The following is a 57,671-nucleotide window of genomic DNA, read 5'->3' as shown; positions in this document are numbered from 1 at the left end:
CTGATCAAAGGTTAAATGATCATATTTAACTGCATCTTCGTATTTACTTGGATCTTTATTATATACGCCATCAACTTTGGTCGCTTTTAGAATTAAATTTGCTTCAATTTCAATTCCGCGTAAGCAAGCTGCCGTATCAGTCGTAAAGAATGGATTTCCAGTACCAGCAACAAAAACACAAACTTCACCCTGACTCAAGTGACGAATCGCATCACGACTTGAATAAGACTCTACTACAGTACCAATTGGTAATGCAGACATAAGGCGAGTTCTGATGTTACGGCGAACTAATGCATCACGCATAGCCAAACCGTTCATTACAGTTGCAAGCATACCCATTTGATCGCCTGTTACACGACCAACCAAGCCATCTTTTTGCAACTGACTACCACGATACAAGTTACCGCCACCAACAACGATACCCACTTGCACACCCAAGCCAACTAAGTGAGCAATTGAAAGGGACATTTGGTCAAGAACTTGGGCATCAATACCCATGTCTTTGTTTCCTGATAATGCTTCACCAGATAGTTTTAATAAAATGCGTGAATAACGGGGGCTAATTGTTTCCGCCATGAGTTTGCTCCAAAACCTCTTAAACTGAATGCTTTTTTGAATCGTTATCGATTAAACCGACTTAATTTTAATTAACTTTGCAAATAAGTCGTACTCATCCGCATCGGTGATTTCGACTTCCAACATATCGCCTGGTTGAATAGTGCTCTTATCGATATCTTCTACAAAGACATTACCGTCAATTTCCGGAGCATCGGCATAAGAACGTGCAACAGCAACAGGATATTCATCTTCCAAACTATCGACTAATACAGTCATCGTTTGACCAATACGTTTTTGTAACTTAGCAGCAGAAATTTGTTGCTGCACTTGCATAAAGCGCTCGTAACGCTCTTGCTTAATTTCTTCAGGCACATGATCTGGTAAATCATTTGCCGTAGCGCCTTCTACTGGTGAGTAGGTAAAGCAGCCAACACGATCAAGTTCAGCTTCAACTAACCAATCGAGCAATATTTGAAAATCTTCTTCAGTTTCGCCTGGGAAACCCACTACAAATGTAGAACGAATCACAAGATCCGGGCATTTTTCACGCCACAATTTAATTTTTTCGAGTGTATTTTCACTGTGAGCCGGACGCTTCATTAACTTAAGAATACGCGGGCTTGCATGTTGGAATGGAATATCAAGATATGGCAGGATTTTACCTTGTGCCATTAAGTCAATAACCGCATCAACATGTGGGTATGGGTAAACATAATGTAAGCGCACCCAGATACCAAGTTGGCCTAGTGCTTCACACATATCAAAGAATTTTGTTTTAACAGGCTGGCCATTCCAGAAATCAAGTTTGTACTTGGTATCTACACCATAAGCTGATGTATCTTGCGAAATAACCAAAATTTCTTTAACACCTGCTCTTTTAAGCGCAGCAGCTTCTTCCAGTACACTTCCAACTGGACGCGATACTAGATCGCCACGCATACTTGGGATAATACAGAAGGTACAACGATGGTTACATCCTTCAGATATTTTTAAATAGGCATAATGTTTTGGTGTTAAGCGAATTCCTTGTTCAGGAACCAAATCAACAAACGGGTTGTGTTTAGGTGGTGCTGGTACATATTCATGTACAGCTTCCATTACATCTTGATAAGCTGCTGCACCAGTAACCTTTAAAACGTTTGGATGCATTTGACGAATTTTGTCTTCGTCTTTACCTAAGCATCCAGTAACGATTACTCGACCATTTTCACTCATGGCCTCGCCAATTGCATCTAGCGACTCTTGTACCGCAGATTCGATAAAACCACAGGTATTAACAACAACTAAATCAGCACCATCATAATCTGATGCAACTTGATAACCTTCAGTCTTTAACTGAGTTAAAATTCGTTCAGAATCTACCAATGCCTTAGGACAACCTAAAGAAACAAAACCGACTTTGGGGGTCTTCATGAATCTGCGCTCCACTTGAATGCGCGTATTGTATGTCTTTTCTTGTCTCAAGCATAGGTGGAAAGCCTACTCTTTGTGTAATGCACCAAAATACGACCAACATTTGCACCAAAACTCACCTTTGCACCAAGTTGGATCATGTTATTATCTATATTCAAGCCATCAGTTTTGATCAACCGATATAAAGACCGATTTCAGCGCGTTTTTAAAATACTTTAAAACTTTAAAATAACCCATAAACAAAGTTGGCGTATATTTTGCATCGTTCATGTTCTATAACGGTGAAAATCCGATAACCAATGAAGATGCCATTGCGCTATTTTAAGACAGGAACGATTCGCTAATGGATCAACACAACCCTATCGACTATCGCCTATTGGTAGACAACTTAACTACTGCGATTTTATTGATCGATAGTAACTTGAATATTTTTTACTTAAATTCTGCCTGCGAAGCACTATTTGACATTAGTTTGCTTCGAGCTTCAGGACAGCCGGTTTTGAACTTACTTCATGCACCAGATGATACTTTTAATACACATGAAGCGTTATTAAACACTATTAAAACGGGTCAACCTTATACTCGTCGAGAAGCGGTTATTAATGTCAACTTTAAAGACCTTCATGTTGATTACACAGTGTCTCAATTAAATGCAGGTAAAAGTTATCACCCATTACTCTTGATTGAGCTCAACCCGATTGATCGTATGTTAAAGATTTCTAAAGAAGAAAATCTGGTACAACAACATCAGGTCGCTAGGCAGCTTGTACGTGGCGTTGCGCACGAAATTAAAAACCCACTTGCAGGTATTCGTGGTGCAACTCAATTACTCGCTCGCAGTTTAAACGATAAGAGTTATGCTGAATTTACAGATGTCATTATTAATGAAGTAGATCGTTTAACTAACTTGGCAGATACCATGTTGGGTTCTAGACAACTCCCAAGTTATGAAAATGTTAACGTACACGAGCCTTTGGAGCGAGTGCGTTCACTTATCGCCAACCAGACAAAGAAGAAAATTAAAATTATACGGGATTATGATTTGTCTTTACCCGATGTTAATGCTGATCGTGATCAGTTAATACAAGTCATGCTCAACATTAGTGTAAATGCAATTCAAGCCATAACAGAAAACAAAGCATTTTTTATAGATCACGAACCGGAGTTAATTCTACGTACACGTATACAACGTCTTGTCACAATTAACGGTGTACTAAATCGATCTACAGTGCGAGTCGACATAGAGGACAATGGACCAGGCATTCCTGAAAGTATTTTGGAGTCAGTATTCTATCCATTGGTTACTGGACGAGCAAAAGGGACTGGGCTTGGCCTGAGTATTGCACAGAATATTATGCATCAACATAACGGAATGATTGAATGCCAATCTGTTCCTGGAAAAACAATTTTTAGCTTATATTTACCTTGGGAGTCAGACCGTGTCGCGAAATAAAATATGGGTTATTGATGATGATCGCGCCATGCGATGGGTATTGGAAAAGACCTTTAAAGAAGAGGGTTTTGATGTTACCAATTTTGAAGAAGCTCAAACTGCGCTTGAACGTTTGCACCATGATGCTCCCGATGTCATCTTAACTGACATCCGCATGCCTGGAATTGATGGTTTAACTTTTTTATCTAAAGTCAAAAACACTCATCCAGATTTACCTGTCATTATTATGACAGCACATTCTGACTTAGAGTCTGCTGTATCAAGCTATCAAACAGGTGCATTTGAGTATTTACCAAAACCTTTTGATATTGATGAAGCTTTAGCTTTAGTCAATCGCGCGATCCTGCATATTAATAAACTACAACAGCAAGAAGCTACAAAAACAGCCTCACCTCTTCAATCAACAGAAATTATTGGTGAATCTCCGGCAATGCAGGAGGTTTTCCGTGCTATCGGTCGTTTATCTCAATCTCATATTACTGTTTTAATTAATGGTGAATCGGGTACGGGTAAAGAATTAGTTGCTCATGCTTTACACAAGCACTCCCCACGCCGTGCCAAGCCTTTTATCGCCTTAAATATGGCTGCGATACCAAAAGACTTGATTGAAACCGAGTTGTTTGGTCATGAAAAAGGCGCTTTCACAGGGGCGAATACTCAGCATCAAGGACGCTTTGAACAGGCAAATGGCGGAACATTGTTCCTTGATGAAATTGGTGATATGCCATTTGAAACTCAGACTCGATTGCTTCGCGTACTCGCTGACGGGGAGTTCTATCGTGTAGGCGGACATATTCCCGTTAAAGTAGATGTTCGAATTGTAGCGGCTACACATCAGGATTTAGAAAAGCTGGTAAACGAAGGCCGCTTCCGTGAAGACTTATATCACCGCTTAAATGTTATTCGTATTCACATTCCTAAACTTGCTCACCGTAGTGAAGATATCCCAATGCTTGCGCAACATTTTCTTGCTCGTGCAGGCAAAGAGCTTGGTGTAAGTCCAAAAATCTTACGTACTGAAACAACGGACTACATGCAACAGTTACCATGGCCCGGTAATGTTCGCCAACTGGAAAATACATGCCGCTGGTTAACCGTAATGATTACTGGCCGCGAAGTTTATCCAGAAGATTTACCTTCTGAGCTCAAACAAGTTCCATTGCAAAAGAATAGTGATTCTGGACAACCCACACCTTCATTTGAGCGTATTTCTCTACACCATTGGGATGAACTACTAAATCAATGGGCTATTCAAAAGCTTAAAAATGGTGAAATGAAAATTTTGGATATTGCCACACCAATGTTTGAACGCACGTTGATTAACGCAGCCTTGCAACAAACACGTGGACGCAAACGTCATGCAGCAGAATTATTGGGTTGGGGTCGCAATACCTTAACACGCAAGTTAAAAGAACTTGGAATGGATTCTGCAGATGATGACGAAGAAGATGAGCACAAGGTTACTCAAACTGAAGCCTAGAAATCTCATTATTTAACTTGAGAGCGGTTAAGTCATACTTAGCCGCTTTTTTTCAATCAGATTTTTCATTAAAATATAATGTAAACATGAGGTTACATCATTAAACTCTTCTACAACCAACACTAAGCTTATATTTTCTATTAGTTTATTTTTTGAATTAGCCACTTACTGTTCAGCATATGATCTAAAAAAATGGTTATGACCATCACTAAAGATAGTTTTGCTATACTAGATAAGCAAAGTCAGTTGTTGTTATTAAATTTTATGCATGATTCAGTCCTAGATTCACATCACCTTGCATGTGAGAAACCTCAAACACGCCGCGGTATTGAACGTCGTTTAGCTCTATTGTTAAGCGCGACCGAGCTGTTCCTAGAGAAAGGATATGATGCTGTATCTCTCGATGATATTGTTAATCATGCAGGTGGCTCTAAGGCTTCTATTTATAAATATTTTGGCAATAAAGAAGGACTTTTTACGGCTATATGTGATCATAAACGCGAAATGTTTTTTAAAGATATTTGCATTCCATTCCAACCAGAGAAAAGCACTTTAAGAGAATATCTGATTCAAACACTTAATCGTGTATATATTCATATTATTCAGCCCGAACATGTTGCATTTTTAAGACTTATTATTGAACAGACCGAATGTAACACTGTCCTCATACAATACTTATATGACAAATGGGTACATAATTTACAAAATACACTTACTCAAGCATTAGAGTTTGCGGATAAATCAGGCGAAATTACCTGTAATTCTCCGTATTATTCTTCACTCATGTATTTTGGGATTTTACGAGATATTGAATGGCGTATGATTATGGGTATGCCAGCTCTTCCAGATGAGAAAGAAGCTTTTGATTATATTGAATATTGTGTAGATATTTTCTTAAAAGGCCATCATAAAGTCTAATTCTTTTGCATTTTAAAATGCTTATAGTATAGTAGACTTCTTTTTTCCCACATCCACCCAGCCAACAACAGATAATTGTTGTATTTCAAAACAATTATTATGGAGTAGCTACATGGCTCTAAGACATTTCCTGACTTTACGTGATCTATCCACTCTAGAACTTAATCGCATTTTAGAACGCGCAAGCGAACTTAAAAAAATGCAACATGACAATAAGGTCTACCAGCCTTTTGTCGGTAAAGTATTGGGAATGATTTTTGAGAAATCAAGTACGCGTACACGTATCTCTTTTGAAGCAGGTATTAATCAATTTGGCGGTAGTGCGATTTTTCTATCGCCTCGTGACACACAATTAGGCCGTGGTGAACCAATCGAAGACTCAGCACGTGTAATTTCAAGTATGCTTGATATTGTGATGATTCGTACCTTTGGTCATGACATTGTTGAACGTTTTGCATCTTATTCAAAAGTTCCTGTAATTAACGGCTTAACTGATGATCATCATCCATGCCAGTTACTTGCTGACTTACAAACTTATATTGAACACCGCGGCAGCATTGAAGGCAAAACCGTTGCTTGGATTGGTGATGGTAATAATATGTGTAATTCATATATTGAAGCTGCACACATGATGGGTTTCAAACTCAAAATTGCATCGCCAAAAGGATATGAACCTAAACCTGAATTTTTAGCCGAGTTTGGTCATTGCGTTGAGCTTTATGATAATGCGGAAGATGCCGCAGTAAATGCTGACCTTATTGTGACTGATGTGTGGGCAAGTATGGGCCAAGAAGAAGAGCAAAAACTTCGTGAAAAAGCCTTTGCTGATTTTCAGGTTAACGAAAAATTAATGAGCCTTGCTCACCCAGATTGTTTATTCATGCACTGCTTACCTGCTCATCGCGGCGAAGAAATTTCTGAAACCATGCTCGATTATAAAAATGCAGTCGTATGGGATGAAGCAGAAAACCGTCTCCATGCTCAAAAAGCTTTAGTCGAATTTTTATTGAATGAAAATCTAAAAAAAGCTTAAATTTTGAGTTAAAAAAAACAGCATCTTAATGATGCTGTTTTTTATTTTATAAGACTTGTACTCTTCCAGTTAATTATTTTTAAAAATTTGATAACGTTGCCGAATATATAAGCAGGCTGTATTTCAACTATTCTCTAGAATCGTGTATAACATTCTACACAATAAGCTAAGCCTACTCTTGTAGAGTGCGATCATGACAACCCTTGAACAATCATTATCTCAAATTCCCACATTTTCTATTATTCATGAACATTTATTTAGCTCGGCCCAGCCTTCTGCTGAACAACTAAAATTGATTAAAGAGTTTGGTTGTAGCACAGTCATTAACCTTGCTTTAACTAATGCTTCAAATCATCTTGAAAATGAAGACCGCATTTGTTTAGACCTAGGTTTAAATTATATTCATATTCCAATTGATTGGGAGATGCCTTCTGCTGAGCAGTGCTTATTAGTTTTAGATTTGATTGATCATTTAGTGCGAAATGAAATTGTTTGGATACATTGTGCCAAAAATAAACGCGTAAGTTGCCTTATGTATGTCTATAGACAGTTTTATATGAATATGGATATGCCGACTTCTCAGGATTTATTGCACGAAATTTGGGAACCTAATGAGACTTGGACTGGACTCATTCATAGTATTACCTTACAGCTACAAGGCCGTAAGGCAACTTTAGAACTTCAACAGTCTTTACAACAGGCAGATCACTTGGTGTGATGAGAAATTAAAACCGTCGCTGTAGCCAAAATTCCTTCTTGACGACCGGTAAACCCGAGTTTTTCGGTTGTCGTTGCTTTAATACTAATTTGATTAATATCTACATTTAGAACGTCAGCAACGCTTTGACGCATTTCCAGATTATACTTAGCTAATTTTGGACGCTCGCAAGCCACCGTAATATCGGCATTATTTAACTGATAACCACGGTCTAAGATTAATTGATAAACATGCTTTAACAATACTCGGCTATCTGCGCCTTTGTATTCTGGGTCAGTATCAGGAAAATGTTGTCCAATATCTCCAAGCGCTAAAGCACCTAATAAAGCATCACATAGCGCATGAAGTACAACGTCACCGTCAGAGTGCGCTTTCAAACCATGTGTATGTGGAATTTGTATACCCGCCAATGTAACGAAGTTCCCCTCTTCAAAGGCATGTACATCCATTCCTTGTCCAATACGAATCTGAGCAACCATATAAATTATTACCTTCCATAAAAACTTAAGAAATCTTGTATTCAGCCGTTCTGTTTCGCTATAGTACACCTAGCAAAGTAGACTGAAAGTATAAGCGATCATGCTGTCTAATACTGATATGAATCAATTGAAAAGATTAAGTTTTGTCGTGACACTGAGTTGTTTATGTTCACCTCTTGTCTTTGCAGAATCAATAGACTGCCCCAATACTGGAGCTGAGCTCAAAATCTGTTCAAAAACATTTAGTGAATCAAGAAAAGAACTCAATAATAAATATCTTTCTGCATATTTAGTTACTGATGCCCCCTTACAGCTTTTACAGGATACACAAAAGTTATGGTCTAAACATACTCAGCAATGCAAGAGTAATACATGTATTCAACAACAGTTTGATTTACGTACTGATGACTTAAATTTTTATGCTTCACTTAAGCAAACGCTTACCCAGCATTATCTTAAGTTTGAAAATGGACATATAGCAACTCAGCCTGTACACATTCAAGTCCATCAGCTCGCGAAAGATAAAATTAAGATTGAAGGGATAGCATACCGCAATCCAAATAACCGCAAAGAAACTCAAACGATCTCATTGATGGCCTATAGTTCACCTGAACAAAAAAGTGAAATTTTAGACAATGAGCACAACTGTAAATATCAGTTTAATTTTCAAAAAGCTTTACTTAATGTGAAAACCCAGCAAAAAGGCTGTGAACGTTTTAGCGGAATCTACCGTTTATATGACTAACGCTTAAAATAAAAGCCAGTATTTGAACACTGGCTTTTTACTTTCTACGCTGGATATTTTTGCGCAATATCCTGACCGACTAAAACTGCAGTTGCCGCAGACAAAGTCCAACCTAAATGCCCATGCCCTGTATTATAAAAAACACGAGGTTGTTTAGATTGCTTAACAACAGGCAGCATATTCGGCATCATTGGTCTTAACCCTGCCCAAGGCACCACATGCTCAGTTGAAATATCAAAGTTACGATTAACCCAATTCACTAATGGTTGAATACGATCAGCCCGTATGTCACGGTTATAGCCATTAAACTCAGCAGTCCCTGCCACACGCAGTCGATCTTTACCTAAACGAGAAGTCACAATTTTTGCACTTTCATCTAGCAAGCTTACCCAAGGAGCATTGTTTACACTGTGCTCATCTTTTAATTGCACGGTAATTGAATAACCTTTTACTGGATACACATTGACTCGTTCACCAATCATATCGGCAAGTTGATAACTCCCTACACCACCGCAAACCACAAGTACATCACCTTCAAGCTGAATGTTATCGGACTCAACCAGATAAGGATGTTCCGCACTTGGCTGACAAGTTACGACTACTTTGTCTGCGCTGCACTTAATATCCATAACTTCTAGGCCGAACTTATATTGAACGCCATATTCTTTAGTCTTCTCAGCCAAAGAGGTTGAATATTTATGAATATCACCCGTCGCATCACTTGGTGTGTAATAGCCACCGAAATAGTCACCTGTCAAAGATGGCTCTATTGTTTTCATTTCATCAGGTGAAACCGAATAACGTTCCAATGTACCTTTGTTCAATACGTTATTAACTTGTTTAGCAATCTCGTAGTCAGCCTTACTATGATACATATGGAGGATTCCACGTTTCTCCAAATCAAACTCAAGCTGCTCTTTTTCAGCAACTTCAAACAAACGTTTACGAGCGAGCAATGCCAAACGCACCGTCTCAATCGTATTCGCTTCATAGTTTTTAATATGTGAGAGAAATTCAACTAGCCAACTATACTTATGCAAACTAAATGAAGGGTTCAACAATAGAGGAGCATCTTTTTGTCTCATCCATTTAAAGCCTTTAATCACGGTGGCTTTTTGGTTCCATACTTCGGCGTTACAAGCCGATAATTGCCCTCCATTGGCAAATGATGTTTCCATTGCAGGATATAAATGTCGATCAATCACTGTGACTTGATAACCCAGTTGCGATAATTCATAAGCAGAGGTAACCCCTGTGATTCCCGCACCTATCACAATAACATGTGGCATAACAGACTCCTCAGAAATGCAAAAACATTTCATCAGTACAGCCCATCTGTCATTGGTACCTGAGAGTTTCGACCCCAACGTTACCTTTTAACGTTTAGATCTTCCCCTTCGGTGAGTTTATAATTTATAAGTTATTGTTTTCCATTCTTATAAATCTAAGCTTCTCTCCAGATTTTTTAATTATTACAGTCCTTTTGCCTGAGAGTTTCCGGGCTTGTTGCTCCTTCGGCGGGTTCTTAATGAACCTCTCTCCCGCAATAATTTTGTATTTATATAAGCAATGTATCTGCCACATTGAAAAAAACGCATTCTTTTCTTGTAAACTTTTGTATAAGCAATCTTAAAATTATAAAATACTGATTTAATTAGAAAATAAAAAAAGTGAATTTTTATAAATCCACCTTTTACACTTAAATTAGAGTTTACCGTTAAGCACTTGGTCTGAAACCGTACCCTTCCATTGCTCACGCAAGGTTGGTAAGTAGAATTTCTCACCAATAGTGACCAATTCAGCATCAATCAATGCATGAACTTCGTGCATAAAAATATAATCTAGAGCAACTAAAGAAAGCTGATGATTTTTTTGCGCTGTTTTCTTACGTTTTACCTGTGCTTGTTTCACTAGCTCATTTGCAAAGTTTTTATCTTTATAAGCAGTAATTGCATTTAAACGAAGCTCAATAACACCCCATCCCGCTAATAGTTTTTTAAAAACTTCAAAATCTTTTGAGGTTGATTCCCACGTTACGTTTTCTAGATCATTATCTTCAGGTAAAACTGGTAATAATAAATCCGCTGTACTTGGGAAAATCTTTTTAAGATTTAACAGAAACTTAACTGGCTGATCACTAGGGTAATCATTAAATTGCACATGTTGTTGGGTATCTGTCAAATAAATAGAGAGCATTCAAAAATCCTTAACTAAGCAGCTGTTTTTAATAATTTTATCTCTAACTTTGCGAAATAAATGCAAAACAAAAAACAATATAAAAACAGGACAAGGTGGGCATTTTAACAATTATGACGGCTTATTCAACGCCAATTCGCCATTAATTAGTGAAAGTTTCAGCCTTTGTGATAAAAAGCTCTCCGAAGAGAGCTTAACTTTAAATAGAACATCAAAAATCCGTTGTAATTCTTGGTTTCGATTAACCTTGATATTGATCAACTTTATAATTTGGCTGATCTACAAGCAGTTCAATAAAAGTCGGAATAGATGTAGTGTTAAGCAGATAAGGATTAAATTCATCAACATGATGATGATGAAAGAACTCTTTTATTTTCGTGTTAATGGGAGCAAATTTCATACTCCAATGTTTAAATAGCCGTTGTTCGGATGGTTCTGAAAAGATGATTTCACAGTTCTGATGTCTCGAATCTTTCAAAATTAATTTATAAAATAGCGATTCGACCTGTTCTTTCTCACCTTCCAAATACTGCAAGAAGTATCCATTACCATAGTAAAGCACTCCTGTAATATCATTATGTGAATTGAATTTGACAGCTTCGGTGAGAATATCAATTAAATCTTGTTTTATTTGACTATGTTCACTATTGGTTTTACTTGCATACATAAAGCCTATTAAACTCATAGCGATACTCGAAGATAGATTTTAATGTCCATTCTGACATTTACCCCCTCTTCTTACAATGTAACCTATTTAAAACCTTGTATTTCAAAAGTAAAGATTATTTTCTTTTTGAAAATGACAAACTTTAACAACCCGAAATCTTTTGTAAATTAATGCCAACCTAACAAGTTAATTAGACACTATTAATTTTAGTACAATTGAAAATTATCTTTAATGTATGGATGTCTAATGGAGAATCATGAAGTTATTCTTCAAGACGAACATCATAAACAGTTTAAGATTATTAAAGTTCAAGATGTTCGTTTTGATAAGAATACGCTTAACAATAGCTACCAATGTTTATGGATATTTGATCATAGTTCAGAGTTTTTTCCATTTGAGTTATGGGATCAGCTTGATCATGCAACTGTTCATCAAAAAATCAAACTTGGCAATCAAGTTTTCAAGATTATCAAGATTCTGACGAAGAAAACGAAAGTTAGGCCCTCATGAAAGATAAGTACTTAACCAAGTTAAAATCACTGAAACTAATGCTTTCGGCTGTTCAATCGGAATCATATGGCCCGTATTTTTAATTATCTCGAGTTTCGCATGTGGCAACTGATCTAATAATTCTATGGCTTCTTCCTTAGAACGCAGCTGGTCCTCTGCACCAGAAATAATTAAAGTTGGGCATGTGATCTTACTCATATCATAAGAACTTCTATCTAACATAGATTGTTTAACGAACTCTTCATAACCTAGAGTCCCGCCCATCTCTTGGATTCTTTTTACGAGAGCACGATTCTGAACATTCGATGGATGTAGTGTTTTTTCAATCGATATTGAACTTAGTCCATGGAAATTTTTCCCCGAGTTAAGCTTAATCGCCGTTAACTTTTGATTTTTCTGCTCTTCTGTATCTGAACGTAATGAAGATGCTATTAAAATAAGCGCCTTAACTTTTTCAGGAAATTGCTCCACTATAGATCTCGCAATGTATCCTCCAAGTGAAAATCCAATTAATACAAAGCTTTGTGGCGCATGTTCAACAATATTTTGAGCAATTTCTTTGATTGTTTGCCCTTGTTTTAAAGTAGCTCTATATATATTCCACTCTTTAGGCATTTCATCTATGAGTTCATTCCAGAGAGATTCATCAAGCATATAACCAGGAATTAAAACAACTGAAATTGGCTTTTGATTCATAAGTTTTTTAATACCTTACTTGAGAACTATAACTAACAGCATTTTATGCTAATAAAAAATCTATAATTAGAATATTGAAGTAAAAAATAAAATCACTATATAAATTAAACAGAAATAACTGTGGAAGCACGCCAGACTAAAACATTCCCTTTTTATGCTTGAAGGAGGTACACATGAAAGTTAGAGCATCACGTACGTATTCCGCTTCAGCAAATAATTATTTTATTTCTAAGGAATATGCTTGTACTATTATTCCTGTAAAAGGAATGTGTTTTATAGACTCTGGTCTAACTGAGAGTGGAGTGATCCAACCAGTAGAAATTATTGAAGTGACTATAGAACCAGAATCTAACTCGTATCATGTTCTTTTAGCAGGCGATCCTCATAACTACGAAAAAGAAGAGCTAAAAAAGAAGTTTGAGACTATGAAATCTCATGGTTGGGAATACATAGACGGCTTACTTTGATATTTTCCTATCTCAAGCTATAAGTTAGTCTCTACCTATAAAAGCCCTCAGATGAGGGCTTTTATATAAATATTAACGCTTACATTGTTTTTAGTAATTACTTACTATTTGGCGAAACCATTTTTTCAGGTTTAACTACTTCGTCAAATTGTTCCGCTGTAACTAAACCAAGCTCAACAGCTACCTGCTTCAAAGTTTTATTTTCTTTATAAGCAGTCTTTGCAACTTTTGCAGAATTTTCATAGCCGATTACCGGATTTAAAGCTGTAACTAGCATCAGAGAATTATGCAAGAAGTGATCAATCTTATCGCGATTAGGCTCAATTCCCACCGCGCAGTGATCATTAAAGCTATTACATGCATCACCAAGTAACTGAATAGATTGCAATAAGTTATAAGCAATCACTGGCATAAAGACGTTTAATTCGAAGTTACCTGAAGCACCTGCTATGTTAATGGTCGTATCATTTCCAAGCACTTGTGCAACAACCATGGTCATTGCTTCACTTTGTGTGGGGTTTACTTTCCCCGGCATAATGCTTGAACCAGGCTCATTTTCTGGAATACGGATTTCACCAAAACCACAACGCGGTCCACTTGCCAGCCAACGGATATCATTCGCGATTTTGTTTAAGCTTACAGCCAAAGTTTTTAATGCACCTGATGCAAAAACAGCGGCGTCCCGTCCTGCTAGAGCTTCAAATTTATTAGGCGCAGTTACAAAAGGCAAACCTGTAAGTAATGCAAGCTGAGCTGCAGCTTTTACTGCATAGTCAGGATGTGCATTTAATCCTGTACCTACCGCTGTGCCGCCTAATGGCAACTCATATAAGCCACTCAAAGCTTGTTGTAGTCGAACCAATCCATGCTCAAGCTGTGATACGTAACCACTAAATTCTTGACCTAAGGTTAATGGAGTAGCATCTTGCAAATGGGTCCGGCCAATTTTAACAATATCCTGAAACTCATCTGACTTTTTTTGCAAAGTCGCTTTAAGCTGCTCTACAGCAGGAATGAGCAACTCGTTAATTTGTAAACTTGCTGCCACGTGAATGGCCGTTGGAAATGAGTCATTTGTTGATTGAGCACGATTGACATGATCGTTTGGATGTACTGGCTTTTGAGCACCTAAGGCTTGCCCTAATTTCTGGTTTGCAATATTGGCAATCACTTCGTTACAGTTCATGTTACTTTGCGTACCAGAACCTGTTTGCCAGACAACTAAAGGAAATTGGGAATCCCACTTGCCATCAATTACCTCTTCAGCAGCACCCACAATATATTGACTCAAATCTTGTGGTAGTTGTTCAAGTTCAGCATTGGTTATTGCAGCAGCCTTTTTTACCAAACCCATCGCTCGAATCATGGCACGGGGTAATCGTTCCTGCCCGATTTTAAAGTTCTGTAAGCTGCGTTGAGTCTGTGCCCCCCACAATGCTTCATTTGGAACTTCAATCTCACCCATAGTGTCATGTTCAATTCGTGTTTGCATAGAAACCTCGGTTATCTCAATAAAGAACTCACGGGCTGAAGCAAGTGTTTGCTCTGGCTAGTTAATTTTGAATATCGTACTCAAGCATACCAGCATTGTAAATAAGAATCATTATCTTATCTTCCATTTAAAGTATTTTGATAGAAGCGCCATTCATCTTCGATCATTTGTTTTAATGGGCGCTTCGGTGTCCATTGCAATAAGGTTTTTGCTTTCTCAATATTAGCACCAACTTGATCTAACTCGACATGTTTATAAATTGCTGATTGTGTAGGAACTTCAGCTTTAGTAACTTGTGAAATTTCATCGAGTAATTGACGAATTGAATGAACTTGGTCATGTGCAATATTAAATGCTTCACAACAATGCGTTTGTTCACGCAGCCAATGTAAGCTCGCAATGACGGCTTCACATAAATCTAAAACATGTAAAAAACTACGTTCAGTCGTATGATCTGACGTTTCAGCTTGATCTTGTAATTCAATTAAATCACGCTGCATTGCTGCGACTTGCATCGTAAGCGGAACAATATTTTTAGGAAGCTGAGCGACATACTCTCCGAGTACCCCATGTTCAAATGCACCCACAATATTAGACAATCGTAGAATCGCAATTTTCCACTCATGGTCAATTTTATAAGTATCACGGATAATTTCTTCAATCATCTGTTGAGACTTAATGTAGGGATTAGGATAAGCATAATTAAATTCTTCTGTTTCACTCAATTGCAAGCCAGATTTCCCATAAGCTGCAAGGCTAGACAGATGAATAAAGTGACGAACACCCGTACGTTGCATGGCACGAAGCAAGCTCATGATACAACTAACATTATCATTATAATATTCAAGAGGTTTAAGGTTAGATTCTTCAATTGATTTGAATCCGGCAGTATGAATAACTGCATCAATTGAATATTGCTCAAACACCTTATTCAGCGCTGGTGTATTGCGTACATCAAGTTTGACAAATGGAACGTACATACCAGAAATAAACTCTAGCCGCTCCAAAGTTTGCAAGGTTGAATTAGCCAAATTATCGACGATTACCACCTCTTGCCCTTGAGCCATTAGACTCAACGCAATGTGTGAACCGATAAAGCCTAAACCACCTGTCACTAAAATCATTGTATACTTACCTTTCTCTTAATGTATCTACGCCCATTTAGACGTATGACCATAGTGAATTCTCAATGAGTACATTACTACTAATTACCTCTGCTCCTACTTCCATTCATGCTTGGCATGCGTTAGGACTTGCTCAGGCACTCAAAAGTAAAAATGAAGACTTCCGTGTATTCTTTTACCAAGATGGCGTGCAGGTTGCTAATGATTTTCAATGGGTTCCTGACGACCAGCGTAATTTAACGCATGAATGGCAAAAGCTTGCGATTCGTCTTCCTGTTTGTGTGAGTGCTGCCCTCGCTCGTGGTATTACAGATGCAGAAAATGCCAGTCGCCATCACCTTACTCATCACAACCTTGCCAAAGACTTTGAACTTGTCGGGTTAGGTGAACTTGCTGATGCAGTACAGTCAGCATCTCGTCTTATTCAATTTTAAGTTACTTTGTTTGCTTAGATTGTTGCTTTTAAAAGGTATATTGTGTGAAATCTGTACTCATCATTTTAAGTCAAGCCAATTTAACCAGTCTTCAAATCAATGAAAGCCTTTCCGCTACTATGGTTTTAGCAACCTTTGGCTCACCAGTCAAAGTATTATTGAAAGATGCTGCTCTTAGTCTTTTGCAAAATGATTTAAGCTTTGATCAGTTTCGTCAGGCTTTCAAAGTGGCCTCAAATATGGTCGAAAGTTTTGAGTTCTATGACTTGAGCCCTATTCTGATTGAATGTAAAAATCAGCAGCATCCTCTTGTACAAAAAACCGAACAAGAAATTGAATTCGTTCAGTTGAATGCTGAGTTTATTCAATCTTTTAATCATGTTCTATATTGGTAGATAAAGGTGTAAGTTTAATGAATCCGTCAACACTTTATCTTGTGCAATCTTCTTACCATTCTACGCCGAAGATTATTGAGGAATTACGCAATCTTTTTCGGGTAGGTGATCAAATTGTTTTTATGGGTGATTCAGTTGCACACCTTTCTGCTGAAATGATTCAACCATTCGAATCTGTTTCATGCTTAAGCATCGAAAAAGACTTACTTGATACAGATACTTTATTTCAGGTGAAGGTATTAGATTACGATCAATTTGCTGATCTGGTTTTAACGTTTAATCGCTGTATTTCTCTTAAATAATATATTTAGGCTGGTTTCATGAATTTAGAATTAGACCAAGATGGTCATTTGGTTGATTACACAATCTGGAATCCTGAAGTTGCGCAAGAACTTGCCAAATCGCTTGATCTTGAACTCACCGATTGGCATTTTGAAGTTTTAGCAGCTGTACGTCAGTTTTATCAACAGTTTGGACATTCTCCAGCAACTCGCCCGCTCATTAAATTTTTAATGAAAACGGTAAGTCCAGAGATTAATAATGCAATTTTACAGCAACAATTTAATACTGGTTTAGTTGCCCGTCATTTAAGCCGTTTGGCAGGTGTTCCTAAACCAGCAAATTGTTTATAAAGTTAAGTAAACTTTTTGGCAGCAGCGACACATAAAATAGTTGTTGCTGTGACCACTAACATTGACCAGCTCACATGTTCGTGTAATAAAACCGCTGCAATACCGAGCCCCATTAAAGGCTGTAAAAGTTGTAGTTGGCTTATGGCAGCAATACCGCCTTGTGCCAGTCCTTTGTACCAAAAGAAAAAACCAATGAGCATACTAAACAAAGACACATAAATAAGACCAACTAAAGCAGATGGAGACACACTTTGGAATGAAGCTGGCATATAGAAAATAGTAAGCAACAACATAAAAGGTAAAGACAAAATAAGTGCCCAACAAATGACCTGCCACCCACCTATTTTTCTTGAAAGTACACCGCCTTCTGCATAGCCAAAGCCACAGAAAATAATTGCCATTAACATATAAAAGTCCCCTATTCCAAGTGATGTATCACCAGAAAGGAAGAACATATAGGCAAAAACAACCGCACTCCCCAATACTGCAAATATCCAGAAAAATTGATTCGGTTTTTCTCCACCTCTGAGTACAGCAAATATTGCAGTTGCAAGCGGCAAAAGACTAACAAATACAATTGAATGGGCTGCATTCATATATTGCAAAGCAAGTGCTGTAAACAACGGAAAACCGATCACCACCCCCACAGCAACAATGGCAAGAGGCCACCAATCTTGTTTGGCTGGTTTCTTTTGTTTTAAAACTAAAATAAGAATAAGCCCCAAAATACCTGCTATCGCAGCTCGTGCTGCGGTTAGAAAGCCCGGTTCAAACCCCATTACAGCTACACGTGTTGCTGGCAGTGACCCCGCAAAAATAGCCACGCCAATAAAACCATTCACCCAGCCATTCATAAACCTATTCATAATTTTCTCCGTCACTATACGAAGAATTTAAGCTGTGATAAGGTGATAAAACCAGATACAAAGCAGTACAATTTAAAATAACTGTTATGTATTAACAACCAATACAGTTGGGATTTTAAGCACGTGAACCAGAGAAAAACAAAAATTGAAATTGTCATTTCAGAGATTGAGCGACAAATAAAAAATCGATCTTTATTGCCGGGAGCACGCTTGCCTTCTGTTCGTAAGTTAGCAAATGATCTGGGCTTTTCAGTATCAACTGTTGTAGAAGCCTATGAAAGATTAATTGCTTTAGGCAAAATCGAATCAAGAACTGGATCTGGTTTTTATATCGTTGGTCCTCTCGCACCTTTAGCTTTAAGTGAATTAGGCCCTAAATTAGATCGTTCAGTTGATCCATTATGGATTTCACGTCAATCTTTGGAAGCGAAAGCAGATGTTTTTAAGCCTGGTTGCGGTTGGCTACCCGATGACTGGATGCCATTAGACAGTATTCGTAAAGCTTTAAGGAGCGCCGCGAAAAGCCCAGATGATTGTTTAATGGGTTATTCAACGCCATTAGGATTACCAGCTCTACGTGATTTACTGGCAAGACGCGCTCAAGCAAAAGGTATCAATGCAAATCTTAATCAAGTACTTTTAACAGACTCTGGAACTCAAGCAATTGATTTGGTCTGCCGATTTTTACTAAAGCCCGATGATGTAGTTTTGATTGATGATCCTTGTTATTTCAACTTTCATGCATTGCTTAAAGTTCATCAAGTCAAAGTTATTGGTATTCCCTACACACCAACAGGCCCTGACTTAAAGGCATTTAAAGAAGCAATTGAGACTTACAATCCACGTCTTTATATCACCAACTCAGGAATTCACAATCCAACTGGTGCAGTACTTTCTCTTTCTACGGCGCATCAATTATTAAAACTTATTGAACAATCAAATTTGATTGTTGTTGAGGATGATATTTTCTCAGACTTTGAATATAGCCCTGCTCCTCGGCTTGCTGCTTTGGATAATCTTTCACGTGTAATCTTTATTGGAAGTTTTTCTAAAACGTTATCAGCATCTATTCGTTGTGGCTATATTATTGCTAAACCAGAATGGATTGATCAGCTCACCGACCTGAAAATTGCCACAAGCTTTTCTCACAATGGTGTATCAGCTGAAGTTTTATTAAGTGCTTTAACAGATGGGTCTTATCGTAAACATATAGAATTATTAAAGGTTCGTTTAGCAAAAGCAATGCACGATACCATTACTCAGTTAGAACCTTTGGGTATAAAACCATGGATTAAGCCTCAAGCTGGAATTTTTGTTTGGTGTCATTTGCCAAAGGGAGTTGAAGCTTCAGAAATTGCAAAATATTGTATTAATCATCAGGTTATTCTTGCACCAGGAAACGCGTTTAGCCAAGCTTCCAATGCTGGTCAATTCATACGCTTTAATGTAACACAGTCAAATCATGACCATATCTATAAGACTCTGGCTGATGCGATTCAACTAGAGTCTTTATAATTGGTAGTAAGAGAAATTAAGCTTGTTTCTGTTTGTGCTGCATATATGCAAAATAACCCGGCCCAGCTGAAACCTGAACTTGTTTTGCATGTAAAGGTTCACGGCAAACCGAACATACCATGACTGGTTCAAATTTATGACCACAAGTTTTATGGCGATATTCTAAAGGTTTGCCTAAACCTTGATCCATCCATTTATCAGCCCAATTCGCCATAGACAAAATAATTGGATAAAGCTCAAAACCTTTATCAGTCAATTTATATTCAAAGCGTTCCTGCCGATCAAAATAAGGGGCTTTGACTAAAATTTCATATTCAACCAAACGCTTTAAACGATCCGAGAGGACATGACGAGTGACACCTAATGACTTTTGAAAATCGTCAAAACGGCGTATTCCCATAAAAGCATTACGTAATATTAGCATCGTCCATCGATCGCCAATCACTGATAGCATACGAGCAACCGAACAAGGTTGATCACCGATGTCGTCCCATTTCATCTTTATGCATTCCTCGATATTTCCTAGCCTAATGGCCCTATTGTTTATACCCTAAACCACTTAGCACGATTTATGCAAGATTCATTATTAAAATAACTTCTTATCAAGCTTATGAAAGAGTTTTCATTATAAAAAAATTTAAAATTATTATTAAAAATTGCTTAATAAATATAACTCACTCAATTATATAGTGAGTTATATTTACCATTACTGATTATTAATTTGAAATAAATACGCCCTTCAAAATATGACCTGCTTCTAGTTTCACACTTGCTGGAATTCGCACCAGACAATTGGCCTGCATTAAATTACTCAGCATGTGCGATTGCTGTTTTGCCAGACTTTTAACTTTGAGTTGTCCATTGTCAAAATATGCATGCATTCGTAAAAAACGCTCACGTGCATCTTCTTTTAAATCGTGATCTAAAATTGCACTAAACCATACCGGCCCAGCTTGGTTTCCCTGCAAAGTGTCAAGCAATGCTTTACCGTAAACCTGCATAGACACATAGACCGCAGCAGGATTACCGGGCAACCCAAGTAAATAACAGTGGTGATCTGATTCTGGATGAGAATATTCAGCAAAAAAGAGTGGCTTACCTGGCTTTTGTTTTACTTTCCAAAAGATCTGTTCAAAACCAACTTCAAAAGCACATGGCCGAACAAAATCATAGTCTCCAACAGAGACTCCACCGGTGGTTATAACCACATCATGGCTATCTTTTAATTGGTCGAAATATTGTGTGACCTGTGCTGCCTCATCTGCTACATGAATGAGTTCAACATCTAAACCATAATCTTCAAACCAAGCTTTTAGTAATGGGCCATTCGCATCAAAAATTTTACCTTCAGCTAGATCTTCTGCTGTTTCGGCAACTTCATCACCCGTGATCAAAACAGCGACCTTCGGTGCACGATAGACTTCAACAGTTTGCACACCCGCCATACTTAAGGCAGCCAAACTTCCAATATTCAAAAATTGTCCAACTTGCGCAAGTAACTGCCCTTGCTGGATTTCTTCGCCAGTAAAACGAATATCAGCTTGAAAGCGTATATGCTCCGTTAAACAAATTTCTTGAGGCGAAACAATCGATACGATTTCTTGCCGAGCTACATGCGTTGTCCCTTCAGGAATTTTGCTGCCAGTAAATATGCGAATCGCTTGACCTTCGCTTAGGATGTCATGACTTTCGCTTCCAGCACGAATCTCACCAGTAACCTGAAACTTTTGATTATTTAAATCTTCGGCATGACAACAAAGTGCATAGCCATCCACAGCACTTTGAGAAAAGCTTGGTAAATTAATTTCTGAATAAATTTCTTTAGCAAGATACCTACTTAGGCTATTTTGAAGAGGTTGCTGAATCGAACCTAATTTTTTAGGTCGGTTACTAATCAGTTCAATTGCTTCATCTACGCTAATCAACCCACGCTCTGTACCACAACCTGACATTATTCATAGCCTCCCGGATGTGGTAAATCACGGCAAACATCAAAAATATGGACTAAGGCAGGTAAAATAGCAGCCATTGATTCGCTTGCTCCACCACGGCTTCCCGGTAAAGTCACTACTAAAGAGCGATCAATAAAACCAGCTACTCCACGCGACATTGCAGCATATGGCGTGCGTTTTTGTCCAAATGAACGAGCAGCTTCCATTAAGCCATCTAGCTTACGTTCAAGAAGTGGCTCTAACGTATCGACCGTAATATCACGCTTACCAATTCCAGTTCCACCAACGGTCATAATGCAAGCATATGATTTGCTCAACTCAAGCACTAAGTTTTTCAAAGTATCCGCTTCATCTGGCAAAATTTGGTAATGAATTGGATCAAATCCTGCCTCGGTTAAAGTTTCAACCACAGATTTTCCGGCAGTATCGGGCTTTCTACCCGCTGCTACGGTGTCTGACAACACAATAACAGCAGCCGAAACAGGCTGACGAAGAACTCGCTTAAAGTGTGATTTGCCACCTTTTTTCTTAAGCAATTTACATTGATCCATCCAGAGTTCTTCTGGTTCACAATGCGGTTTTAACATGTCGTAAATGGTTAACCCTGCAAGACTTGCAGCCGTTAAGGCTTCCATTTCTACGCCAGTTGGACCAATGGTTTCGACTACGGTAATAATCTTTACAAAATCATGTTCTAATTCATATTCAACATCTGCACGATAGATCGGCAGTGGGTGACACAAAGGAATCAGCTCATCAGTTCGTTTTGCTGCCAAGATTCCTGCTACACGTGCGGTTTTTAATGCATCCCCTTTTTCGGTATTTCCTTGTCTTAATAATTCAATACAGTGTGGTGGTGCATATAAAATGGCTTGTGCTTCAGCAACACGATAACTTTCCGGCTTCATTCCTACGTTTTTCATTATTTATCCTAGTCTTGCTTATTTCAGTGTGAGTGTTCATGGCCGGCATGATGGTGATGCTTGTGGTCGTGCGGTGCATCCTTACGAATACAACAGCCCTCTACATAATGACTCGTGCCATCTGTAAAGAACTCTTCTTTAAACACAGGCACTTCATGTTTTACCCGCTCAACCGCTTCTTCGCATGCTTGAAAAGCTTCACGGCGATGGGCTGCATAAGCAATTGCAATGATTGCTGTTTCGCCCACATCTAAATATCCAATCCGATGAACCACTCGCACATAAGATACCTGATACTTTTTCTCAATTTCCAGTTCAATTTCACGTATCATTTTTTCAGAAAGCGGTTTATACGAGGTATATTTCAACGCCTTAACAGCTTTACCTTCATGATGATTGCGAACCGTACCCATAAAAATATCAATTCCACCGCATTCAGGAAATGATTCAATAGGATCAAAAATATCTAGGCTTAAAGCCTGCTCTTGTATACGTGCAAAATCTCGCATGGCTTAGCCTCCTGCAACTGGTGATAATAAAACCAAAGTACATGGCTGATTTAAGGCAGATTGCCTGGTTATGACATTATCGCCAATAGCGCATGCACATTTTTCCATGGCCTGTGTACATTCTGGATGCAATGAAACAATTTCATCTAAGACATCTTTAACTAAAATATCGGTGGGGAAAACTAACGAAAGATTTTGTGGAAGCAATTTTTCAATTGCACCAAATGATTCGATTTTAATTTGGATAGATTGCTGCATTTATCCCCCAAGCATATGCATACTGATTTTACGGGTTTGTTGATGTTGTAAAGCATGAAAGCCTTTGGCTTTATTCCAGATATACGGCATAACTTGATCTTTCAATTGCTGACTATGCAGCACATGATCAGTTGAGTTCTGTGCACGTAATAGTGCTTGAAGCTGCGGCTTAATATTTAAACCCTGCTGAGCAAAGAGACAGTTATATAGCTCACCTTGCGCCGTTAGTCGAATGCGGTCACATTGGTGGCAAAATGAGTGAGTAATGGTAGAAATGATGCCTAGAGCGTAGCTATTGTTAAGCAGATATTGACGCGCTGGCTCATGTTGTTGCTCGATGACTTGTACCGAATAATGCGGTTGCAACGCCTGTAAAATTTCAGCTTCACTCACCACATCTTTATTTGACCAGAGTGCATCACCATCAAGCGGCATAAACTCAATAAAACGTAGCGGAATATGATTGGCGATTGACCACCTCACCATGGGTAAGATTTGATCGTCATTTTTGTCTTTCATTAACACGCAGTTTATTTTAAAAGGTAGTCCTGCATCTTTTGTAGCTTGAATACCTTCAAGAACTGGTTCTAATTTTTTCTTGGTGAGTTCTTTAAATTGAATTGAATCAAGACTATCTAAACTAATATTTAAATCATCTAAACCAGCATCTTTTAACTGCTTAGCGTATTTAGCAAGATAATGTCCATTGGTAGTCATTGAAATGCGTTTTAGACCTAATGCTTTTAAAGCTTGTAAATCACGAACGAAATGAACAATGCCTTGACGCATTAATGGTTCGCCGCCTGTAATACGGATGCTTTCAATGCCTTGTTGCACCATAAAACGACAAAACTGAAAGAGTGCCTCAAAACTAAGCAAGTCTTGTTTATTTAACCATTCAGGATGTTCAGGCATGCAATATACACACTTAAAATTACAGCGATCAGTTACCGAAATTCGTAACTTTCGCTTGATACGCCCATATTGGTCTTGCAAAAGCATTGGCGCAGTTTCAGAGTGATATTGTTTCATTATTTGCACTCATATCGAGAACAGTTCAAATATTGCAAGCACTCATTAAGAGCAATTAAACTTGTAAAATTGCGCCTTAGTAGTGCTTTGATCTTTATTGCAAAATTTGTTCCAGTTCTATTTATCATCCATAACTTCTTCGGTTTTTTGATAGACCTTTGGCTGCACCAATTCACTGTAATTTTAAAACTGTATAAAATTGGTGCAGCATTAATCTCTTATTTGCCTTACATTATTTCTAGCACTTTTCTAAGCGGATGGGTACATATTTATGGTACGGCGTTTTAGATAATGGATCACAATGTTCAGTGGAAATCAGTCGATTTAATTGTGGTCCAATGGGTTCACCACCTTGAAAGCGCATGCCATAACCATGTGGAAGCGAAACAACTCCTTTTCGCATTCCCTCATCAAAATCTACGGTAACCTGAATTTCTCCATGTTGTGAAATACATTTAAGCTGACCACCTGCATCTACATTAAGCTGCCTCGCATCTTCAGGATGAATTCGTAAAGCTCCTTCAGCATCTACTTTTCGCCATGCTGGGTCACGGTAAATTTGGTTGGCGTTATAACTACGTCGCTCACCCGACAAAAGGATGAAAGGAAATTCTTCAACGTTAACCTGATGATTTTTTAAATTTGCGAGCTCAATTAACATCTCGGGAATAGCTAAACGTATTTTCTTATCTTTATAAGCTACCAGTTTCCAGACTTCGTCATATTCATGTTGCGATAAAATCATACCTGAACGTTGCTTTAATATTTGCTCAAATAGTTTGACACCTTGTGTTAACGGATTACCTTTATAACCTGCACGACGTACCGCTTTGGTGTGTAAGACAGCATATTGAATAGAGAGCGGCAATAAAAAAGCTACTGAACCAGCTGATTTTTCTAACTGCTTACCTAAAGTACGATAGATAATTGAAGCTGCAAAGGGAATATATTTTTTGTGTCGTGCAAAAGTGAGTCCTAATGCAGACAAATACGGTAAATAGGCTGTTTTTTTCGAGTCGACTGAAGCTATTTTTTCTAAAATTGGAAAGCGTTTTGGAATCACCTGCATAGCTTCAAGTAATCGAGTATAAATTTCGGCTTCCGGTAAAGTATTCGTTTGAGCGGCCAATACAGGATGACGGAGGTGAAAACCATTTTTAGGAAATTCCAAATTAAAACCAGTAAATTCCCATTTTTCAAACTGGGTATGCGCTGGCAAAATGTAGTGTGCAAGTCTTGCGGTTTCTGTCATCGCAACATCCACCACAACCAACAAATCTAAGGCTTTAAAGGCTTCCTCAAAAGCTGGTGTATCAGGATAAGTTAATAACGGATTACAGCTATCTACAAAAACTGCGCGAATTCGCTTTTCCCCTGCGTTTAAGATTTCATCGGGTAAAATATTAGGCGGGAAGAACCCAGAAATCGGGAACATTTTATGGTAAACACTCCGTCTATATTTCGGCTTTCTTTCATCTGTATCACTTAAGATTGGAATAAACATGGTATGCAAATTATTGGTACCCTGCTTTCCAAAGTTTCCAGTCACTAAGTACAGTAGTTTTTCTAAATATCCGTTTAATGTCGTATTTAAAGTATGTTGAATACCTAAATCAATCCGCACACAGCCTCTTTTAGCTTTGGCAAAATCTCGAACTACTTGGTAAATCAAATCGACTGGAACATCAGCTTTAGCAATATAGTCTTCAATCGGCACACGACTAAATACTGCTTTTACGTCTTCAAAACCTTGTGTGTGCTGATTAATAAACGCTGCATCGTAAAGGTTTTCTTTAATAATGATCGCAATCATGGCTGACATTAAAAAAGCATCTGTTCCAGGTTTTAATTGCACATGAATATCTGCTTGTTTAGCCGTTTCGGTAACACGCGGGTCAAACACAACCATGGTTCGATTCGGATCTTTCTTAATATGTTTTAGCGTGTCTCGGGCGTTGGGAATGCCATGGGCCTGAAAAGGATTTGTTCCAATAAAAAGCACATAATCTGCGTGTTCAACATCTTCTGTGGTATGACAAGCCTGACTACCAAATAAACGACCATTGAGCCAGAAATCACCCGTTTTTTCTTGGGCAAGTGAGTTGTATGCATAATAACTTTTCATGGCCAGCAAAAGTTGTCGACCATACGCTGCGCCGAGGTGGTTACCCTGACCGCCGCCCCCAACAGAAGCAAAAGCAGTCCCACCAAAATCATCTCTAATCTGCACTAATCGATCAGCAATTTCTTGTATGGCAACATCCCAACTTACTTCTTGAAATGATCCATCAGGCTGACGTTTTAAAGGTGTGGTCAAACGGTCTGCGTGTTGCTGGTAATGCTGTAATCTGGCAGCTTTTTGGCAAATGTAACCTTGAGAAAAGGGATGTTCGGGATCACCTTTAATTTTGACAAACTGGTTATCTTTAATTTCGACACTTAAACCGCAGTTTCTAGAACATAAGATACATGCGGTCACATCTGTTTTACTTTGCTGAGCTGCGTCCATCATTTTTCTGGCTCCGTTTATTTTTATACATCTAGCTAGAATTAAAATAACAAGTTCCAAAATAGAACTTATGTATTAGATAGTCAAGAACGCATCATTTTAAATTTGTTTATAACATCACTTTAGTTTGTAAATTGATAGAATCTAATGTTTAACTCGCGGTAAATATCTCTTTAAAAGCATTGATTTGTTTATATTGTTGGAGCTCATCCAAAGAGTTAATGCTATGAAAAAATAAGTTTTGTTTTTGAAATACGGCGACTTGTGCATGTAAAAGCTTAAAGCACTCTTTTAAACTTAATCGTTGTTTGTCAATTTGCTCTCTTATCGTAATCAGACTTTCACGCTTTAATAAGCAAAATGGGTATAAAGCATCCCCATTAATTGAAACATAGGCTGCCTGAGCTTGTTTATTTTTGCGTAGTGCGCTGTGTAATTTCGCAACGACTTGCGTAGGTATATACGTCACATCACAGGGAATACACAAAACATAATCTGCTTTTACATGTGACCATGCGCTTTTCATGCCCATAAGTGGGCCGAAAAAACCGGAAGCATCATCTTGAAAACACTTAATATCAGGCACAATACTTTGATAAATCGAATAATCACGATGACTATTTACCCAAATTTCAGATACAGATGACTTTAGTTTTTGATGAATTTTGAGTAGTTGCGTATCGCCATCAAATTGCTGCAACAGCTTATTTAAACCATTCATACGGCGGGCTTGTCCACCCGCCAAAATGACCAGATCAGTTACGGGATATCCCTTATTCACACTTCCACCTCTTGTTGGCAAGCTTTAATCAAGCCACGAATCTCAGGTAAACATGAACCACAGTTCCCACCTGCTTTTAAACATGCAGTAACCTGTTTTTCATGAGTAATATTTTGAGTTTTGATTGCGTCTATAATTTTGTTCTTACCTACTTTAAAACAACTACAGACTAAAGGCCCGTCATTATTTGTAGCAGACATTGGCATGCCAGCCAGTAACGCTTTTCGGTGTAAAGCACTTAAACGTTCACGTTTAAACAGACTTGCGATCCAATCACGATCTGGCAATAAATCTGACGGTGCAATATATAGACTTGCAATTACAATGCCATCTTTCAAAATAACGCTATGGCTCAGTTGTGAAGAGATATCTTCTATGCTTAACCATTCAAAGGTTTCATCGGCAAATGGCAAAAAGCTTTTCAGATTCTTTTGAGTATCATGAAAAGTTTGGCGGTCTGCAAGTTCGTAACGATTAGTTTTCACCATTTTGACCTTGGTCCACCATGCACAGTGATGTAGCGATTCTTGAATATGCGAATCGTATCCTTCACGTATATAAAGCACACCTTGCCAAGTAGTATAAAACGGTTGAATCGTGACAGGTGTATGTTTGAACTCAGGTTCGCCTGAAATAGCATCGACTTCGGGGTTAACGACTTTACCAATCCGAGCATCGGACGCAACTTGTTCAGTCCAGTGAATCGGCGCAAAAATTTGCCCACGACGTACTCCCGACGAGAATGTCACACGTAGTACACAACTGCCCCATTTCGAACGAACTTCTACTAAGCCTTGATCACGCACACCAAACTTTAAGGCATCACTCGGATGAATCTCGCAAAATGGTTCGGCACGGTGACTGGTCAAATTTGGCGACAAGCCTGTACGCGTCATGGTGTGCCATTGGTCTCGAATACGTCCAGTGTTTAAAATAAGTGGATAGTCTTCCGAAATTGCATGAACTGGATCAATTGCAACAGTTGGAATCAATTTCGCCTTGGCATTTTTATGACTAAACTGTCCTTTGCCAAACAGTTGTTGAACGGTATTAGCATCTTGGTTTTTATTCCACACTGGCCATTGAATTGGTTGCAGCGCATCGTACTCCACAGCGCTCAGATTCATTAAGCCTTTTAAGTTAAAATAACGGAAATTATTACTTTGTTCACGAGTATCTATGTCTGTATTATCTTGTGCCGATAACGCTGCATGTTCATTGAAAATATCAACAGCACTCTCGAAATCAAAACCATTAAAGCCTAATTTTTTCGCGACTTGGCTAACAGACCACCAGTCTGCTTTTGCTTCACCTGGTGCAGGTAAAAAAGCACGCTGACGTGAAATACGACGCTCAGAATTCGTCACTGTGCCATCTTTTTCCCCCCAACCTAAAGCTGGAAGCAAAATATCGGCGTAAGCCGTAGTATCGGTATCGGCACAGATATCTGACACGACGACTAACTCGCACTTCTCTAAAGCACGTTTAACTTGATCGGCATCTGGCAGACTCACGACTGGATTGGTTGCCATAATCCAGATGGCTTTAATTTTTCCAGCTTCAACCGCATTAAATAAATCCACTGCTTTTAAGCCAGCTTGAGTTGCAATAAATGGGCTGTCCCAGAAAGTTTGAACAACTTTTTGATGTAGTGGATTATCTAAGTCCATGTGTGCAGCCAACATATTGGCTAAGCCACCGACTTCACGGCCACCCATCGCGTTGGGCTGACCAGTCATTGAAAATGGAGCAGCGCCGAGCTTACCAATTTTTCCAGTCAATAAATGACAGTTAATAATACTATTGGCTTTATTTACACCCTGACTTGATTGATTCACACCCATTGAAAATAGGGTAATGACTTTTTCAGTTTGAGCAAATTTCTCAAAAAACTGTTGCAACTTATCGAGTGCAATTCCCGTACGCTTTGCGACATATTCAATATCAGTTTCTGGCTCACTGCTTTCCAAAACATCGTGCAGACCTTCGGTATAAGCATCCACAAAAGCCTGATCGGCATGACCATTTTGATATAAATATTGGAATAGACCGTTAAACAATGCGACGTCTTGGCCCGGTAAAATCGGTAAATGTAAATCCGCTTGCTCACAAGTACTGGTAAAACGTGGGTCAATCACCACAACAAACATATCTGGATTGTGGCTTTTAGCCTGCATAATCCGCTGATAGAGCACAGGATGGCACCATGCGGTATTGGAACCAACCAAAACCACCATATCTGCATGTTCAAAATCTTCATAACTTGCTGGCACAATATCTTCACCGAAACTACGTTTGTGACCTGCCACTGCAGATGACATACAAAGACGTGAGTTGGTATCGATATTTGCAGTGCCCAAATAGCCTTTTACAAACTTGTTCACCACATAATAGTCTTCAGTCAAAAGCTGACCTGAAACATAAAATGCAATGCTGTCACGACCATATTGATCGATACAAGACTGGAATTTATCGGCAATTTTATTGATTGCTGCATCCCATGTGGTTACAGTCCGATGTGGCTTACGACCAAACATCGGTTGAAGTAGACGTGTTTCTAACCCCAAAGTATCCGCAAGTCGGCTACCTTTAATGCATAAGCGCCCAAAGTTGGAAGGATGCTCAGCATCCCCCTCAACTTGCACCACAGGTCCTTGAGGTTTTTGTTGAACGTTTACACTAACACCACAACCTACACCGCAATATGGACATGTTGTTTTAGTTGTTTTTGCAACATGGTCGGAGCTATCGATTTCAACGCTTGGAATACTATTCATAACTGCTCCTTTCCCTATTTAGCCTGCATTTTTTAATGCAAAATCTCGACCAAATAGCAGCTTATTTCTAAATGAAGAAACAGGAGTTTGATCTGCAATTAACTCTGCATACCACATGCCATCTTCAGTATCACCAAACAATACTGCACCGATTACTCGGTCGCTTTGAATGATAATACGTTTATAAATCTGGCGTTTTTCATCATTCAGGATAATATCTTCATAATCATCTTTCGGCTCAAAATTGCCTGCCGAGAATACATCGACACCACTGACTTTTAACTGAGTCGGTACGGTCGGAGCTTTAAAAGTTAAGCTGCCGTGCTCTGCTAAATGGGTCGCGCAAATAAAAGCTTGGCCCCACAGTGGTTCAACCAAACCGAAAGTTTGACCACGATGTTCAATACACTCACCCACCGCGTAAATACTTGGATCAAACGTTTGCATGGTGTCATTCACCAATACACCACGGTTACAACGTAATCCTGCACTTTGCGCCAAGCTAATATTTGGACGAATACCTACAGCAAACACCACAAGGTCAGCATCTAAAACCGTACCATCTTTTAAACGGATTTGTTTCACATGACCATCTTCATCACCAATTAATGCTTCGGTATTGGCTTCGGTAATGATTTGAATACCTTTTTGTTCAATGCTATGACGTAATAACTGACTCGCACGTCCATCAAGTTGACGTTCCATAATACGGTCCATCAAATGCAAGACTGTGACATTCATACCGCGTTGTTTTAAACCATACGCCGCTTCTAAACCGAGTAAACCGCCACCAATCACCACTGCATTGGTTTTTGAACCGCAGTATTCAATCATGGTGTTGACATCATAAATATCGCGGAAAGTTAACACACCCTTTAAGTCGACACCCTGAACTGGTGGAATAAATGGTGCCGAGCCTGTTGCCAGAATCAAACGATCATAATCAACTGTCTGACCTTTTTCGGTGTAAACCACTTTACGCGGACGATCAATTTTTACGACTTTATCACCGGCAATAAATTTTATACCTTTATCGTCGTACCACTTCGGTGGATGCAACATAATGTCTTCAATGGTTTTTTCGCCTGATAAAACTGGAGATAACATAATACGGTTATAGTTCCCCCATGGTTCTTCACCAATCACCGTAACTTCATAACGATCTGGCGCCATATCAAGTAAATCTTCCAGACAACGCATCCCTGCCAAACCATTTCCGATCAGCACCAGTTTAAGTTTGTCTTGTGATACACCTGTATTGGTAATATAAGTTTTTTGCGGCACCGCATTGACCCAAACACGGCTATCAACAATTTTGCTCGGGTAAACCGCCAATTTTTGGTCTTTATCTTCTAAACAACGGCCCGTTGCCAAACTAAAATGTTGTTTATAGATTGGCGATGCAACGACGCGTTCGCCTTGTAAATCTCCAATAATGCCGCGGCTCATCACATTCGCTTGGCTAAACGGATCTTTATTACTCAGCACGTAAACACGTTTTTCATGTCCTACACGAAAAATTGCTACCGCTTGTCCACCCACTAGCGCACCCGCGCCAGTGTTTGGGGTTAAATCATCGAGTGCACACACATCAATCCATTGATCATCAGGAAGCATATTTTTGTCTTGTACAATATTCATAGAAACTCTCCTTTATGCTTCAACCATTGGAATACGGTCTTCTGAACGTTCAGCTTCAGTTAATGGGCGAATTTGACCACGTTCAGTTGTAAATTGAATGTGTGGATCGGCCTGTTCATTTGCTCCTGCGTTGATATACGTTTGGAAGCGTTTACGAACTTCAGGATTTTCCACCGCAGTACGCCATTCGTCTTGATATGTGCCAATGATGTGTTCCATACGGCGCTCAAGCTCGGCAGCCAAACCAAGTGAATCATCCACCACTACAGATTTAAGGTAATCTAAGCCGCCTTCCATGTTGTCGCGCCATACACTGGTACGTTGTAAACGGTCTGCTGTTTGGATGTAGAACATATAGAAACGGTCGATGTAACGGATGAGTGTTGCTTTATCAAGGTCAGATGCAAGTAACTCGGCATGACGTGGTTTCATACCACCGTTACCACAGACATAAAGGTTCCACCCTTTTTCGGTCGCGATAATACCAACGTCTTTACCTTGTGCTTCTGCGCACTCACGAGTACAGCCAGACACTGCCATTTTCAATTTATGCGGTGAACGCAAACCTTTGTAGCGGTTTTCAAGTTCAATCGCTAAACCAACGGAGTTGTCTACCCCGTAACGGCACCATGTGCTACCCACACAAGATTTCACGGTACGCAATGATTTACCGTAAGCATGACCAGACTCGAAGCCCGCAGCATTCAGCTCTTCCCAAATGAATGGAAGCTCATGAACTTGCGCCCCGAACATGTCAACACGTTGACCGCCAGTAATTTTGGTGTACAAGTTATATTTCTTCGCAATTTGACCAATCGCGATTAAACCATCTGGAGTCACCTCACCACCTGCCATACGCGGTACAACCGAGTAAGAACCGTCTTTTTGGATGTTACCCAAATAGTAGTCATTACTGTCTTGTAAGCCTGCATGACTTGGCTCAAGTACGAAATCGTTCCAGCAAGATGCCAGAATATTTGCGGCAGCAGGTTTACATATATCGCATCCTAGACCATGACCATGTTGATGAATCAAATCATCAAAAGTTTTGATTTCATTGACACGAACCAAGTGATACAACTCTTGACGCGAGTACGGGAAGTGTTCGCAAATGTGGTTATTTACAGTCACACCTTGACGTTGTAACTCTGACTTCAACACTTGCGTCACTAATGGTGCACAGCCACCACATGCTGTTGCTGCTTTGGTGCATTTCTTTAATGCACCTAAAGAGGTCGAACCATCGCTAATTGCTTGGCAGATGTCCGCTTTTGATACGTTGTTACATGAACAAATGGTCGCGCTGTCTGGAAGTAAATCTACACCGCTACCACCAGACTTACCTGCTGATTGTTCAAAGCCTGGCATAATCAAGCTTTCAGGAACTTCAGGTAAAGCCAGACCGTTTAACATCATTTGTAAAAGATCGTTGTACTCTTTCGCATCGCCCACCAAAACTGCGCCCAGCAATTTGGTTTTATCTGCATTTACAACAATCTTTTTATAAACCAGTGCATGCTCATCTGCATAGAAATAGCTTAATGCTCCCGGAGTCATGGCATGTGCATCACCTACAGAAGCAACGTCCACCCCCATCAACTTCAACTTGGTGCTCATGTCTGCACCAGCGAAGCAATTACACTCTTCATCTAAAATGTGTTTTGCTGCAATACGCGCCATGTCATAGCCCGGTGCAACCAAACCATAAATTTTATTTTGCCAAAGCGCACATTCACCAATGGCATAAATATTGTTATCTGAAGTTTGGCAGTAATCATTAATGACAATACCGCCACGCTCACCAATCGCGAGACCACTGTTACGTGCAAGTTCATCACGTGGACGGATCCCCGCCGAGAATAAAATGACATCTGCTTCAAGCTCGCTACCATCTGCAAATTTCATTACATGTGTAGTGCTGTTGCCACATTCGATAGATTGTGTCGCTTTTTGTGTATGAACTTTTACACCAAGGTCTTCAATTTTACGGCGTAAAACTTTACCGCCCAAATCATCAATTTGAACTGCCATTAAACGTGGCGCAAACTCAACAACATGTGTTTCTAAATCTAAATCACGTAAAGCTTTTGCAGCTTCAAGTCCAAGTAAACCACCACCAATCACTACACCTGTTTTTGCATTGAGACTCGCTGCACGAATCGCATCTAAGTCTTCAATCGTACGGTAAACAAAGCAGTTTTCACGGTCATTACCCGGAATTGGTGGAACGAATGCATACGAACCAGTTGCCAACACCAATTTGTCATAGCTGATGACATCACCATGATTGGTTGTGACTGTTTGTGCAGCTGTATCAATTGCAGTTGCTTTTGTATTTAGACGTAAGTCAATGCCATGAGCATCAGCAAAGTCAAAACGTGCTAAAGATAAATCTTTTGCTGATTTCCCAGAGAAATATTCTGTCAAATGTACACGGTCATAGGCGATACGAGGTTCTTCCGCGAGAATCGTGATTTCCAGTTCATCATCTGCTTTTTCTAAAATGGCTTCGATGAATTTGTGGCCCACCATACCATGACCAATCATTACCAATTTCATAGTGTTTCTCCTCAAATCACGTTGCTTTTAAGCTGCGTTATTGTGTTCTCAAATAGACATTGTTTTTTTGCCTTGTGTTCTACCGAGAAGCGAATCAATCTCACAAAGCATGTAGCTGCTTGGAATCCATTTTTCCCACTCGTTAATGACACCCAATGCACAGCAAAGTCATAAAAAGAAATAAAAAAAGCGAGCCCCCTCATAGAGAAGGCTCGCATCGCTGGAACTGAAAAATTAGATAATTCAGATGTAACTTTTTTATGCAATAAAAATAAAGACATGGCCTTCACTCCGACTGAACGTAAATTCTTTGTGTGCACAGTTGCACTCACAAATTCGATCAGAACGGACATCGTTGGCCGTCTTTAAAACTTATGGTCGTCTTCGACCTGTAATTAAGTAAGCATTTTGCATGCCAATTCTTATACAAATTTAATTTAAAATTTTTTTATTTTTAATTTCATATAGATATAATTTCGCCAGCTATCTTATAAAAATAATGTCTTATTCTATTTGCCCCATCGCTGTACACTTAAATAGTTGAAATAAAAATATGTCTTGCCACAAAATGAATCGTATTTTTGCACCAAGATTGACCACATTCATTCTTTAGCTTGCTGAAATGCCACTTAAACTGGATTTTTTGTTTAGTTTTGGATGGCACTAATCTTGCTTAAAACCTCATAACAAAAAACGCGTCGAATTGGCGCATTTTCTTAGCCTGATTTTCTGAACTTATGCCAAAACTCAAAATAGCCCTTATTGATGATGATCATGCGCGAGCAGACTATATAAGAAAAAGTCTGCTTGAAAATGATTTTGAAGTGGTCGCTTGCCTTACTTTGGACCATTTAAATATTTTTCGTCTCGAGCATTTACAAGCCGATGTGATCTTGCTCGATATGGATCATCCTCATCGTGACATTATTGAAAGTTGTGTGAGTAGCTATGACCTACCGACTGTCCTGTTCACTAAAAATTCAGATAAAGACACCATCAAACAAGCCATCGATGCGGGAGTAACGGCTTATATTGTAGATGGCATAGATCCTGCCCGCTTACATACCATTTTAGAAATCTCGATTGAGCAATATAAAAAACACAAAAAACTCGAAGGTGATTTAAAAGAGGCTCAAACAAAACTGGCTGATCGTAAAGATGTTGAAAAGGCCAAAGTGTTACTGATGCAACTCCACGGTCTGCCTGAAGATACAGCTTTCCAACTTCTCAGAAAAAATGCCATGAGTCACCGTATAACGATTGGAGAAATGGCACGGCGGTTACTTGATGCCCAAAAATTACTCAACAATCAACTAAAGGATGAATAAATGAGCACATTAGAAAAGACTCAATTACAACTCGGCTATATTCCTTTGCTTGATTGTCTTGCATTGCTTTGGGCAAAACAAAGAGGCTTCTTTGAAGAGGTGGGTTTAGATGTCACTTTAGTTAAAGAAGCATCATGGGCAAGTCTTCGAGACCGTCTTGCTTTTGGTCTATTAGATGCAGCACACTGCTTATCTGCAATGTTACCTGCGGCGGCTGTCGGCACAGATCAAATTGGCACGCCACTACAAACATCACTCGTTTTAAGTGAAAACCGTGCTTTCATTAGCTTAAGTCAAAAACTTACTCATCAACTTGCAATTCAAAAAAATGATATGGCTCAAGTAACAGCGCAAAAAGTGGCAGATTATCTCGAACAAGGTCACTCCATTTCTTTAGCGCATGTATTTAAGCATTCTATTCATCATTATTGTTTAAGAGAGTGGCTCGCCTTAGCAAAGCCTGAACTTGCTCAATCTATCCAGCTCAAAACATTACCGCCACCTTATATGGTTGAAGCATTAGACAAACATGTGATTGATGGTTTTTGTGTAGGAGAACCTTGGAATACTCAAGGAGAGCTTTTAGGTTTAAGTAAAATGATTTGCTCAAGTCAAAACATTATTCCACCTGTGGCTGATAAGGTTTTAGCCGTAACTCAAGAATGGGCTGAACAGCATCCACAAACACTAGTTGCACTCACCACGGCAATTATGAAGGCCCAACAAGAATTGAGTGAGTTAGACGAGTTTGCTCCAATTTTAAAATTATTAGTCGAGTTTGGAATTGTGCGCTTCCATTGTTCAGAAGAAGTACATGTCGACAAATACTATATGATTCAGGATATTGTCCGTCATTTAGTAAAAGAAAGTGCACTTCCAAAAGTAGAAGACTTTTATTGGCTGCTCGAGCAAATGCAAAAATGGGATGAACTTCAACTCGACCAAGCACAAATCACAAGCTTGGGTGCTCAATGCATTAATCTTGAGGCTTATGAAAAAGCTAAACAATGCTATCGTTCATAACTTTTCTACTTATTAAATCGCCATAAAAAAAAGCTGTCTTTTATGACAAAGACAGCTTGAAAGACCCATAAGACAAAATGCGAAACACGCATTCCTATATTTTCTAGGCTCAACTGATCCGTGGAAAATATAGCGCTTATGGAAATGATCATATCTATCTAAGCGTATCATTTTCAGACATTTTCATATCAATAACTGCCACTTGATCAATTTCAGTTCATTATTCAAAGCATCTTAAGTCAGTCTTTAAATATTTATCTCTTCTTTAAGCCTTAAATCTACCCATGCTCAAGACAGAATAGTGATGCATCAATTACGCGGATGAGGTCATAAATTTCATTTTATTTCTTCAAAATAATTTCTCGCATCTGTCTTAATTAAATTAATTTTTTTAGCTCTAAAGTAATTTATTGCCTATGTCATTATATTTAAAAAGATTTATTTATTAATCCTTTTGTAAAACTTAAATATTACGATTCAAATAATTAGATAAAAAAAATTAGTGAAAAATCCTCTAAGTCCCTCCTGTTTTTAGTTACAAACCGCAACAATCATGGCACAAATGGTAATAATAATTAAATTAATAATCATTATCATTCACACCACATAAAAACCTGAGAAGATCTACCATGATCCATGAAAATATTCTCGACTGCATAGGTAAAACGCCACTACTACAATTATCAAGGCTATTCACGCATCAATCGATCTCAGTGATTGCGAAAATGGAATTGTTAAACCCAGGAGGAAGTATTAAAGACCGTCCGGCATTATTCATGCTACAGGAAGGCCTGAAATCTGGAGTGATTAATAAAGATAGTCATATTGTTGAAAGCTCATCAGGGAACTTAGCGATTGCGCTTGCAATGGCCTGCAAAATATATGGATTAAAATTTACTGCCGTTATTGACCCGAAAATTGCCTCAGCAAACTTACAAATGTTGAAGCTCTACAAGGCCAATATCGAAATGGTCTCTGAAAAAGATCAAAACGGCGGTTATTTAAAAACCAGAATCGACACTGTAAAACGACTCTGCCAACAGCTTCCAAATGCTGTTTGGATTAATCAGTATGCCAACCCAAATAACTGGAAAAGCCATTATTTTGGAGAAGCAGAAGAAATCCTAAATCAAATTGATCGCAAGATTGATTACCTCGTGATTGGGGCAAGTACCTCTGGCACGATTATGGGCGTATCTCGTCGCCTTAAAGAAAGATTTCCAGAATTAAAAGTGATCGCAGTCGATATCGTCGGCTCTGTGTTGTTCGGTGGTACATCTGGTCCACGCGAAATTCCTGGGATTGGTGCAAGTACAGTCCCACCGCTACTCTCCCCCGATGAAATTGATGATGTCATTTATGTAGATGACTATGAGTCTGCACTCGGTTGCAGAGAACTTCTTGAGCATGAAGGAATCTTTGCTGGCGGTTCAAGTGGCTCATCAATTTCAGCCATCAAAAAACTGATTCCAACCATTCCTGATGGATCGTGCGTCTTAACACTGTTGCCCGATCGTGGCGACCGTTATCTCGATCTGGTCTATGAAGATGAATGGTTCGAAATGATCAAGAAGCGTCATTTCAATCGAAACTTACGACGCCAAGAAAACCTTACTTTACAAAATGTTGTTTAACCTTCTCCTTAGGAAATATTCATGAGCAATTTGGCTACCCTTCGCTATTTAAGTCAATCAGATTTATTAAATCTTGGCGCAAATCATAGTAATTCATTTATTGAAGCGATTACTGAAGGTTTAACCCTGCATGCAAATAAACAGTTTGTACAACCTTTAAAACCTTATCTTCGCTGGCAAGGTGCAGACCATATTGCCGACCGTATTATTGCAATGCCTTGTTATTTAGGCGGCAACGACCCGATTGCTGGAATCAAATGGATTGGTTCAAGACAACATAACCCTAAAAAATTCAATATTCCGCGTGCCAGCGCACTGATTGTTTTAAATGACTCAGAAACAAATTATCCAGTTGCGGTGATGGAAGGCAGTCTCATCAGTGCCATGCGAACTGCGGCAATTACTGGTGTTTCGATTAAATATCTAGCGAAAAAAGACTTTTCAGACATTACTGTAATTGGCTGCGGTCCAATTGCTCAAATGCAAATTAAAACTGTGCTTGAACAATATGCTCAAGTGAAAAAAGTACATTTATTTGATGTAAACCCTGAAGCAGCTGAAAAACTCAAAGCATTGTTCTTATCAGAATATCCACATCTAGAAATTGAAATTCATGACAGTGCTAAGTCTGCGATTCAGCAAGCTGACGTCCTTATTACCTGCACAGTCTCAGATAAACCTTACATTCCATTTGAGTGGCTTAAAAAAGGCTGCTTTGTTTCAAATATTTCAATTATGGATATCGAGCCTGAAGTCTTCTTAAAAGTCGACAAAGTGATTGTAGATGACTGGGACCAATCAAACCGAGAGAAGAAAGTCATCAACGTGCTGGTAGAGGATGGCTTATTCAGCCGTGAAAAACTACATGCTGAACTTGGCGACATCATTATTGGTCATAAAAACGGCCGCGAACGCGAAGATGAAATCATTTTGCTCAACCCAATGGGCATGGCGATTGATGACATTGTCTGCGCTAAATGGTTCTTCAATGCTGCACAAGAACAAAACGTTGGCACGGTTCTACCGCTTTTATAAGAATAGGAATAACTAAAATGTTAGATCGGATTTACACAGCACAACTACAAAAAACGATAGATGCACTCTACATGGAGAATTATGGAGATTTTAGAGATCATATTTCCTATAAAAAGCCTTATCTGGCAATTACTCTCAATGATGAGTTGGAACTCTATTTCAGCTGTTTAAAAGTAGATGGTGTAAATCCTTTCTATGTTACCCAACCCGAAGTTTTGCTTCATAACCTATTGAGCAATACAACTTCTAAAATTTCTATTTCTGAAGTTTTTAACTATTTAACCCAAGCAACTTGGTGGCCATCCCCACACCATCAAAAAGCGATTGATTATTGGCTCGACAACTTAGTAACGGCTGAAAAAATTCCTCAAATTTTACAGTCAGCCCTTTCATTTTCTTCGCCTTTGATTACTAGTGAATTGCTATCGCTGGTAGCTGACCGTCCATTTCATCCATTCGCTCACTCAAAAGGTGAACTTACACCACTCACAACTCAAAAAGAAATTGAGGTGTATTGGTGGGCATTTAAGAAGGATGACGTCATCAACAATATAGAGTCGATTCCTCATAAAGAGCTTCTGTTATCAGAAGTTGAGGAAAGTCATATTGCTCACAAAATGGCTCAGCTTTCAGATGATTACTTAGCCCTGCCTTTGTTAGAGACGCAACATCGCTATTTAAAGTTTGAAGAAAATAAGTACGACGGTATTGACCTAAACCATGTCACCACAATTGGTTTACCGACTTCTTCTTTAAGAACTCTTATTCACAACACAAACCCTACTCTGCACTTAAAACTCTCGACCAATGCCAAAACATTAGGTGCAATCCGCTCTATGCCAGGCCGTTATTTAATGAATGGTCATACGGCTTATGATTTTTTAAATGACGTCATTAATGAAACTGCTCTAATAAAAAATCGTCTCTTTTTGAGCAATGAAACCCACTGGTGGGTGCTGGGTAAACAAGAGCCGATTGTAAAAAATTTAGGTGTAATCGGTTGCCAAGTCCGACATTTACCCGACTTTTGCCAAGATAAAAATGTCACGCCAATCACTATGTCAGCTTTAAGCTGTACCTATGTTGACCCATGGGAAACATTAGGCGTTGAAGGTGACAAATGGTCATTACTAAAAGACTTAAGTGTTCATTTTATTCAAACATTCTTAACGCTTTGGGCAAAAGGAATCATGCCTGAATGCCACGGGCAAAACACCATGGTGTGTTATGAAAATAATAAGTTGAAATGCTTTGTTTTGCGTGACCACGATACCTTAAGAATATGTACCACAGCCATTAAAGAAAGTGGTTTTACCCCTCCGATTTATACCATCGATACCAGCACACCGAACAATCTTATCTTTACTAAAAATGAAGACTTATTTAATTACTTCATTACCCTAGGGATTCAAATTAACCTCTACCCGATTGCTTTAGCTACTTTGAAATATACGGATCGTACAGAAAGCGATTTCTGGGAAATGGTTCAAGACATTATTCAAGATTTTGTAGAAACCCAATCTATTTCAGAACAAACAAAATCTCAAATTCAAACTTATCTTTTTGACAATAAGACTTGGCCATTCAAACAGCTACTTACTCCTCTACTTGCGCAAGAAAGCGACTCAACAGGTATGCCAAGTAAAATCGGAAGTACGCCAAACCCTTATCAGAGCTTATCTGTTTCTAGCTATGAGACCATGGATATCTAAATCATGCACTCATCTCGCCTAGATCATTTCATTATTTTGCTCTGTCAGTTTTTTTCCACTTTCGGGCTCATGGTGCTGATTCCAATCATGCCGCTCTATATGGAAAAACTGACTGCGCATATGAGTGCTCCCACTATCTGGGCAGGTTTGGCACTCGCAGCTCCAGCTATTGGCAGCTTATTTACAGCACCAATTGTGGGTCATCTATCCGACACATTCGGCCATAAAAAAGCCTTGTTACTTTCTCTGGCTGGTTTCTGTATTTCAATACTGCTCATGGCGAGCGCCCAGCATTTATACCTGTTTATTTTCGCGCGAATTTTACTGGGTTTTTGCGGTCTTTCCGTGATTTTAAATGCCTATGTTTCATATCTTTCTAATGAACAACAACGTGGTGCCGCTTTTGGGCAACTACAAAGTAGTGTTGCGCTAGCTTGCCTATGTGGTCCCGTGCTCGGCGGGATATTTATGGATCAATGGCGGGTTGAAGTATTACTCAACGCGACAGCATTTGTTGTGATGACACTCATTGTGATTGCGTCATTTGTATTAACCAATCCCGTTAAAACCGAAACCACAAAAACCAAAGAGAAATCTAAGCTTCCAGCTTTCTTTGATAGAACGATTTTTTCATGGTTAAGCGCCGGCATTTTAGTTCAAGCGGGCGGCTTTGGTTTGGTGTCATGCTTTGTTTTATACATTAGTGAAATAAGCCAAAGCACTCACTCATCGTTATCTGCTGCGAGTTTAACGGGAACAATTCATGCGCTTTCATGGGGAGCAGCATTTATTGCTGCAACCTATTGGGGAAAAAGAAATGATGATAAAGGAGATTCTTTTAATAACTTCATTTACGCATCCTTAATTTGCGGCATCACGATTTTCGCATTGATCTGGGTTTCTAATCTCTGGCTGATTCTTGTATTACGACTCATACAAGGCTTCTGCTTTGCAGCCCTTATTCCTTCGATCTTGCACACAATTTCTCTAAAAGCCGGCGCTCAAAGCCAAGGAAAAGTGATTGGTATTTCTAACAGTGCCTTTGTCTTAGGACAACTTATTGGCCCAATCACGATCACGCTCACCTACTCATTTTTCAATATTACTGCTGCATTAATCTGCACCTCACTATTTTTTATCGGTGCGGGATTAGTGGTGATTTTGAACAGATTCTTAATGGATACAATTTTAGAAGAGGCACAAGAATGAACTCAATTATTACAACCGATGCATGGTCTTATAAACTTTTCGAACAGTACCTGAATACTTTCTTTCGTGAACTCAAAGTAAATCTTGAAAAGCATATTATCCCAGCTCAAGATTCTCCTTTATTCACACTGTATGCAGAGCGCCCAGACACCCTGTATTTTGCTTATACTTTTAATGCATCTAATACGATTGTTTATGGTGCAGTTCAGCATCTATCCACCACTGGTTATCATAGATATCAACGTGGTTTTGTTCTGCAAAATTTAAACGACAATACATTTGACTCGCTCACCGACCCAAAAAAATTAGTGAAGCTGATTACAGATGAACTGAATAGCTTATTTAAAGATAAAAACCAAAATAAGAACCTGTACTCCGATATTGCCAATAGTATCGAAAATACAAAATTCTTTTTAGAAAATAGGCCTTCCCAAACAGTAACTAAAGCGTTAAGTGGTTTTCAGGCAACCGAACAAGGCATGTTATATGGTCACCCTTTTCATGTGACCTCTAAAGCCAATTTAGGTTTCTCTAAAGAAGACATGAAAAAATATAGCCCCGAGTTAGGCGCAAGTTTCCAACTTCATTACTTTGCAATTCATTCTTCTTTAATTCAAAAGCTTGTAAGTGAAGAACAGCCTTCTCACCGTATTGAAGATAAAGTTGTAGAAACTGCAAAAGAGCGTTTGCAAGAAAACTTAGCAAATTACGAGCTAATGCCAACCCATCCGTGGCAAGCTAACTTCTTACGTCAACATCCATCTTTGAAGAAATATTTAGATAACCAAGACGTGATCTATCTGGGAGCTTTAGGTCAAACCGTATGGCCGACCTCATCCGTTCGTACAGTATGGTTGCCTCAATCGAATCTATTCTTAAAGCTATCAATTGATGTACGAATTACCAGTTTCATTCGTAATAACCCAATGGATGAAATGGAACGCGCGATTGATGCGAGCAAAATTATTATTAATCAAAAGATTAATGAGCAATATCCAGACCTTGTGTTTCTGCCGGAGTTAGAGGCAAAAACAGTCAAAATTCCAGAGCTTGAGAGTTCATTTGGTATTCTTTATAGAGCAGGACTCACGCCAGAGACATTAGAAAATACCAGAATGCTCGGTGGCTTGGTTGAAGAAAATGAAAATCATGAAATCCCGCTTTTAAGCATTATTCAGCAAGCGGCACCCAACCAAAATCTACAATCGAAAAACGCGAAAGACTTCATTACTTTCTGGTGGAAACAGTACGTTAAAGTTTCACTCATTCCATTAATTGAGTTGTTTGCAAACAAAGGCATTAGCGTAGAAGCGCACATGCAAAATAGTTTAATGGAATTTAAAAACGGCTATCCACATCGCCTTATTCTTCGAGACATGGAAGGCATTAGCATTGTTCCAGAAATGATAGAAGATGACTCATCTATTTCTGAAGATAGTACCGTTTGGTTCTCTCAGAAAGATGCATGGATCTTTTTAAAATATTACCTCGTGATCAATCACATTGCTCATCTCATCAGTGCAATTGCACGAGTTACGGCCATTGAAGAATCTGAGCTTTGGCAAGCCACACGCCTTACGCTCACGCAAGAAAATTTTAGCGCCAAAGGCCAGCAATATCGCGATTTATTAATTAATTCACTCACATTACCAATCAAGGCAAATATGTTAAATACGCTCTACCACAGTGGTGGCAATCCTATCTGGATTGAAGTTGAAAACCCTATTTATAAATATCGCGGTGCAGAAGCGCTTTGCCCTCTTCAACCAACACAACAAACCAATTATAAAACCCTCGCGGAAAATCGCGTGATGAGTCAATTATTAGAAGCACTCATTTTTGAAAATACTTTTAAATACGAGTTTTCTAAAGGTCAGATCAAGTTTTATATTTCCGATACCGTTTTTTATACTTGCGCGGCCAAACGACATTTTAGTTTTAAACGAATTAAGTTAAATCCTTCGAGTTTAGTCCGTTCTGATATTAGTTTAGATGCTGAAACTCGTCCTAGCTTAAAAACGCTACTTGCCGATTTAAAAAATATTATTGAAGCTGACCCAGTTAAATGGCAAAACTTTAATGATGAACTCAATTTAACTTACGTTAAACATGCGCAGACTTTGAGCCAAATACCTGCCCAACCTTTAAGAACTTTGCCTTATTTAGAACAAGAAGCGCGGATTACCAACGCCCATTTATATCACCCGAGTTTTAAGTCTCGTATCGGCTTCGATTTAAAAGAAAATCAAAAATATGCACCAGAGCTTTCTGAAGGTTTTACGGTTCAATGGGTGGCAACTCATAACAGTTTATGCAAACTGGTTTTAAGTGAAACCATTAACTTAGAGCAGCTTTATAAACAGCATTTTTCAGAAAAAGATCTACAAGCCATTAACGATCAATTGAAAGAGCAAAATATAGATTTTAAAGATTATATCCTCACCCCAATTCACCCGTGGCAGTGGGATAAAATTATTGAATTATATTATCAAGATGCGATTAGCAACCAACTGATCATCCCGTTAGATATTGAAGGTCCGACTTATTTACCGCAACAGTCGATTCGCACATTATCAAATATTAGCGACATCTCAGCGCTTTCTCTTAAATTGGCAATGAACTTGGTCAATACTTCTACCTCTCGTGTATTGGCACCGCATACCGTTCAAAATGCGGCGAAAATGAGTGACTGGCTTTATAACATTATTGAACAAGACCATATTTTAGAAAAACAGCGTAAGCCTGTTATTTTAAGAGAGATCGGCGGTCTTTCAGTGAACCAGCAAATTGCGCTACCTGTTCAATACGGCGCACTGGCTTGCATTTGGCGCGAAAGTATTTACAGCTACTTAAAAGAAGGCGAATCAGCAACGCCTGTAACGGGTCTAATGCAAGTTGATACGGACCAAAAACCACTAATCGATGAGTGGATCCAAGAGTATGGTATTGAGTTCTGGTTAGAAAAATTACTCAGCAATGCTTATTTACCAATCATGCATATTTTGTGGTGTCACGGCCTCGCTTTAGAATCACATGCACAAAACATGGTACTAATTCATAAAAATGGCTTACCCGTTAAAGCGGCTTTGAAAGATTTCCATGATGGAATTCGTTTTAGTCGTCATCTTTTACGTGAGCCGAGCCTTTTACCCAACTTACAAGATGCGCCAAAAGAGCACGCCAAGATTAACCCGAACTCGTTCTTGGAAACCCACTCTCCAAATGAGTTAAGAGACTTTACTCAAGATGCGCTTTGGTTTGTAAATCTGGCTGAGTTAGCGATTTTCTTAAATGAACATTATGACTTCGATGAAATCAAATTCTGGACCATGTTAAGAACCATTATTAATCAGCATAAAGAAGCTCACCCAGAGTTTGCCGAGCGATATGAATTGTTTAACTTTACAGATGACACCATCGATATTGAACAACTCGCAAGCCGCCGTTTCCTTCCAGAAATTCGCTTAAGAGTACAAACCACGCCGAACCCGCTCAGCCTGATTAAGGAAATTGAATATGAATAAGCATTCGATTTCTTTTAAGAAACGAATAGCAAATGGCGAGACGCTCTACGGAATCTTTTGTTCCGTAGCTTCTCCGATTAATGTCGAGCAAATGGCACTTGCGGGCTACAACTTTATTATTATCGACTTGGAACATACTTTATTTAGTACGTCTCAAGTCGAGACCATGATTTTAGCTGCTAGAGCCATGAGTCTTGATGTCTTTGTGAGGGTGCCGTTAAACGCCAACCATTTAGTTCTACCTCTGCTCGATGCAGGGGTAACGGGTATTGTTTTTCCGCGTATAGAAAATGCTCAGCAAGCACAAGAAGCCGTGAACTATTGTCACTATATGCCTCTTGGGCAAAGAGGTCTCAACTCGACAAGGTTAAATCGATATGGCATGGATGATTTAGCTAGTTTTGTTCAATACGCAGCAAACGAAACTGTTGTCGTTGCCATGATTGAAAGCTTGGAAGGACTAGAACAACTAGATGAAATATTAAAAGTTGAAGGTATTGATATTATTCTGGAAGGTGCTGTCGACCTTTCTCAATCTATGGGAATGCCATGGCAATCTAGTCATCCAAAAGTGAAAGAAAAAGTTCAAGAGATGTATATAAAGACTAAAAATAGTCAAAAGCATTTCTGTGCTATTCCCCGACAACCTGAAGATATTGCGGCATGGAAACAACAATCCGTTCAGCTGTTTGTACTGGGCGATGACCGCAGCATTATTCGCCGTGCCCATCAAAATCATTTGAATTCTTATAAAGAAATCTCATAAATTTTCAGTTGTGTAGAGCGATGGATGCACCTTCCTCTACACAACAATTAATAAAAATAAATTTTATTATTTTTTGTCCAACAACGATATTGTGAATTACAATCATTCTCACTTATAATTCGACAAATTTAAAATCACTCTCAGGGCGAGACAATGGGAAATAAGATAAAAAGTCACAAACTTTTTACGAGGAAGTCTGAAGTAAAAAATATTATTCCACTCCTTTCACTTGGTGGGGCCATCTTTCTCTCAAACTCAGCCTTTGCAGCCTCGTCTTCTGAGACAACCGATGCTGAAAAAAAGCCTGAAGCATTACCTACAATCACAATTACCGCTTCACGTGCAGATGAACTTTCTACTTCTGCCAAGCAAGTCACTAAGCTAGATGAAAAACAAATTGAACTTTTAAGAAATGGTTCATCTGGCAGTATTGCAACCGTTTTAGCGAAAGCCGTACCGGGCCTATCAGATTCAAGCCGAACCATTACCGATTATGGTCAAACTTTACGTGGCCGTAATGCCCTCATCTTGGTCGATGGCGTACCAATGAACCTGACACGTGACACATCACGCGGACTTTCAGCAATTGATCCTGAAAGTATTGCAAATATTGAAGTCATTCGAGGCAGTAACGCAATTTATGGTGGTGGTGCTTCTGGTGGTATTATTTCAATTACTACGAAAGCTGCGGGCGGTGAACCTACAGCTAAAACCGTGGTTGGACTTCAAACACCTTTAACAAATTTCCGTTCTAATGCTTTAAGTGGCGATATTCATCAATATTTCACAGGCAGCTTTAACGCTTTTGACTATGCGCTCGACTTTGGTTACCAACGTATTGGTAGTCCGTACGATGCAAGTGGTGACCGTGTTGCACCGGAACCAAGTCAAGGCGATTTATATGATGCCGATGCTTACAGCGTAGGTGGTAAACTTGGTTATCATATTGATGACAACCAATACCTACAGTTTGCTGCAAACTACTACAATGCTGAGCAAGACTCAGATTATGCATCTGACCCAAGTGTGAAGAATGCCCCTGCCGGAACCGTACCAGCCAAAGCCATTAAAGGCCTAAAGCTCAAAGACCAAAATAAAAACGAAAACCAGATCTACAATTTAACCTATAACCATAAAGACTTTTTTGGTAATAAAGTTGATGCTCAAATTTATTACCGCGACTTCTTTACCCGTTTTTCACCATTTGATGCACGAAAAAATGCAAATCGTGGTGGACAAGTCGATCAGATTTATCAAGAAAATAACGTACTCGGTAGCCGCTTAACTGTTACCACACCACTTGAGTTTTTAGGAGATACCTCATTGGTTTGGGGGGGCGACTTTAGCCGTGAAAAAAGCGAAATGCCTTTAGATGTTTTCGATCAAAAAATTTATGATCAATCTGGTGGCTTAGAATTTGTAAAAACTGGCAAGCTTATTTATTTGCCTGAGCTCACCACGCAAAGTGTTGGTGGTTTTGTACAGCTAAAGCACCGCTTTAATGATCAATGGTCAGCAGAAGCCGGTACACGCTATGAAGATAGCTACGCCCAAATTGATAGCTTTGTTCCATTATCACAATTAGGCAAGACTAACCCTTATACAGTTCCAGGCGGAAAAGTGAAAGCCGATGCATGGTTATACAACGCCAATTTGACTTTCTCACCGAATGATCAAAACTCGATTTATGCATCGTTTAACCAAGGTTTCCAACTACCTGATGTTGGTTTGATTATTCGTAATGCTGGTGAAGGTTTTAACCTTGGTTCATCATTCTTAGAACCCGTAAAAGTAGATAACTACGAGTTGGGTTGGAAAGGAAACTTCAATAACTTCTCTTCAAGTTTAGCGGTCTTCCACTCTACTTCCGACCTAGGTGCTGTGCAATCTTTCAACAATGGTTTAGTACTCGCTAGAACCAAAGAAAAAGTCACTGGTGTTGAAGCAACATTTGATTATCTTGACGATGCCAATGTTTGGGGAACTGGTGGTAGTGTTACGTGGATGAAAGGTCGTGAAAAGCCGCAAAACGGTGCTGAACAAGATATGACAGGCTTCCGTATTCCACCATTAAAACTGACAGGTTATATTTCTTATAGCCCAACGGAAACATGGACGAACCGCCTGCAAGCCACTTACTTCGGTTCAGAAGATTACCGCTTAAATGGCAAAAATAGTTTTGGTCGCTATGATGTAAAATCATATACAACAGCAGATTTAATCAGTAGCTTTGCACTTAACAAAAAAGACACTGTGACGATTGGTTTAGAGAACATGTTTAACCGCAAGTACTATCCTCTCTATAGCCAATTATTACGAACTAGCGATAACACTAGCCATTTAGTGGCAAATGGTGCAACGCTTAAAGTTTCTTATAGCCATAAGTGGTAATCAAAAACTGTCATTGAATGTGTCACAAAAAGGAGATCAATGCGATCTCCTTTTTTATTAAAAATATTAATTCCTTATCTATTTTTTCCATTATTAACCTGAGGTAAACCCACAGAACCACCCTAGTATTCTGCTAAAAATTTTGTTAACTTGATTTTGTTACATATTCAAGATACAAATTTTTCATTCTACACTCCCCATCACTGTGTTTATGAAAACAATATCAATATGTAGTTTTACCAATATTTTTAAGGGGGCGAATCATAATGGAAATCTCACACCGCGAAATTTACGCGCTCGTAGACATTAATAATTGTTATGTGAGTTGTGAGCGACTATTTAATCCCAAACTTATTGGTCTACCAGTTGTAGTACTTTCTAACAACGACGGATGTGTTGTATCACGTAGTGAAGAAGCAAAAAATATGGGTATCAAAATGGGGATTCCATGGTATCAGATCGAACAAGAAGCTCTTCAAGCAGGTGTACACGTCTATTCAAGCAACTACACTTTATATGCTGAAATGTCACGTCGCTTTTTTTCAGTTCTTGGCGAGTTTTTCTCGCCCGATGATTTAGAAGCTTATTCTATAGATGAATGTTTTATTCGCCTTACCCCTTACCTACAGTCTATAGATATTCACTCTTATTGTGTCAACGTCGTAGAAACTCTAGAAAATTGGTTAAGCTTACCTTGCTGTATTGGTATCGGATATTCAAAAACTCAAGCAAAATTAGCCAATCACTATGCTAAAAAGATTCCAAGCTTTAATAAAATTTGTAATTTCATCACTTTAGATCCTTTGCTTCTTGAAGATCTCATGCAAAATACTTCGGTCAAAGAAGTGTGGGGAATTGGCTATCAATTAGTCAAACAATTACGGAGTTATGAGATTTATTCATGCTTAGACTTAACTTTTGCCAATGAGCATCATCTAGCAAAAGCTTTTTCTGTGGTTATGGCCCGTACCATTCGTGAGCTAAAAGGCCAATCCTGTATTCAACTTGACGATCCTGCCATCGTCACAAAACGAATTTTAGCTTCACGTAGTTTTGCTCAAGCTTTATCCAGCATTGAGATTATTAAACAAGCACTTATTTTCCATCTCAACCGTGCTCATCGCCGTTTAATGAAACAAGAGCAACTATGTGCCTGCATTCAAGTCATGCTTTATGAAAAAATAGATAAACCACCTTATAAAAAAGCGTCTTCTCAAGCGATAGGCTTAAATTATGCAACAGATGATTTATGCATATTAACAAAAGCAGCTATGCAGCAAATAGATGTTTTATATAAAGAAAATAAAAAATACATTAAGATTGGAATTTTATTTTGTGGTTTGCATCCCCGTCAACATCACATTGATGATTTATGGCAACCTCTTGAGTTGATTCAGCAAAGACAACAATTAATGCAAACACTCAGCACAGTTCGTAACCGATTCGGTAGTCACTATTTACAAGTCGGTTATCATTCCCGTAATCCATCTTGGCATATGAAACAATGTCACCGTTCAAAAAATTATCTAACTCGATGGAATGAGCTATTAGTGATTGGAGAGAACTCTATAGCCGTTACACAAAATACATGAACTGTTTTTGTCAATTCAGTTTAAAATAAGCTCCATTAAATTACTTGAAATTTTGTCATTTTTTAACATTGCTAAATCATCGCAAAATTTACAATATATAAGCCGAATTTGGTATACCCTTTCTGCGACGATGAAAACAAATTATAAAAAAAATTGTAGAAACATATGCCATAATAAGCAAACTTTGCATACATCTTGCAAAGAATATTTGCAACTTTAGAGCTGGAGCAATCTGAATGAGTTCGACCATTTTGGTGATTCATGGACCGAATTTGAATTTGCTGGGAAAACGCGAACCAGAAGTATATGGTCATCTTACCTTAGATGATATTAACCAACAACTTATTAGCCAAGCTCAACAAGCTTCAATCACATTAGATACTTTTCAAAGCAACTGGGAAGGTGCCATTGTTGATCGTATTCATCAAGCACAAACTGAAGGCGTAGAGCTTATTATTATCAACCCTGCAGCCCTCACCCATACATCTGTTGCTCTACGCGATGCCCTACTTGGCGTTGACATTCCATTTATTGAAGTACATTTGTCGAATGTCCATGCAAGAGAGGCATTCAGACATCATTCTTATTTATCTGATAAAGCAATTGGCGTGATTTGTGGTTTAGGTGCAAAAGGCTATCGCTTTGCACTCGATTACGCTATTGAAAAAATTCAACCATCTAACCCAAACTAGTTTAGGAATAGTCGCCCATGGATATCCGCAAAATTAAGAAACTCATCGATTTAATGATTGAGTCTGACTTGCAAGCGATCGAAGTTAAAGAAGGTGATCAATCAATCGCTTTAACTCGTCGCAATCCTGTCGTTGCTGCGGCTGGTGTAGCACTTCCGGCTGCTCCTGTTGCAGAAGCACCAGTTGCAAAAACACCGCGTGGAGCAGTTGAAACTTCTCCAATGGTTGGCGTGTTCTACGCTGCTCCAAGCCCAGGTGAAGCACCATTTGTTAAAGTAGGTCAAACAGTATCTGCTGGTGAAACTTTGGGTATTATTGAAGCAATGAAAATCATGAACCCAATTGAAGCAACTCAAAGTGGCGTGATTGAAGAAATTTTAGTGAAAAATGGTGAAGTTATCCAATTCGGTCAACCTTTATTCCGTTATCGCGCGTAATTACCCCGGGGACGTCTATGTTGCAAAAAGTTTTAATTGCAAACCGTGGTGAAATCGCTTTACGTATTACCCGGGCTTGTAAAACATTAGGAATCAAGACTGTTGGTATCTATTCAGATGCCGATAAGGATTTGATGCATTTACGTTTTGTTGATGAAGCAGTATGTATTGGTCCGGGCGCAAGTAGTGATAGCTATTTAAATATCCCGGCAATTATTACTGCTGCAGAAATTACCGGTGCTGATGCTATTCACCCGGGTTATGGTTTCCTTTCAGAAAATGCTGAGTTTGCTGAAATTGTAGAAAGTTCAGGCTTTACTTTTATTGGTCCACGTCCAGAACATATCCGTCTTATGGGGAATAAAGTTTCTGCGATTGTTGCCATGAAAAAAGCTGGCGTACCTACTGTACCAGGTTGCGACCATGCAGTAACCATCCACAACGCCTTGGCAGAAGCGAAAGAAATCGGCTTCCCGCTTATTGTTAAAGCGGCCTCTGGTGGTGGTGGTCGTGGTATGCGTATTGTTGAGCGGGTAGATACTCTACTTGAATCAGTTCAAGCAGCGCAGCGCGATGCAGAAATGTGGTTCGGTGATGATACCGTTTACATGGAACGCTTCTTACAAAAACCTCGCCATGTCGAAGTTCAAGTTCTTGGTGATGGTAATGGTCATGCAATTCACTTATATGACCGCGACTGTTCATTACAACGTCGCCATCAAAAAGTACTAGAAGAAGCACCTGCACCAAACCTACCAGAGCAAGCTCGAGCTGATATTTTAGAAGCTTGTGTTCATGCATGTCAGTTAATGCAATATCGTGGTGCTGGTACGTTTGAATTCTTATTTGAAGACGGTGAATTCTTCTTCATTGAAATGAATACCCGTGTTCAGGTAGAACACCCTGTAACTGAAATGGTTACTGGTGTCGATATTATTGAACAACAGTTACGCATTGCAGGCGGCCTAGGACTAGAGCTTCAACAAGAAGATATCAAAGTTCAAGGACATGCAATTGAATGCCGTATCAATGCAGAAGATCCAACAACATTCTTACCTTCACCAGGTAAAATTGAAAGTTTCTATGCGCCAGGCGGCGCTGGTATTCGTTTAGATTCTCATATCTACCCAGAATACAGCATTCCACCTTACTATGACTCTATGATTGCCAAATTGATTTCTCATGGTAAAGACCGTGAAACTTCAATTGCTCGTATGCGTCAAGCACTAGATGAAATGATCCTTACGGGAATTAAAACAAATATTCCTCTACATAAAGATCTTATTTTGCAAGATAAGAGTTTCTGCTCTCAAGCAATGGATATCCATTACCTTGAAAAACACTTGTTAAAGCAAGTGGAAGAAAAGAAAGCTGAAACTGCATAATAAAAAAAGCCTCTTATACGTAAGAGGCTTTTTTTATATCTATAATTTTATGGTAATACCCGACGTAAAGTCGCAAAGCACTGCTCACCCTTAGCTGTTGAACAGAAATTGATTGTATGGTCGTTTTTCCATTGTACAAAATATTGTGAAACATCACCTGTTTGGTCTTGCTTCTGACCAGAACAATCTACTTTATTATTATCAAATTTAATTTGCATTACTAAAGCGGCTAGCTGCTCTTTAGGGTCATCAGAAGGTTGATATTCATAGATACCATAAGACCATTCCTGACCGCTTTTGATCACTACATCATTACTACTACGAAAGTTATAATATTCCACACATTTCTTATTATTTGGAATTTCCATTCCCCATAATCCCATAATTTCAGGGCGCGTAACAATACGTATAGCATTAGGATTACTTGCAGTCCGAACGGGTTGTTCAGCTGGCTGTTGAGTAGCCGTTTCTGCCACAGCTAAACCAGAACAAGCCCACAATAATCCAATAATATAAATATTTTTCATAGATTTATTAATCATTAAACGCATGAAGTTAAGTTAGCATATTTTTTGACAAAATCACTGCTCCATAACCATATAAAAACAATATTTTTCAACTGTAACGTGTCACAACAAGTCATCAAATAATTTTATATTTACTTGCTTTTTTCAATATAAATTCTTTGTTTTGCATGATCTCAAGCTTAGGTAGTTGAAGAATCGACTTGTTTCGGAAGCCACTTTACAAAGCACAAACCTAAGAGCACAACCACGCTGGCACACATAAAGATGAGTTCACCAGAAAGAATTTTCCAGAAATGCCCAGCCAGAACACTACCGAAAGCTACACCTAACCCCCACATGGTACTATAAAGTGCTTGTCCACGCCCTTGCTGTCCAGCAGAAAAGTTTTGAAAAATAACTCTCATTGCGATCAAGTGAAATAAACCAAAACTAAAGGCATGTAAGCACTGCGCAAAAAGTTGACCAATAAAATAATGTGAAAATACTGCAACTAGCATCCAACGTATGCTCGTCACTAGCAGACACACTATCACTAAACTGCGCCACGAAAAACGTTGAAAAATCTTTGAGGCAATTGAAAACATAAAAATTTCAGCAAAAACGCCCATGGCCCATAAAAATCCAATTTCAGTCGTACTGAAATTCAAAGATTTCAGAAAATTACTATAAAAACTATAAAAAGGCGCATGTGAAAAAAGTAGAATAAATTCAATTGCAAAAAATGCAGCCACTGTTGGGCGCTTAAGAACAGGAAGTAAAGGTTCTAAATATTTTTGGGAAGTAGGCGCGCTATCAGGTTCGCGGATTGTGAAAGACCAAATAAACGCTAGAGACGCGATAATTAATAGTAAAATTGGGAGCATTGAAATATGCACTATTTCTAAAATAGCCCCAATAGTGAATACCCCAACGATAAACCCAACCGATCCCCACTTACGAATTTTGCCGTAGAGTTTAGCTTTTTGATTACCCAACCAAAATAAAGTGACTCCCTCAAATTGAGCTAAAATCGCATTTTGAAAGAAACTAAAAATAAGCATAAGCAAAGCAACTGATTGAAAAGTATTTGGAACTATAAAAATAGCCAACCATATACAAGATTCCATCCAAGTTGCTACCCGAACAAGCAACATTCGCTTACCAGATTTATCAGCAATCCAACCCCAAACTAAAGGTGCAAAAAAACGAGTTACAATCGCAATTGAGGATAAAACACCAATTTCTTGATAATTAAATCCCTGATCTTGAAGATATAAATTCCAATAAGGCATGAATGTACCTACAATGGAATAGTAGAAAAAGTAGAATCCACCGAGTCGAGTTTGGATAGTAAGTGGTTGAAACAATTTATAAACCTTTGTATTTTCATGAGGTTAAAATTCGGGATAGCTGTCACGCATGTAGCCATTTGTCTTTAGTACTACTAAGCATCCACAAATTTCGATTCGTAGATTCACCGAATAAAATACAATTAAACATATCAGAGCATCTCAGCCTTTCAATTTTAACACTTTGTTTTCCAATACAAATCATTAAATTATTGAGAATCGACTTATCTCTATAAGTATTTTTTATTGATAAGAAAGAATAAATAAAGAAAAGAGAACTGTAATTTAATTTGTACAATCTGTTAACTTGTGTAAAAATACATTTAATATTCATAAGGTATATATTTATCAGATGTTTTTTCTTATTTTTTTAATTTGTCTTTTTCTGTTTTTACTCATCCTAAAACAACATTACCGCTAACCACTTATCACCCCTACTTTTTTAAAAACCTAGCTGCTTCTTTTAAATTAGAACAATTAAACACCAAATTTATAGACCACTTTTTAAATGCTAAGTGTTCAACTCAAATCCTAAAAATATACTCAACATAAAATTCCAATAAATTCTTAATAAGTGACTGTAACAACTATCGCATCTGAGTAATTACCCGGAGCTGTTGAAATAGTGGTACCTTGCGGAATTTTTCCATAGACATTTGTACCCTGAGAATTGCCCGAACCTGTTTTAGAAACGCCTCCAGAACCTCCAACTGCGCTTACACCACCAGTAGTATCCCATACCGCGCTATAATTCGAGTTCTGATATAACTGATATGCGATATATTGACCACTACCATTTGTCATCTGCCTAAAGCCACCAGCAATACGGTTATTCCCATCCCCCAAATAAATACTATATGGCAGTCCATTATTACAGGTCGTATTTACCACTCCTTGAGCTGTATAATCACGAGTAGTCTTACCAATATCATTAATATTTCCAAAATCGACATTTGATGTTGAATCTATTTGACACAAACTTGGCACAACATAATTAGCAGTTATAGTGGTATTACCCGAGTCCCAACCTCCACCACTATCCCCCTCACACACAGTACTAGAGCTTGCTTGCATGTCCCAAAATAGCTGAACCGTACCAGTATAGGTTCCTTTAGGGTATGCCATGAGCGACCCTGTACGGGCTGGTACTTTTATATTTACAGAGTAACTAATAACATTATTTGAAGCGACTGTTCTTACTGGACCATACCAGACATTCGAATTTTGATTGGTGGTAGAAGACCCAGCCCCACCTACAGTGGCAGTTACCGTATAGGGTAATGAAACACTGTTAATTACATTTGTGGTTCCAGTAAAGACGGTTTTCATACACATATAACCTGAAATTTCTGGTGTTGTACGTCCCCCATAACAACGTATTGTTCCCGTGTATGTCAGAACTGCATCATTGTTAATTGTTGCAGCAGTGTATGTGTATGTACCAGAAGTTGTCCCTGTAGGTGTGCAAGTTGCATAGGCAGAGTTAAAAAATGTAAAGATCAGGCATAGCAAGCTCATTCCCAAAAAATATTTCAGGATAAATGAAAGACCTTTAAAAGTTGTCGGCTGGTTAAAGTTAGCAATATTTATCGACATACATAAGGCCCCAATTTTTTAGCACTGTATTGCTTATTTTCATACGCAAAATCAACTTGGCATGAGCCATGATCTAGAAGATCGACTTCAAGTTTGTTTTGTTTTAACAGGTTTGGAATAAATACTTCACCGTCATAACCAACCACTCCATCTTGCTGATCATTAATTCGAACGGCATAACCCGGCATTAACGGTGAGTTGTTTTGATCAACAAGTTTCACTAACCCTGAAATGACCTGATGAGCACCGAAGTCGACCAAAGTTCCTTGACGGTAACCCACAAACGCTGTCTGATTCGTAGAGCTAACTTCCCACTCTAAAGGTAAATATGATGGGTCTAGGTAGATATGATGAGACATGTAGGGTCTTAAATTTGCAATTAAGAATCGGCCAGACTTATCGGTCGCACCTAAATTAACACCACCATTTAAAATTTGGCTTTGTGGTCCGGCATTGGTCACAACTGCGTAGCCCTCTCCAATTTCATTGGCCGCAAAGATACGTCCCGCCGCCGCAACCAGTGATCCTGTCGCCGAAAGTGCAACCTGGTCGTTATCTCCAAATCGGTTATAGCGTCCCGTCAGGTAAGCCGCTCGGGCACGGTATGAAGCATAGACCGATGCATTGTTTTCATTGGCATCCTGATCGCGCTCAACATAACCACCCCAGCCAAATGAACCAATTTGTGGTTCAGACAAACCGAATATTTCTTGACGATACCGTAGGCTACCGCTGTCACTAGATATACTCGTGATCGCAT

Annotated in this window: 53 protein-coding genes and 1 riboswitch (2 of these 54 running past the window's edge); of the genes, 26 read left to right on the top strand and 27 right to left on the bottom strand. The window is 38.8% G+C overall.

Features of this window, described 5'->3' with window-relative positions:
* Positions 1 to 576: the 5' portion of a UMP kinase gene (gene pyrH / locus RMB06_RS10915; protein WP_000852257.1), read on the bottom strand. 153 nt of this gene lie to the left of the window's left edge; only the first 576 of its 729 coding nucleotides appear in the window; it begins with the start codon at positions 574 to 576; its stop codon lies beyond the left edge, outside the window.
* A 51-nt stretch (positions 577 to 627) separates the two neighbouring features.
* On the bottom strand, positions 628 to 1,971 hold the full coding sequence (gene rimO / locus RMB06_RS10910; protein ID WP_002115588.1) for a 30S ribosomal protein S12 methylthiotransferase RimO: 1,344 nt from the start codon (positions 1,969 to 1,971) through the stop codon (positions 628 to 630).
* Between the two features lie 343 nt (positions 1,972 to 2,314).
* Here rimO and glnL point away from each other — a divergent pair, with 343 nt between their 5' ends.
* The 5 genes from glnL (at position 2,315) to RMB06_RS10880 (ending at position 7,573) form a co-directional block, all read left to right on the top strand.
* On the top strand, positions 2,315 to 3,424 hold the full coding sequence (gene glnL / locus RMB06_RS10900) for a nitrogen regulation protein NR(II) (RefSeq protein WP_002115631.1): 1,110 nt from the start codon (positions 2,315 to 2,317) through the stop codon (positions 3,422 to 3,424).
* On the top strand, positions 3,411 to 4,904 hold the full coding sequence (gene glnG, locus RMB06_RS10895; protein ID WP_199112756.1) for a nitrogen regulation protein NR(I): 1,494 nt from the start codon (positions 3,411 to 3,413) through the stop codon (positions 4,902 to 4,904). Before glnL ends, glnG begins: the two co-directional genes overlap by 14 nt.
* A gap of 264 nt (positions 4,905 to 5,168) precedes the next feature.
* On the top strand, positions 5,169 to 5,822 hold the full coding sequence (locus tag RMB06_RS10890) for a TetR/AcrR family transcriptional regulator (RefSeq protein ID WP_005803466.1): 654 nt from the start codon (positions 5,169 to 5,171) through the stop codon (positions 5,820 to 5,822).
* Between the two features lie 112 nt (positions 5,823 to 5,934).
* Positions 5,935 to 6,855 (top strand): ornithine carbamoyltransferase, encoded by a 921-nt coding sequence (argF, locus tag RMB06_RS10885; RefSeq protein WP_005068890.1) that lies wholly within the window; start codon positions 5,935 to 5,937, stop codon positions 6,853 to 6,855.
* A gap of 193 nt (positions 6,856 to 7,048) precedes the next feature.
* Positions 7,049 to 7,573 carry a protein tyrosine phosphatase family protein gene (locus tag RMB06_RS10880; RefSeq protein ID WP_174724443.1) on the top strand — a complete coding sequence of 175 codons (525 nt, stop codon included), beginning with the start codon at positions 7,049 to 7,051 and terminating at the stop codon, positions 7,571 to 7,573.
* Here the strand turns inward: RMB06_RS10880 and ispF are convergent.
* Positions 7,561 to 8,052: a 2-C-methyl-D-erythritol 2,4-cyclodiphosphate synthase gene (gene ispF, locus RMB06_RS10875; RefSeq protein WP_174724445.1), complete on the bottom strand. Its 492-nt coding sequence runs from the start codon at positions 8,050 to 8,052 to the stop codon at positions 7,561 to 7,563. The two genes, RMB06_RS10880 and ispF, sit on opposite strands and share 13 nt — an antisense overlap.
* A 100-nt stretch (positions 8,053 to 8,152) precedes the next feature.
* Between ispF and RMB06_RS10870 the strand changes: the two genes are divergently transcribed.
* Positions 8,153 to 8,797: a hypothetical protein gene (locus RMB06_RS10870; RefSeq protein WP_032036531.1), complete on the top strand. Its 645-nt coding sequence runs from the start codon at positions 8,153 to 8,155 to the stop codon at positions 8,795 to 8,797.
* A gap of 44 nt (positions 8,798 to 8,841) precedes the next feature.
* On the opposite strand, the gene RMB06_RS10865 is transcribed toward RMB06_RS10870, so the two are convergent.
* The 3 genes from RMB06_RS10865 to RMB06_RS10855 all read right to left on the bottom strand — a co-directional run bounded on the left by RMB06_RS10865 (position 8,842) and on the right by RMB06_RS10855 (position 11,678).
* Entirely contained in the window at positions 8,842 to 10,086 is a 1,245-nt protein-coding gene (locus RMB06_RS10865) for a D-amino acid dehydrogenase (RefSeq protein ID WP_044102144.1), read from the bottom strand.
* 176 nt (positions 10,087 to 10,262) lie between these two features.
* Positions 10,263 to 10,351: riboswitch (glycine riboswitch) on the bottom strand.
* Positions 10,352 to 10,501: 150 nt separating this feature from the next.
* Entirely contained in the window at positions 10,502 to 10,993 is a 492-nt protein-coding gene (locus RMB06_RS10860) for a hypothetical protein (RefSeq protein ID WP_002115670.1), read from the bottom strand.
* A 241-nt stretch (positions 10,994 to 11,234) separates the two neighbouring features.
* Entirely contained in the window at positions 11,235 to 11,678 is a 444-nt protein-coding gene (locus RMB06_RS10855; protein ID WP_017398952.1) for a BLUF domain-containing protein, read from the bottom strand.
* Positions 11,679 to 11,906: 228 nt separating this feature from the next.
* Between RMB06_RS10855 and RMB06_RS10850 the strand changes: the two genes are divergently transcribed.
* The gene (locus RMB06_RS10850; RefSeq protein ID WP_311079454.1) at positions 11,907 to 12,170 is read left to right on the top strand and encodes a hypothetical protein; all 264 of its coding nucleotides are present in this window, start codon (positions 11,907 to 11,909) and stop codon (positions 12,168 to 12,170) included.
* Here RMB06_RS10850 and RMB06_RS10845 read toward each other — a convergent pair.
* Positions 12,165 to 12,866 (bottom strand): alpha/beta fold hydrolase, encoded by a 702-nt coding sequence (locus RMB06_RS10845; RefSeq protein ID WP_206258325.1) that lies wholly within the window; start codon positions 12,864 to 12,866, stop codon positions 12,165 to 12,167. The two genes, RMB06_RS10850 and RMB06_RS10845, sit on opposite strands and share 6 nt — an antisense overlap.
* A 173-nt stretch (positions 12,867 to 13,039) precedes the next feature.
* Here RMB06_RS10845 and RMB06_RS10840 point away from each other — a divergent pair, with 173 nt between their 5' ends.
* Entirely contained in the window at positions 13,040 to 13,333 is a 294-nt protein-coding gene (locus tag RMB06_RS10840) for a hypothetical protein (protein ID WP_206258324.1), read from the top strand.
* Between the two features lie 97 nt (positions 13,334 to 13,430).
* Here RMB06_RS10840 and fumC read toward each other — a convergent pair whose 3' ends face one another.
* Complete coding sequence (gene fumC, locus RMB06_RS10835) at positions 13,431 to 14,825, bottom strand: class II fumarate hydratase (protein WP_206258322.1); 1,395 nt, start codon at positions 14,823 to 14,825, stop codon at positions 13,431 to 13,433.
* A 116-nt stretch (positions 14,826 to 14,941) separates the two neighbouring features.
* Positions 14,942 to 15,949: a UDP-glucose 4-epimerase GalE gene (gene galE / locus RMB06_RS10830; RefSeq protein WP_206258321.1), complete on the bottom strand. Its 1,008-nt coding sequence runs from the start codon at positions 15,947 to 15,949 to the stop codon at positions 14,942 to 14,944.
* Between the two features lie 65 nt (positions 15,950 to 16,014).
* On the opposite strand from galE, the gene tusD reads away from it, so the two are divergent.
* The 4 genes from tusD to RMB06_RS10810 are packed head-to-tail and all read left to right on the top strand — an operon-like array spanning position 16,015 to position 17,410.
* A complete protein-coding gene (tusD, locus tag RMB06_RS10825; protein ID WP_002115623.1) occupies positions 16,015 to 16,383 on the top strand; it encodes a sulfurtransferase complex subunit TusD in 369 nt (122 codons plus the stop codon).
* A gap of 44 nt (positions 16,384 to 16,427) precedes the next feature.
* Positions 16,428 to 16,778, top strand: coding sequence for a hypothetical protein (locus RMB06_RS10820; protein WP_311079453.1), 351 nt, complete (start codon positions 16,428 to 16,430; stop codon positions 16,776 to 16,778).
* Between the two features lie 17 nt (positions 16,779 to 16,795).
* Entirely contained in the window at positions 16,796 to 17,080 is a 285-nt protein-coding gene (locus RMB06_RS10815) for a DsrH like protein (protein WP_311079452.1), read from the top strand.
* 18 nt (positions 17,081 to 17,098) lie between these two features.
* Complete coding sequence (locus tag RMB06_RS10810; protein ID WP_311079451.1) at positions 17,099 to 17,410, top strand: TusE/DsrC/DsvC family sulfur relay protein; 312 nt, start codon at positions 17,099 to 17,101, stop codon at positions 17,408 to 17,410.
* A 2-nt stretch (positions 17,411 to 17,412) separates the two neighbouring features.
* Here the strand turns inward: RMB06_RS10810 and RMB06_RS10805 are convergent, their stop codons facing one another.
* Positions 17,413 to 18,276 carry a DMT family transporter gene (locus RMB06_RS10805; protein WP_227063389.1) on the bottom strand — a complete coding sequence of 288 codons (864 nt, stop codon included), beginning with the start codon at positions 18,274 to 18,276 and terminating at the stop codon, positions 17,413 to 17,415.
* 123 nt (positions 18,277 to 18,399) lie between these two features.
* On the opposite strand from RMB06_RS10805, the gene RMB06_RS10800 reads away from it, so the two are divergent.
* A complete protein-coding gene (locus RMB06_RS10800) occupies positions 18,400 to 19,791 on the top strand; it encodes a PLP-dependent aminotransferase family protein (protein WP_311079450.1) in 1,392 nt (463 codons plus the stop codon).
* Between the two features lie 16 nt (positions 19,792 to 19,807).
* Here the strand turns inward: RMB06_RS10800 and RMB06_RS10795 are convergent, their stop codons facing one another.
* The 12 genes from RMB06_RS10795 to RMB06_RS10740 form a co-directional block, all read right to left on the bottom strand.
* Complete coding sequence (locus RMB06_RS10795; RefSeq protein WP_311079449.1) at positions 19,808 to 20,290, bottom strand: helix-turn-helix domain-containing protein; 483 nt, start codon at positions 20,288 to 20,290, stop codon at positions 19,808 to 19,810.
* A gap of 217 nt (positions 20,291 to 20,507) precedes the next feature.
* Positions 20,508 to 21,743, bottom strand: a complete 1,236-nt coding sequence (locus tag RMB06_RS10790) for a molybdopterin molybdotransferase MoeA (RefSeq protein WP_311079448.1) — start codon at positions 21,741 to 21,743, stop codon at positions 20,508 to 20,510.
* Complete coding sequence (moaCB, locus tag RMB06_RS10785; protein WP_000799986.1) at positions 21,743 to 22,666, bottom strand: bifunctional molybdenum cofactor biosynthesis protein MoaC/MoaB; 924 nt, start codon at positions 22,664 to 22,666, stop codon at positions 21,743 to 21,745. Before moaCB ends, RMB06_RS10790 begins: the two co-directional genes overlap by 1 nt.
* A 23-nt stretch (positions 22,667 to 22,689) precedes the next feature.
* Positions 22,690 to 23,175, bottom strand: a complete 486-nt coding sequence (locus RMB06_RS10780) for a molybdenum cofactor biosynthesis protein MoaE (RefSeq protein ID WP_311079447.1) — start codon at positions 23,173 to 23,175, stop codon at positions 22,690 to 22,692.
* 3 nt (positions 23,176 to 23,178) lie between these two features.
* Positions 23,179 to 23,433 carry a MoaD/ThiS family protein gene (locus RMB06_RS10775; protein ID WP_002115720.1) on the bottom strand — a complete coding sequence of 85 codons (255 nt, stop codon included), beginning with the start codon at positions 23,431 to 23,433 and terminating at the stop codon, positions 23,179 to 23,181.
* Complete coding sequence (gene moaA / locus RMB06_RS10770; RefSeq protein ID WP_311079446.1) at positions 23,434 to 24,474, bottom strand: GTP 3',8-cyclase MoaA; 1,041 nt, start codon at positions 24,472 to 24,474, stop codon at positions 23,434 to 23,436.
* A 229-nt stretch (positions 24,475 to 24,703) separates the two neighbouring features.
* A complete protein-coding gene (locus RMB06_RS10765) occupies positions 24,704 to 26,977 on the bottom strand; it encodes a molybdopterin-dependent oxidoreductase (protein WP_311079444.1) in 2,274 nt (757 codons plus the stop codon).
* A 148-nt stretch (positions 26,978 to 27,125) separates the two neighbouring features.
* A complete protein-coding gene (locus RMB06_RS10760) occupies positions 27,126 to 27,755 on the bottom strand; it encodes a molybdenum cofactor guanylyltransferase (protein ID WP_005068841.1) in 630 nt (209 codons plus the stop codon).
* On the bottom strand, positions 27,752 to 30,532 hold the full coding sequence (locus RMB06_RS10755) for a nitrate reductase (protein ID WP_263613916.1): 2,781 nt from the start codon (positions 30,530 to 30,532) through the stop codon (positions 27,752 to 27,754). The genes RMB06_RS10760 and RMB06_RS10755 overlap by 4 nt, the downstream gene beginning before the upstream one ends.
* 18 nt (positions 30,533 to 30,550) lie before the next feature.
* The gene (gene nirD / locus RMB06_RS10750; protein WP_311079440.1) at positions 30,551 to 32,173 is read right to left on the bottom strand and encodes a nitrite reductase small subunit NirD; all 1,623 of its coding nucleotides are present in this window, start codon (positions 32,171 to 32,173) and stop codon (positions 30,551 to 30,553) included.
* Between the two features lie 12 nt (positions 32,174 to 32,185).
* Positions 32,186 to 34,732, bottom strand: coding sequence for a nitrite reductase large subunit NirB (gene nirB, locus RMB06_RS10745; protein ID WP_017385976.1), 2,547 nt, complete (start codon positions 34,730 to 34,732; stop codon positions 32,186 to 32,188).
* Positions 34,733 to 34,743: 11 nt separating this feature from the next.
* On the bottom strand, positions 34,744 to 35,085 hold the full coding sequence (locus tag RMB06_RS10740) for a hypothetical protein (RefSeq protein ID WP_068557134.1): 342 nt from the start codon (positions 35,083 to 35,085) through the stop codon (positions 34,744 to 34,746).
* A gap of 384 nt (positions 35,086 to 35,469) precedes the next feature.
* Here RMB06_RS10740 and RMB06_RS10735 point away from each other — a divergent pair, with 384 nt between their 5' ends.
* Together RMB06_RS10735 and RMB06_RS10730 are read left to right on the top strand one after the other, a co-directional pair.
* Positions 35,470 to 36,060, top strand: coding sequence for an ANTAR domain-containing response regulator (locus RMB06_RS10735; protein WP_002115726.1), 591 nt, complete (start codon positions 35,470 to 35,472; stop codon positions 36,058 to 36,060).
* Complete coding sequence (locus RMB06_RS10730) at positions 36,061 to 37,083, top strand: ABC transporter substrate-binding protein (RefSeq protein WP_311079436.1); 1,023 nt, start codon at positions 36,061 to 36,063, stop codon at positions 37,081 to 37,083.
* Positions 37,084 to 37,088: 5 nt separating this feature from the next.
* On the opposite strand, the gene RMB06_RS10725 is transcribed toward RMB06_RS10730, so the two are convergent.
* Positions 37,089 to 37,175: a hypothetical protein gene (locus RMB06_RS10725; protein WP_081038164.1), complete on the bottom strand. Its 87-nt coding sequence runs from the start codon at positions 37,173 to 37,175 to the stop codon at positions 37,089 to 37,091.
* 537 nt (positions 37,176 to 37,712) lie between these two features.
* Between RMB06_RS10725 and sbnA the strand changes: the two genes are divergently transcribed.
* The 11 genes from sbnA to accC all read left to right on the top strand — a co-directional run bounded on the left by sbnA (position 37,713) and on the right by accC (position 53,460).
* Positions 37,713 to 38,717, top strand: coding sequence for a 2,3-diaminopropionate biosynthesis protein SbnA (gene sbnA / locus RMB06_RS10720; RefSeq protein ID WP_005068826.1), 1,005 nt, complete (start codon positions 37,713 to 37,715; stop codon positions 38,715 to 38,717).
* Positions 38,718 to 38,738: 21 nt separating this feature from the next.
* Complete coding sequence (sbnB, locus tag RMB06_RS10715) at positions 38,739 to 39,752, top strand: 2,3-diaminopropionate biosynthesis protein SbnB (protein ID WP_032055863.1); 1,014 nt, start codon at positions 38,739 to 38,741, stop codon at positions 39,750 to 39,752.
* 71 nt (positions 39,753 to 39,823) lie between these two features.
* Positions 39,824 to 41,464, top strand: a complete 1,641-nt coding sequence (locus RMB06_RS10710; protein ID WP_311079542.1) for an IucA/IucC family protein — start codon at positions 39,824 to 39,826, stop codon at positions 41,462 to 41,464.
* Between the two features lie 3 nt (positions 41,465 to 41,467).
* On the top strand, positions 41,468 to 42,673 hold the full coding sequence (locus RMB06_RS10705; protein ID WP_311079432.1) for an MFS transporter: 1,206 nt from the start codon (positions 41,468 to 41,470) through the stop codon (positions 42,671 to 42,673).
* Positions 42,670 to 46,197, top strand: coding sequence for an IucA/IucC family protein (locus RMB06_RS10700; protein WP_311079430.1), 3,528 nt, complete (start codon positions 42,670 to 42,672; stop codon positions 46,195 to 46,197). The genes RMB06_RS10705 and RMB06_RS10700 overlap by 4 nt, the downstream gene beginning before the upstream one ends.
* Positions 46,190 to 46,963 (top strand): aldolase/citrate lyase family protein, encoded by a 774-nt coding sequence (locus RMB06_RS10695; protein WP_311079428.1) that lies wholly within the window; start codon positions 46,190 to 46,192, stop codon positions 46,961 to 46,963. The genes RMB06_RS10700 and RMB06_RS10695 overlap by 8 nt, the downstream gene beginning before the upstream one ends.
* A gap of 153 nt (positions 46,964 to 47,116) precedes the next feature.
* Positions 47,117 to 49,354, top strand: a complete 2,238-nt coding sequence (locus tag RMB06_RS10690) for a TonB-dependent receptor (protein ID WP_311079426.1) — start codon at positions 47,117 to 47,119, stop codon at positions 49,352 to 49,354.
* Positions 49,355 to 49,620: 266 nt separating this feature from the next.
* Positions 49,621 to 50,946, top strand: a complete 1,326-nt coding sequence (locus RMB06_RS10685) for a Y-family DNA polymerase (protein WP_206258289.1) — start codon at positions 49,621 to 49,623, stop codon at positions 50,944 to 50,946.
* Positions 50,947 to 51,182: 236 nt separating this feature from the next.
* The gene (gene aroQ, locus RMB06_RS10680) at positions 51,183 to 51,638 is read left to right on the top strand and encodes a type II 3-dehydroquinate dehydratase (protein WP_311079423.1); all 456 of its coding nucleotides are present in this window, start codon (positions 51,183 to 51,185) and stop codon (positions 51,636 to 51,638) included.
* A 17-nt stretch (positions 51,639 to 51,655) separates the two neighbouring features.
* Positions 51,656 to 52,075: an acetyl-CoA carboxylase biotin carboxyl carrier protein gene (gene accB, locus RMB06_RS10675; RefSeq protein ID WP_000354611.1), complete on the top strand. Its 420-nt coding sequence runs from the start codon at positions 51,656 to 51,658 to the stop codon at positions 52,073 to 52,075.
* Between the two features lie 17 nt (positions 52,076 to 52,092).
* Complete coding sequence (accC, locus tag RMB06_RS10670) at positions 52,093 to 53,460, top strand: acetyl-CoA carboxylase biotin carboxylase subunit (protein WP_002115704.1); 1,368 nt, start codon at positions 52,093 to 52,095, stop codon at positions 53,458 to 53,460.
* Positions 53,461 to 53,507: 47 nt separating this feature from the next.
* Here accC and RMB06_RS10665 read toward each other — a convergent pair whose 3' ends face one another.
* From RMB06_RS10665 to RMB06_RS10650, 4 genes are all read right to left on the bottom strand, one after another.
* Positions 53,508 to 54,011 (bottom strand): hypothetical protein, encoded by a 504-nt coding sequence (locus RMB06_RS10665; protein ID WP_002115710.1) that lies wholly within the window; start codon positions 54,009 to 54,011, stop codon positions 53,508 to 53,510.
* 155 nt (positions 54,012 to 54,166) lie between these two features.
* Positions 54,167 to 55,333 carry an MFS transporter gene (locus tag RMB06_RS10660; protein ID WP_311079419.1) on the bottom strand — a complete coding sequence of 389 codons (1,167 nt, stop codon included), beginning with the start codon at positions 55,331 to 55,333 and terminating at the stop codon, positions 54,167 to 54,169.
* A gap of 549 nt (positions 55,334 to 55,882) precedes the next feature.
* A complete protein-coding gene (locus RMB06_RS10655; protein WP_206222363.1) occupies positions 55,883 to 56,911 on the bottom strand; it encodes a spore coat U domain-containing protein in 1,029 nt (342 codons plus the stop codon).
* Positions 56,902 to 57,671: the end of a fimbria/pilus outer membrane usher protein gene (locus RMB06_RS10650; RefSeq protein ID WP_311079417.1), read on the bottom strand. Its footprint extends 1,669 nt past the window's final position; the window shows 770 of its 2,439 coding nt (coding positions 1,670–2,439); the start codon falls outside the window, past its right edge; the stop codon is at positions 56,902 to 56,904. The genes RMB06_RS10655 and RMB06_RS10650 overlap by 10 nt, the downstream gene beginning before the upstream one ends.

The organism is Acinetobacter sp. V104_13, from assembly GCF_031798995.1.
GTDB classification, from domain to species: domain Bacteria; phylum Pseudomonadota; class Gammaproteobacteria; order Pseudomonadales; family Moraxellaceae; genus Acinetobacter; species Acinetobacter pittii.
The sequence above is the reverse complement of the archived record's forward strand: the minus strand, read 5'-3'. Positions and strand labels throughout refer to the sequence as shown.

What these genes read in the sequence shown, in the direction of transcription:
- RMB06_RS10855 (WP_017398952.1), bottom strand. Translation starts at nt 11,678, where the DNA reads ATGAGTTTAATAGGCTTTATGTATGCAAGTAAAACCAATAGTGAACAT.
- sbnB (WP_032055863.1), top strand. Translation starts at nt 38,739, where the DNA reads ATGAGCAATTTGGCTACCCTTCGCTATTTAAGTCAATCAGATTTATTA.
- RMB06_RS10725 (WP_081038164.1), bottom strand. Translation starts at nt 37,175, where the DNA reads ATGCGTGTTTCGCATTTTGTCTTATGGGTCTTTCAAGCTGTCTTTGTC.
- galE (WP_206258321.1), bottom strand. Translation starts at nt 15,949, where the DNA reads ATGATTTTAGTGACAGGTGGTTTAGGCTTTATCGGTTCACACATTGCG.
- accB (WP_000354611.1), top strand. Translation starts at nt 51,656, where the DNA reads ATGGATATCCGCAAAATTAAGAAACTCATCGATTTAATGATTGAGTCT.
- tusD (WP_002115623.1), top strand. Translation starts at nt 16,015, where the DNA reads ATGAGTACATTACTACTAATTACCTCTGCTCCTACTTCCATTCATGCT.
- RMB06_RS10775 (WP_002115720.1), bottom strand. Translation starts at nt 23,433, where the DNA reads ATGCAGCAATCTATCCAAATTAAAATCGAATCATTTGGTGCAATTGAA.
- RMB06_RS10890 (WP_005803466.1), top strand. Translation starts at nt 5,169, where the DNA reads ATGCATGATTCAGTCCTAGATTCACATCACCTTGCATGTGAGAAACCT.
- RMB06_RS10810 (WP_311079451.1), top strand. Translation starts at nt 17,099, where the DNA reads ATGAATTTAGAATTAGACCAAGATGGTCATTTGGTTGATTACACAATC.
- RMB06_RS10740 (WP_068557134.1), bottom strand. Translation starts at nt 35,085, where the DNA reads ATGTCCGTTCTGATCGAATTTGTGAGTGCAACTGTGCACACAAAGAAT.
- RMB06_RS10735 (WP_002115726.1), top strand. Translation starts at nt 35,470, where the DNA reads ATGCCAAAACTCAAAATAGCCCTTATTGATGATGATCATGCGCGAGCA.
- RMB06_RS10865 (WP_044102144.1), bottom strand. Translation starts at nt 10,086, where the DNA reads ATGCCACATGTTATTGTGATAGGTGCGGGAATCACAGGGGTTACCTCT.
- RMB06_RS10790 (WP_311079448.1), bottom strand. Translation starts at nt 21,743, where the DNA reads ATGTCAGGTTGTGGTACAGAGCGTGGGTTGATTAGCGTAGATGAAGCA.
- fumC (WP_206258322.1), bottom strand. Translation starts at nt 14,825, where the DNA reads ATGCAAACACGAATTGAACATGACACTATGGGTGAGATTGAAGTTCCA.
- RMB06_RS10755 (WP_263613916.1), bottom strand. Translation starts at nt 30,532, where the DNA reads ATGAATAGTATTCCAAGCGTTGAAATCGATAGCTCCGACCATGTTGCA.
- RMB06_RS10690 (WP_311079426.1), top strand. Translation starts at nt 47,117, where the DNA reads ATGGGAAATAAGATAAAAAGTCACAAACTTTTTACGAGGAAGTCTGAA.
- RMB06_RS10840 (WP_206258324.1), top strand. Translation starts at nt 13,040, where the DNA reads ATGAAAGTTAGAGCATCACGTACGTATTCCGCTTCAGCAAATAATTAT.
- RMB06_RS10700 (WP_311079430.1), top strand. Translation starts at nt 42,670, where the DNA reads ATGAACTCAATTATTACAACCGATGCATGGTCTTATAAACTTTTCGAA.
- RMB06_RS10805 (WP_227063389.1), bottom strand. Translation starts at nt 18,276, where the DNA reads ATGAATAGGTTTATGAATGGCTGGGTGAATGGTTTTATTGGCGTGGCT.
- RMB06_RS10845 (WP_206258325.1), bottom strand. Translation starts at nt 12,866, where the DNA reads ATGAATCAAAAGCCAATTTCAGTTGTTTTAATTCCTGGTTATATGCTT.
- RMB06_RS10815 (WP_311079452.1), top strand. Translation starts at nt 16,796, where the DNA reads ATGAATCCGTCAACACTTTATCTTGTGCAATCTTCTTACCATTCTACG.
- RMB06_RS10695 (WP_311079428.1), top strand. Translation starts at nt 46,190, where the DNA reads ATGAATAAGCATTCGATTTCTTTTAAGAAACGAATAGCAAATGGCGAG.
- RMB06_RS10860 (WP_002115670.1), bottom strand. Translation starts at nt 10,993, where the DNA reads ATGCTCTCTATTTATTTGACAGATACCCAACAACATGTGCAATTTAAT.
- sbnA (WP_005068826.1), top strand. Translation starts at nt 37,713, where the DNA reads ATGATCCATGAAAATATTCTCGACTGCATAGGTAAAACGCCACTACTA.
- ispF (WP_174724445.1), bottom strand. Translation starts at nt 8,052, where the DNA reads ATGGTTGCTCAGATTCGTATTGGACAAGGAATGGATGTACATGCCTTT.
- RMB06_RS10665 (WP_002115710.1), bottom strand. Translation starts at nt 54,011, where the DNA reads ATGCGTTTAATGATTAATAAATCTATGAAAAATATTTATATTATTGGA.
- RMB06_RS10730 (WP_311079436.1), top strand. Translation starts at nt 36,061, where the DNA reads ATGAGCACATTAGAAAAGACTCAATTACAACTCGGCTATATTCCTTTG.
- rimO (WP_002115588.1), bottom strand. Translation starts at nt 1,971, where the DNA reads ATGAAGACCCCCAAAGTCGGTTTTGTTTCTTTAGGTTGTCCTAAGGCA.
- RMB06_RS10880 (WP_174724443.1), top strand. Translation starts at nt 7,049, where the DNA reads ATGACAACCCTTGAACAATCATTATCTCAAATTCCCACATTTTCTATT.
- glnL (WP_002115631.1), top strand. Translation starts at nt 2,315, where the DNA reads ATGGATCAACACAACCCTATCGACTATCGCCTATTGGTAGACAACTTA.
- RMB06_RS10780 (WP_311079447.1), bottom strand. Translation starts at nt 23,175, where the DNA reads ATGCGAGATTTTGCACGTATACAAGAGCAGGCTTTAAGCCTAGATATT.
- nirB (WP_017385976.1), bottom strand. Translation starts at nt 34,732, where the DNA reads ATGAAATTGGTAATGATTGGTCATGGTATGGTGGGCCACAAATTCATC.
- RMB06_RS10870 (WP_032036531.1), top strand. Translation starts at nt 8,153, where the DNA reads ATGCTGTCTAATACTGATATGAATCAATTGAAAAGATTAAGTTTTGTC.
- aroQ (WP_311079423.1), top strand. Translation starts at nt 51,183, where the DNA reads ATGAGTTCGACCATTTTGGTGATTCATGGACCGAATTTGAATTTGCTG.
- moaCB (WP_000799986.1), bottom strand. Translation starts at nt 22,666, where the DNA reads ATGAAAAACGTAGGAATGAAGCCGGAAAGTTATCGTGTTGCTGAAGCA.
- RMB06_RS10685 (WP_206258289.1), top strand. Translation starts at nt 49,621, where the DNA reads ATGGAAATCTCACACCGCGAAATTTACGCGCTCGTAGACATTAATAAT.
- RMB06_RS10705 (WP_311079432.1), top strand. Translation starts at nt 41,468, where the DNA reads ATGCACTCATCTCGCCTAGATCATTTCATTATTTTGCTCTGTCAGTTT.
- RMB06_RS10765 (WP_311079444.1), bottom strand. Translation starts at nt 26,977, where the DNA reads ATGATGGACGCAGCTCAGCAAAGTAAAACAGATGTGACCGCATGTATC.
- RMB06_RS10850 (WP_311079454.1), top strand. Translation starts at nt 11,907, where the DNA reads ATGGAGAATCATGAAGTTATTCTTCAAGACGAACATCATAAACAGTTT.
- RMB06_RS10795 (WP_311079449.1), bottom strand. Translation starts at nt 20,290, where the DNA reads ATGAAATGGGACGACATCGGTGATCAACCTTGTTCGGTTGCTCGTATG.
- RMB06_RS10710 (WP_311079542.1), top strand. Translation starts at nt 39,824, where the DNA reads ATGGAGAATTATGGAGATTTTAGAGATCATATTTCCTATAAAAAGCCT.
- argF (WP_005068890.1), top strand. Translation starts at nt 5,935, where the DNA reads ATGGCTCTAAGACATTTCCTGACTTTACGTGATCTATCCACTCTAGAA.
- accC (WP_002115704.1), top strand. Translation starts at nt 52,093, where the DNA reads ATGTTGCAAAAAGTTTTAATTGCAAACCGTGGTGAAATCGCTTTACGT.
- RMB06_RS10655 (WP_206222363.1), bottom strand. Translation starts at nt 56,911, where the DNA reads ATGTCGATAAATATTGCTAACTTTAACCAGCCGACAACTTTTAAAGGT.
- nirD (WP_311079440.1), bottom strand. Translation starts at nt 32,173, where the DNA reads ATGAATATTGTACAAGACAAAAATATGCTTCCTGATGATCAATGGATT.